The sequence below is a fragment of the Cryomorpha ignava genome (genome assembly GCF_010686655.1).
GTDB classification, from domain to species: domain Bacteria; phylum Bacteroidota; class Bacteroidia; order Flavobacteriales_D; family Cryomorphaceae; genus Cryomorpha; species Cryomorpha ignava.
On sequence record NZ_JAAGVY010000015.1, the window covers coordinates 1 to 57671 of the forward strand.

46 protein-coding genes (1 of these 46 running past the window's edge) are annotated in these 57671 nt (G+C 40.7%); 24 read left to right on the top strand and 22 right to left on the bottom strand.

The window, feature by feature from the left end; translation table 11 throughout:
* Positions 1-529: 529 nt before the first annotated feature.
* A complete protein-coding gene (locus G3O08_RS09545; protein WP_163285139.1) occupies positions 530-1276 on the bottom strand; it encodes an NYN domain-containing protein in 747 nt (248 codons plus the stop codon).
* A gap of 304 nt (positions 1277-1580) precedes the next feature.
* Between G3O08_RS09545 and G3O08_RS09550 the strand changes: the two genes are divergently transcribed.
* From G3O08_RS09550 to G3O08_RS09575, 6 genes are all read left to right on the top strand, one after another.
* On the top strand, positions 1581-1979 hold the full coding sequence (locus tag G3O08_RS09550) for a hypothetical protein (RefSeq protein ID WP_163285140.1): 399 nt from the start codon (positions 1581-1583) through the stop codon (positions 1977-1979).
* 64 nt (positions 1980-2043) lie between these two features.
* On the top strand, positions 2044-3726 hold the full coding sequence (locus G3O08_RS09555; protein ID WP_163285141.1) for an RluA family pseudouridine synthase: 1683 nt from the start codon (positions 2044-2046) through the stop codon (positions 3724-3726).
* A gap of 15 nt (positions 3727-3741) precedes the next feature.
* Positions 3742-4308: a GNAT family N-acetyltransferase gene (locus G3O08_RS09560; protein WP_163285142.1), complete on the top strand. Its 567-nt coding sequence runs from the start codon at positions 3742-3744 to the stop codon at positions 4306-4308.
* A gap of 62 nt (positions 4309-4370) precedes the next feature.
* Positions 4371-5819, top strand: coding sequence for a T9SS type A sorting domain-containing protein (locus tag G3O08_RS09565; RefSeq protein WP_163285143.1), 1449 nt, complete (start codon positions 4371-4373; stop codon positions 5817-5819).
* 112 nt (positions 5820-5931) lie between these two features.
* Complete coding sequence (locus G3O08_RS09570; RefSeq protein ID WP_163285144.1) at positions 5932-6531, top strand: porin family protein; 600 nt, start codon at positions 5932-5934, stop codon at positions 6529-6531.
* 430 nt (positions 6532-6961) lie between these two features.
* Entirely contained in the window at positions 6962-7456 is a 495-nt protein-coding gene (locus G3O08_RS09575) for a lipocalin-like domain-containing protein (RefSeq protein WP_163285145.1), read from the top strand.
* An 8-nt stretch (positions 7457-7464) separates the two neighbouring features.
* On the opposite strand, the gene G3O08_RS09580 is transcribed toward G3O08_RS09575, so the two are convergent.
* The 3 genes from G3O08_RS09580 to G3O08_RS09590 form a co-directional block, all read right to left on the bottom strand.
* Positions 7465-7995, bottom strand: coding sequence for a peptide-methionine (S)-S-oxide reductase (locus tag G3O08_RS09580; RefSeq protein ID WP_163285146.1), 531 nt, complete (start codon positions 7993-7995; stop codon positions 7465-7467).
* A complete protein-coding gene (locus G3O08_RS09585; RefSeq protein WP_163285147.1) occupies positions 7992-8447 on the bottom strand; it encodes a TlpA family protein disulfide reductase in 456 nt (151 codons plus the stop codon). The genes G3O08_RS09580 and G3O08_RS09585 overlap by 4 nt, the downstream gene beginning before the upstream one ends.
* Before the next feature lie 181 nt (positions 8448-8628).
* A complete protein-coding gene (locus G3O08_RS09590; RefSeq protein WP_163285148.1) occupies positions 8629-9180 on the bottom strand; it encodes a ferritin in 552 nt (183 codons plus the stop codon).
* Positions 9181-9311: 131 nt separating this feature from the next.
* On the opposite strand from G3O08_RS09590, the gene G3O08_RS09595 reads away from it, so the two are divergent.
* Positions 9312-10349: a nucleoid-associated protein gene (locus G3O08_RS09595; RefSeq protein WP_163285149.1), complete on the top strand. Its 1038-nt coding sequence runs from the start codon at positions 9312-9314 to the stop codon at positions 10347-10349.
* Between the two features lie 650 nt (positions 10350-10999).
* Here the strand turns inward: G3O08_RS09595 and G3O08_RS09600 are convergent.
* Positions 11000-12202, bottom strand: a complete 1203-nt coding sequence (locus tag G3O08_RS09600; protein ID WP_163285150.1) for a C1 family peptidase — start codon at positions 12200-12202, stop codon at positions 11000-11002.
* Positions 12203-12293: 91 nt separating this feature from the next.
* Between G3O08_RS09600 and bshC the strand changes: the two genes are divergently transcribed.
* The 13 genes from bshC to G3O08_RS09665 all read left to right on the top strand — a co-directional run bounded on the left by bshC (position 12294) and on the right by G3O08_RS09665 (position 28985).
* Positions 12294-13940, top strand: a complete 1647-nt coding sequence (bshC, locus tag G3O08_RS09605) for a bacillithiol biosynthesis cysteine-adding enzyme BshC (RefSeq protein WP_163285151.1) — start codon at positions 12294-12296, stop codon at positions 13938-13940.
* Between the two features lie 339 nt (positions 13941-14279).
* Positions 14280-17438: a SusC/RagA family TonB-linked outer membrane protein gene (locus tag G3O08_RS09610; RefSeq protein WP_163285152.1), complete on the top strand. Its 3159-nt coding sequence runs from the start codon at positions 14280-14282 to the stop codon at positions 17436-17438.
* Between the two features lie 4 nt (positions 17439-17442).
* Positions 17443-18852, top strand: a complete 1410-nt coding sequence (locus tag G3O08_RS09615) for a RagB/SusD family nutrient uptake outer membrane protein (RefSeq protein ID WP_163285153.1) — start codon at positions 17443-17445, stop codon at positions 18850-18852.
* Positions 18853-18870: 18 nt separating this feature from the next.
* Positions 18871-19371: a hypothetical protein gene (locus G3O08_RS09620; RefSeq protein WP_163285154.1), complete on the top strand. Its 501-nt coding sequence runs from the start codon at positions 18871-18873 to the stop codon at positions 19369-19371.
* Between the two features lie 8 nt (positions 19372-19379).
* Positions 19380-20231 (top strand): hypothetical protein, encoded by an 852-nt coding sequence (locus G3O08_RS09625; RefSeq protein WP_163285155.1) that lies wholly within the window; start codon positions 19380-19382, stop codon positions 20229-20231.
* 483 nt (positions 20232-20714) lie between these two features.
* Positions 20715-21401, top strand: coding sequence for an ABC transporter ATP-binding protein (locus tag G3O08_RS09630; protein ID WP_163285156.1), 687 nt, complete (start codon positions 20715-20717; stop codon positions 21399-21401).
* Complete coding sequence (locus G3O08_RS09635) at positions 21394-22623, top strand: ABC transporter permease (protein ID WP_163285157.1); 1230 nt, start codon at positions 21394-21396, stop codon at positions 22621-22623. The genes G3O08_RS09630 and G3O08_RS09635 overlap by 8 nt, the downstream gene beginning before the upstream one ends.
* Positions 22624-22625: 2 nt before the next feature.
* The gene (locus G3O08_RS09640; RefSeq protein ID WP_163285158.1) at positions 22626-23876 is read left to right on the top strand and encodes an ABC transporter permease; all 1251 of its coding nucleotides are present in this window, start codon (positions 22626-22628) and stop codon (positions 23874-23876) included.
* A gap of 24 nt (positions 23877-23900) precedes the next feature.
* Positions 23901-25001 carry an efflux RND transporter periplasmic adaptor subunit gene (locus G3O08_RS09645; RefSeq protein WP_163285159.1) on the top strand — a complete coding sequence of 367 codons (1101 nt, stop codon included), beginning with the start codon at positions 23901-23903 and terminating at the stop codon, positions 24999-25001.
* A gap of 2 nt (positions 25002-25003) precedes the next feature.
* On the top strand, positions 25004-26110 hold the full coding sequence (locus G3O08_RS09650) for an ABC transporter substrate-binding protein (protein WP_163285160.1): 1107 nt from the start codon (positions 25004-25006) through the stop codon (positions 26108-26110).
* Between the two features lie 318 nt (positions 26111-26428).
* On the top strand, positions 26429-27415 hold the full coding sequence (locus G3O08_RS09655) for an iron ABC transporter permease (RefSeq protein WP_204336833.1): 987 nt from the start codon (positions 26429-26431) through the stop codon (positions 27413-27415).
* Positions 27412-28191 (top strand): ABC transporter ATP-binding protein, encoded by a 780-nt coding sequence (locus tag G3O08_RS09660; RefSeq protein ID WP_163285161.1) that lies wholly within the window; start codon positions 27412-27414, stop codon positions 28189-28191. The genes G3O08_RS09655 and G3O08_RS09660 overlap by 4 nt, the downstream gene beginning before the upstream one ends.
* Positions 28188-28985 (top strand): Rossmann-fold NAD(P)-binding domain-containing protein, encoded by a 798-nt coding sequence (locus G3O08_RS09665; RefSeq protein WP_163285162.1) that lies wholly within the window; start codon positions 28188-28190, stop codon positions 28983-28985. The genes G3O08_RS09660 and G3O08_RS09665 overlap by 4 nt, the downstream gene beginning before the upstream one ends.
* Positions 28986-29208: 223 nt before the next feature.
* On the opposite strand, the gene G3O08_RS09670 is transcribed toward G3O08_RS09665, so the two are convergent.
* Both G3O08_RS09670 and G3O08_RS09675 read right to left on the bottom strand, forming a co-directional pair.
* Positions 29209-30156 carry a GSCFA domain-containing protein gene (locus G3O08_RS09670; protein ID WP_163285163.1) on the bottom strand — a complete coding sequence of 316 codons (948 nt, stop codon included), beginning with the start codon at positions 30154-30156 and terminating at the stop codon, positions 29209-29211.
* Between the two features lie 66 nt (positions 30157-30222).
* Positions 30223-30555 carry an energy transducer TonB gene (locus G3O08_RS09675; RefSeq protein ID WP_163285164.1) on the bottom strand — a complete coding sequence of 111 codons (333 nt, stop codon included), beginning with the start codon at positions 30553-30555 and terminating at the stop codon, positions 30223-30225.
* A gap of 239 nt (positions 30556-30794) precedes the next feature.
* Here G3O08_RS09675 and G3O08_RS09680 point away from each other — a divergent pair, with 239 nt between their 5' ends.
* Genes G3O08_RS09680 through G3O08_RS09690 form a run of 3 tightly spaced genes read left to right on the top strand, consistent with a single transcriptional unit; the run spans position 30795 to position 32990 of the window.
* Entirely contained in the window at positions 30795-31376 is a 582-nt protein-coding gene (locus tag G3O08_RS09680) for an ATP-binding cassette domain-containing protein (RefSeq protein ID WP_239541114.1), read from the top strand.
* Entirely contained in the window at positions 31373-32560 is a 1188-nt protein-coding gene (locus tag G3O08_RS09685; RefSeq protein WP_163285165.1) for an ABC transporter permease, read from the top strand. Before G3O08_RS09680 ends, G3O08_RS09685 begins: the two co-directional genes overlap by 4 nt.
* Positions 32550-32990 carry a DUF3299 domain-containing protein gene (locus G3O08_RS09690; protein WP_163285166.1) on the top strand — a complete coding sequence of 147 codons (441 nt, stop codon included), beginning with the start codon at positions 32550-32552 and terminating at the stop codon, positions 32988-32990. The genes G3O08_RS09685 and G3O08_RS09690 overlap by 11 nt, the downstream gene beginning before the upstream one ends.
* Here the strand turns inward: G3O08_RS09690 and G3O08_RS09695 are convergent.
* The 8 genes from G3O08_RS09695 to G3O08_RS09730 all read right to left on the bottom strand — a co-directional run bounded on the left by G3O08_RS09695 (position 32980) and on the right by G3O08_RS09730 (position 52323).
* Complete coding sequence (locus G3O08_RS09695; RefSeq protein WP_163285167.1) at positions 32980-34080, bottom strand: tetratricopeptide repeat protein; 1101 nt, start codon at positions 34078-34080, stop codon at positions 32980-32982. The two genes, G3O08_RS09690 and G3O08_RS09695, sit on opposite strands and share 11 nt — an antisense overlap.
* A gap of 740 nt (positions 34081-34820) precedes the next feature.
* Entirely contained in the window at positions 34821-39245 is a 4425-nt protein-coding gene (locus G3O08_RS09700) for a Calx-beta domain-containing protein (RefSeq protein ID WP_163285168.1), read from the bottom strand.
* A gap of 224 nt (positions 39246-39469) precedes the next feature.
* Positions 39470-44164, bottom strand: a complete 4695-nt coding sequence (locus G3O08_RS09705; RefSeq protein ID WP_163285169.1) for a T9SS type A sorting domain-containing protein — start codon at positions 44162-44164, stop codon at positions 39470-39472.
* Positions 44165-44375: 211 nt separating this feature from the next.
* Entirely contained in the window at positions 44376-48992 is a 4617-nt protein-coding gene (locus G3O08_RS09710; RefSeq protein WP_163285170.1) for a T9SS type A sorting domain-containing protein, read from the bottom strand.
* 269 nt (positions 48993-49261) lie between these two features.
* On the bottom strand, positions 49262-49969 hold the full coding sequence (locus G3O08_RS09715) for a YebC/PmpR family DNA-binding transcriptional regulator (protein WP_163285171.1): 708 nt from the start codon (positions 49967-49969) through the stop codon (positions 49262-49264).
* A 3-nt stretch (positions 49970-49972) separates the two neighbouring features.
* On the bottom strand, positions 49973-50731 hold the full coding sequence (locus G3O08_RS09720) for a lysophospholipid acyltransferase family protein (protein ID WP_163285172.1): 759 nt from the start codon (positions 50729-50731) through the stop codon (positions 49973-49975).
* Positions 50732-50750: 19 nt separating this feature from the next.
* Positions 50751-51347 carry a pseudouridine synthase gene (locus G3O08_RS09725; protein WP_163285173.1) on the bottom strand — a complete coding sequence of 199 codons (597 nt, stop codon included), beginning with the start codon at positions 51345-51347 and terminating at the stop codon, positions 50751-50753.
* 157 nt (positions 51348-51504) lie between these two features.
* On the bottom strand, positions 51505-52323 hold the full coding sequence (locus G3O08_RS09730; protein WP_163285174.1) for a prohibitin family protein: 819 nt from the start codon (positions 52321-52323) through the stop codon (positions 51505-51507).
* A gap of 101 nt (positions 52324-52424) precedes the next feature.
* Between G3O08_RS09730 and G3O08_RS09735 the strand changes: the two genes are divergently transcribed.
* Entirely contained in the window at positions 52425-52856 is a 432-nt protein-coding gene (locus G3O08_RS09735) for an FKBP-type peptidyl-prolyl cis-trans isomerase (protein ID WP_163285175.1), read from the top strand.
* Between the two features lie 348 nt (positions 52857-53204).
* Here the strand turns inward: G3O08_RS09735 and G3O08_RS09740 are convergent, their stop codons facing one another.
* From G3O08_RS09740 to htpG, 7 genes are all read right to left on the bottom strand, one after another.
* Positions 53205-53510, bottom strand: a complete 306-nt coding sequence (locus G3O08_RS09740; protein WP_163285176.1) for a hypothetical protein — start codon at positions 53508-53510, stop codon at positions 53205-53207.
* A 115-nt stretch (positions 53511-53625) separates the two neighbouring features.
* On the bottom strand, positions 53626-54381 hold the full coding sequence (locus G3O08_RS09745) for a rhomboid family intramembrane serine protease (RefSeq protein WP_163285177.1): 756 nt from the start codon (positions 54379-54381) through the stop codon (positions 53626-53628).
* A 3-nt stretch (positions 54382-54384) separates the two neighbouring features.
* The gene (locus G3O08_RS09750) at positions 54385-55128 is read right to left on the bottom strand and encodes a TerB family tellurite resistance protein (protein ID WP_163285178.1); all 744 of its coding nucleotides are present in this window, start codon (positions 55126-55128) and stop codon (positions 54385-54387) included.
* 193 nt (positions 55129-55321) lie between these two features.
* Positions 55322-56128: a TPM domain-containing protein gene (locus tag G3O08_RS09755; RefSeq protein WP_163285179.1), complete on the bottom strand. Its 807-nt coding sequence runs from the start codon at positions 56126-56128 to the stop codon at positions 55322-55324.
* Complete coding sequence (locus G3O08_RS09760) at positions 56121-56573, bottom strand: TPM domain-containing protein (protein ID WP_163285180.1); 453 nt, start codon at positions 56571-56573, stop codon at positions 56121-56123. Before G3O08_RS09760 ends, G3O08_RS09755 begins: the two co-directional genes overlap by 8 nt.
* Positions 56574-56575: 2 nt before the next feature.
* Positions 56576-57145 carry a LemA family protein gene (locus G3O08_RS09765; protein WP_163285181.1) on the bottom strand — a complete coding sequence of 190 codons (570 nt, stop codon included), beginning with the start codon at positions 57143-57145 and terminating at the stop codon, positions 56576-56578.
* A gap of 21 nt (positions 57146-57166) precedes the next feature.
* Positions 57167-57671: the 3' end of a molecular chaperone HtpG gene (gene htpG, locus G3O08_RS09770; RefSeq protein ID WP_163285182.1), read on the bottom strand. It continues 1388 nt past the right edge of the window; the window shows 505 of its 1893 coding nt (coding positions 1389-1893); its start codon lies off the right edge, out of view; its stop codon occupies positions 57167-57169.

Below are 57671 nucleotides of genomic sequence, written 5' to 3' on the forward strand. Positions count from 1 at the left end.
CTACCCCTGCGGCCATTAATTTCAAGTAAATATTGATAACCGCTGCTTTAAAATGTTCAGTCTATAATTTATAGATGTTTTCCGCAGGGTAGATACCGCTGCGGAGCGCACACGACTAAAATGCTGTGTATCAACACTTGATACAATACGTCAATGATAGTGAATCCACAGCTTTTAGAGGTTGAATGAATTCAATTTAAATTACTCGCTGTGGATTTGTATCGAGATGTACAAAGTGAAATAAGTTAATGAAAAGTAAAACGATACTATGGGTTGCTAGATGCATTATCTATGTCGCATTTGAAATAGGGTAAAATACTGTATCTTGATGCCATGAAAACTCCGGGGTGCTGATAAACGGATAAAACATTTGTCTTTAATCAAGGTGAAAGGCCACATAAAATCTGGTCATTTCGCGACGTAAAATTCGGTGGTAAGGAAAAAATTATCCCAAACTACTAAGCCTCAAAATATTATAACTTATCGGGAATGCTCTATACCGGTTTAGATCCTTTAGATCAAGAATGTTTCACCTGTTTTTTCTACCTGGTTTTTCCTTGTTCTTCACATAAATGAGCTTGTTCTTACTCTTTGGATTTAATCTTTGATCCAAGTCAAATTTTCCGATAGACTTGATCAAAGGTGTTAGTTTTTCAAATCCATAATTTCTAGAATCGAAATTGGGTTGCTTTTTTAGGAGCAAGCTGCCTACATCGCCCAAAAATGCCCATCCGTCCTCATCAGATAAATCTGAAATCGTAGTGGAAATCAACTTTATATCTTTAGGGGTAATCGTCTCAAGACTTTCGTCAGCTTTTGTATCGGTATCTTCTTTTTTCTCTGTTTGGCTTCTTAAAATTTCGATATAAATGAATTTATCGCAGGCAACAATAAAAGGAGTGGGGGTCTTTTTTTCACCAATTCCAATTACTTGCATTCCCGCTTCTCTCAATCGGGTAGCCAATTTTGTAAAGTCGCTATCGCTTGATACGAGACAAAATCCACTTACCTTTTCAGAGTAAAGAATGTCCATGGCATCGATAATCATTGCCGAATCTGTCGCATTTTTCCCAGTTGTGTAGGCGTATTGCTGTATGGGTGTAATTGCATTTTGAAGCAGTAAGTTTTTCCATTTTGATAAATGGGGCTTTGTCCAGTCACCATAAATCCGCTTGATTGTGGGATTTCCGTATTTGGCAATCTCTTCCATCATTTCTTTTACATGAGCGGAAGGTATATTGTCGCCATCAATTAGTACAGCTAAGTTTGTATTCATAAGGGGGTTTTTATTTCGTGGGCTAAGCTACTTTGATTTTTACAGAAATTCTTTCAGAAGTGTAAATTTAGGATTATAAAATTAGCGGAAGCTGCGCATTTTCATCTGATTTTAGTTGGCAGAAACGCGCGTTTCAAATACGTTTCAAAAAGAGTGCTGACCCTGCTTCTGTCTTATAATTTCTTCTGCTCTAATTAGCGAGTTATTCACATTGGCCAAAAAGTTATCTCTTTCCAAAACGGCAAATTAAAATTAAGAAATAGGGTCTTTGCCGCTAAACTTGTATTTTTGTTACTTACCAGATATGAAGAATCTTATCACATTTTTGCTTTTTATTGGCGGTCTTATTTTTCTTACCAGTTGTGGAAAAGAAGTGATAGATCATAGATGGAAATATATGGGAGACTGGGAGTTTACAGTCCACAAATCATCCTTTAATGTAGATAGCATTGGTTCTTCATCGCAGGAAAATTTCACTTATAATGGAGAAATAGTTATCGCAGATTGTTGTGATAAAATTGGGATTCATTACGGATCTGAAGATATTCTCATTGCAAAGCTTGACAGAGATGGAAATCTTTATGATTTACCATCAGATCACTGCCGTGGCGTATTTGATGGTACCGACAGAGTGCACATATATTTGCGATGGGGAGGATTAGGCGGCGGCATTAGTCATGTTGTAGATGGAGTAAGAAAGTAGCTTGCCCGACTGAATGCCTCACTGAAATTCTTTTCCTTATTTTTGTGCCTTTCCGGCAAATTTGATGCAATCAATTTCTACAGATAAGGCTATCCTTTTCAATTCATTTCAAACTTCCATTGGTGAGATAGAATTGCCTGCGCGATTTACTTTTCCATTTTATTATGAGCCCCATCCGCTCTCTGTGATTGCTGCAGGAGAACTGCAACAATTCATGCAAAAACAGGAAGCTTGGAGTGATAAGTTTGGTTTGAATGCGGAAGATAAGCCCCTTAAAACCGGCAAAATGTTCGGCGTTTTGGTGGTTCAGAATGAAGTTGGCGAATTGGGCTATCTGGCTGCCTTTTCGGGAAAGCTTGATGGGCCAACAAATCATTTCGTTCCTTTTGTGTACAACCTTCCCGAAACTGATAATTTTTACACCAAAGGGATGCGGGTTATTGAAAGTTTGGGTGTGCAAATCAATGAAGCCGGGAATTCGCCGGAAATGGCTAAAACGAAATCAGATCTTGAGAATTTAAAGGCTTCTGCTGAAAAGGAAATAGAGAACTACCGGGTTGAAATGCGCAATGCCAAGGCTGATAGAAAAAAGCAACGCAAAGCGCTGGAAAATTCAAATAGTGAAAGTAATGCGGAGTTTCTGATGGAAAAACTCGCAAATGAAAGTCGGCATCAGCGGTATTTATTAAAAGCTTTGGAGGCTGAATGGCAATCTAAAATTCAAGGTGCGCAAAAGAATTACGATGTGTTTAAAAACGAGCTCAATAGACTTATTGAAGAGCGTGCCCTATCTTCTGCCGATCTTCAAAAACAACTATTTGACAAATACCGGTTTTTGAATAGAGCAGGAGAGTCTAAAAGGCTAACCGAAATTATTCAAGCAGACGGATTGCCGCCATCGGGAGCAGGAGATTGTGCTGCCCCAAAGTTATTGCAATACGCTTTCGCGAATACCCTCAAGCCTATTGCCTTGGCAGAGTTTTGGTGGGGAGCATCACCTAAAACGACTATCCGCCATCACAAAAAGTATTATCCCGCCTGCAATAGCAAGTGCAAACCTATTTTGAATTTTATGCTCAAGGGAATGCCTTTAGATCTCAACCCCATGTGGATTGAGCACGGCCAAAACAAAGAACTTATAACAGTTTACGAAGATGATTACATCTTGCTTGTGAATAAACCCTTCGGTTTGCTTTCGGTACCGGGTAAGGAGATAAACGAATCGGTTGCGAGCCGCATGATTGAAAAGTACGGTGAAAATCCGCCAATGCTCGTGCATAGATTAGATATGGATACTTCCGGATTGCTCTTGCTCGCCAAGTCCACAAAAGTGCACAAGAATTTACAAGCCCAGTTTTTAAAACGCACTGTAAAAAAGCGGTATGTGGCACTGCTTGAAGGAGAATGCAGCCTCGCCGAAGGCGTAATTGACCTGCCACTTCGGGTAGACCTTGAAGACAGACCCAATCAAATGGTTTGCTACGCCCATGGTAAGCGTGCTGTAACCCAATTTGAGGTAACTGAAATAAAAAACGGCAAAACCCGAATCAACTTTTTTCCACAAACCGGCCGTACCCATCAGCTACGTGTACACGCCGCCCACCCACTTGGCTTGAATTGCCCGATTGTTGGTGATATTCTTTACGGAACAGACAACGATAGAATGCATCTTCATGCCGAATATTTAGAATTTAAACACCCGGAGACACGAAAAATGGTTTCTTTTGAAGTAAAAGCTGAATTCTAATTTAAGACCTCACCAATGATTATCAGACAAGCTACGAAGGCAGATTCAGAGGTTTTAACAATATTGATTATGCTCGCCCTGGAAGCTATGGTATATGAATTTATAGCAGAAAAGAATTTCGAAAAAGGGATTGCTTTTTTGAGCCATTTCACCAAAAGCGAAAACAATCAATATTCTTATCAAAACTGTTTTGTTGCGGAAGTGAATGGAGCTGTGGTTGGAGCTGTAAATGCTTACGATGGTGCGCATTTAGATGTCCTCCGCAAACCCGTTTTAGACTTCGTGTTTAAAACAACGGGTAGAGCAATAAAGGTCGGAGATGAAACCCAGGAAGGTGAGCTTTACATTGATACCCTTGGTGTAAATCCAAATTATCAAGGTCTGGGAATCGGTTCTGCACTCGTAAATCATCTGATTGATAAAATTGTTGTTCAAAAGCGCCAAACTCTAGGGTTGCTTGTAGATGTTGATAACCCAAAAGCCAGGAAATTGTATCTAAAACTCGGTTTTAAATCAGTGGGTTATAAAACGCTTTTTGTTAAAGAGCTTGAGCATTTGCAAATAAGCCCGAAAGCCAATTAATTGGAAATTTCCTGTCATTATTTCGTATATTTATTTCGTTTAACTGATGATATCCTATTAAAATGAAAATATATAGCTCTATTTTATTTTGCATTGCTTTTATATTTGCCACATCTGTCACAGCCCAGCAATGGCTTGATAAAACATATGATTTTGAAGTTTTTCCCGATTCAGTATATGGTTACGCCACCAATTTCTATGGGGGTACCGATACGCTGAAAATGGATATTTACAGCCCAATTTGCGATGACTCATCACACGTTTCACGGCGACCATTACTTGTTTGGATTCACGGAGGAGCTTTTTTGGTCGGCGATAAAAGCGACAATAGTATTGTAAATCTCTGTGAAGAGTTTGCCAAACGCGGGTATGTTACGGCGAGTATCGATTACCGTCTGGGCTTTGTGTCTGACGAAGATTCTCACGAATGTAATTTCCCGAATTACGAGTGTCAATTTGCGGCAGATAGTGCCGAGTGGGCGCGTGCATATTACCGATCTGTGCAAGATGCCAAAGGTGCAATACGGTATCTGATCAATAGAAATTCTGGTTTCAGGATTGATACAAACAATGTCTTCATAGCCGGCGAAAGTGCAGGTGCATTCGTCGCGCTTGGTGCCGCACTGATGGATGATGATGGTGAACGACCAATACAAACATTTGCTACTTCTGATGTTCCGATTCCCGGAAATTACGCTCTGAATTGTGCTTATAATCAAGATGTTGAATTCCTTGGAGAAACCATCGCCCGACCTGATCTTGGTTTCATAGAAGGAACTATTGAGCCTTCAACTGTTCAATACACAATAAAAGGAGTCGGTAATATGTTCGGCGGAATGTTTGGCAATTTACTAGCTATCGACAATGCTGCAGTAAAGCCTGCCATTTATTCTTTTCACCAACGTTGCGATTTGGTTGTGCTTATTGATAGTGGTTTTGTGTTTCAAGGCGCATCGTGGTGTCTTACCAATGGGTATAATTGCTTTGCCTTCGCGAATAATAATGTAATGCTTTATGGAAGCCGAGCTATTCGCAACTGGAATGAAACAAACAATTACGGCTATACTCTTGAAAGTGACTTTACTTCAGTTGAGTTTCCCTACAATTTTTGGTTTGGTGAAGGAAGTTGTATAGATCAGGGATTAAATGTAGGCTGCCACGGATACGCCAATAAAGCGTTGCGTGAAAATAATTTGGCTGAATTTTTTACTCCTCTTATTACCACATTCCCCATTTGCGATCCTGCGATAGTTTCATTGGTTGAGCCAGTGCAACAGATTGATTTTGCAATTTTCCCTAACCCGGTAAATGTCATGCTATCTGTTAAAAGCGAATATTCGGGTCTGCTTCAAATCAGAGTTTTAAACCCGATGGGAAGGATTGTTATAATAGATGAATTCAATTATACCGGGTTTGCTCAAATAGATTTAAGCAGACTCCCGAGCGGAATTTATTTTATGGAAATGAAAACTTATTTTGGAGTGCAGGTTTTTAAAATTGTGAAGGAGTAGCTCTAAGCACTTCCTAGCAATTTGTTGCGAATAAAACGTACTATTTAATTAGAATAACGTAGAGATTATTATTCTTATTATTTGTGTTTATATCAACCCTAACTTATATATTTTGAAACACTTTCAGCTCGTTTTGCTTTTCTCTTTTACATCGATACTTGTTAACGGACAAAGCACTCATAGCCTCGATTTTAACCGTTTTGGATTGCGTGCAGGAGCAAACTTTGCGCACATAAACTTCTCAAAAGGAGAGCCACCAGCTGATACAAAGACCACCTGGCAACCAGGACTTGTTGCGGGCGTTTATATCGCCATGCCCATCTCTAATAAGCTTGCCATTCAACCGGAGTATCTCTTCTCTCAAATGAATTCAGCGGTAAAAGAAAATGACGTCCTCATTAAACTAAATTACTTATCACTGCCTGTTTTTTTGAAATTTCAACTCACGGAGCAATTGGCGTTAATGGCCGGGCCACAGTTTGATTTGCTAATAAGCGCAGATGGAAATTTCGGAACGAGTCAAAAACTTACACACGATGTGGAAGAGAGCAGCATTGCTGCTACAGTTGGGTTAGAATTAACACTTTATAAAACGTTTGCAATGAGTGGTCGTTACATGCAAGGCTTAAACCATATTGGAATAAAACAAAGTGGTACGGTGCAAGAATTTAAATTTGAAATGGTGCAGATTTCTGCATCTTTCAGTTTTTGATAACGCCAAGAGATTTAAATCGGGGTTTTACTTAAATCTAATGCAAAAGAAAATCCGGTACGCGTTCGCACCGGATTTCCTTGCTATGAAACAGAAAAACTATCAGAGCCTGCTTAGAGTGAGACGATGAAAGATGCAGGCTCTTGTTTTAATGCGACTAATGTACAAAATAATTCGAGGAATCAAACATTTTTTCTGATTAATGATGACTCTAAATTAAGATAATACCATCTTAAATAGCCGTGTTTTAAAGCGATAGTCACATCAAAAAATCAAAGAATCGTATATAATTTAGGCGCAAACGCTGAACTTCTCAATTAAGTTGATCTACGAAGATTCTGAAAATTCGGGTACTTCCACAGAATAATCAGATTTTAATAGTGCTGCTGATTTATAGGATTGGGTTTTATACCTTGCGCCGCAAAAAATCATGAAAAAATTACTCCTCTCACTTTTTGTTTTGATTCTCTTGGCCACTTGTTCATCACCCAAAACCGAATCAATTCAAGAAAATCTAGCCGGCTTATGGTCGCTTAAAGCAATGGACATTCAAGATTCTATTGGCGTTTGGCACCAATGGAATGGCGGCATGCAGGGATATTTACTCTACGATGGTCTCGGACATGGAGCGCTGCATTTGCTTACAAAAGACTATGAAGACTTTGATATTTCATTTAATAATTTTGATGAGTCAGCCCCTTTAGAAGCCTTGCGGCATCTCAACAATTCGTATGTTTATATTGCAAACTACCGGGTGTTAACGGATGAAGGAATTGTAGAACACGAGCGTATATCGCATAGCAATCCGGGCGATTGGGGAAAAATCGTAAAGCGCAAATTCTCATTTAATGGAGATACGCTAATTCTGCAACCAGTGGAAGATGAGAATGCTGCTCTGCGGTTGAAATGGCTGAAAGAGAAATAAAACCAATTTTACTTTTCAGGGATTTGAATACCATGCTTTTTCAACTTTTTCAAATTTAAATGCCCGCCAAATTTTTCATTGAGTAAAGTTAGCTTTGGATGAATATACCTCTTGCAAAATAACGCATCCGGTCTTGTGAAAAAGTAGTCGGTAAATTCAGGAATATTTTTTTTAAAAGTGTGAAAATAAAGTAGCTCGGTAACCAATTTTTCATGGCGCATTTCCCCGAAATGGGACAATATTCTTCCTGCTTTTGCATATTGATCTTCGCCAAAAACATAAACTGCCGAACGGTATTTTTGTCGCATACGATGAGATGATGAACTGGAATGCGTCAAGAGATGAATTTCCAAAATATCGTGAAGCGAAATAATTTCCGGATTGAAATGTATGATTATGGCTTCTGATAATTTTTCAGGAAGATCGGTTGCGCTAATCCATCCTTGGTCAACTTTCTCAATACCTTTTAGAGAAGCAAAAACGCCTTCGGTGCACCAATGACACCCACCGCCAAGACCAATATTTAAAAGTGGGCTCATATCTCACCAAGCATTTCAATGAGATGGTAGTCGAGGCGAAGCAAGGCTCTATTTGGGTCTGATCCAAAAATACTGTCAACAACAATTCCATCTGCATTTACCAAAATCCAGTGTGGAGTGCCGGCGCCCTTGTAATCGTGAAAAGTTGCAGAAATACCGGTATCATAAAATATTGGAAAACGGATGTAAAATTCATCTCGTGCAGCCGCCATTTCTTCTGGCGAATATTCCGGTCCTGCGTAATTGGTATGAATACCCAATACCTGAATTGACACTCCGCGTTCAACCACAATTCTATTTGCAAAAGGGATTGCTCGTCCTAAACAACCGGGACAACCAAGGTAGAAAAAAAGAATCAGTAGCGGTTTTCCGACGAACTCATCTTTTTGTGGGACTTCATCGTTAAATATGCTCGCCAGCGACCATCCCGGTAAAGGTTTTCCAATCTCCATAGGTTAGATTTTTCGCAATAGTCTTCTCACAGATTTCAATGGATTATCAAACAGGTGGAATAGAAAATACAGCTGGTTTGATGCGGGTATCTTGTGAATGCGGTTTGAGTAACAAAACTTAGATTTGAATAGGAAATTCCAAAATTAAGTTAAGCGACAAAAAAGCTCAAGAAGGCTGTCCTTAAGGTGCTACAGCACTCACATTACGTGCCAGCTCTGCTTCATCATCCATAGATCCCATTTTATTGTCAAAGTAAAGCAATGATTCATCAGTAGCTTTTTCACCACCTGCAATCTTGAGCATATCGAGAATATCCATAGCAAGGGTTTCTTCTTCAATCTGCTCTTTTACAAACCATTGCGCAAAGTTATAAGTTGCCCAGTCTTTCTCATTCTGGGTAAGACTTACAATTTCATAAATGGCAGTTGAATTATCTACTTCGTGTTTAAAGATGTTTTCAAAGCAATCAAGCAGGCTTTTGGGATCTTTTGGGGGAGCGCTCAAAGCTGAAATTTTTGCGCGGCCACCACGGCTCTGAATATATTGTATAACTTTCATCATGTGGTTGCGCTCTTCCTGCGAATGTCTGAATAGCAAATTTGCCACTCCCGCATAGCCCTCTTCATCGGCCCAGGTGCCGTACGATAAGTAGATTTGAGCTGCATTGGCTTCTTTTAAAACCTGATGATTTAGAATTTCTTCAACTTTTTTTGACAGGCGTTTGGTCTTCATTTTATTGTAGTTTAATTAGTAAAATTTGTCTTGGTGTTACAACAAGGTAAATTCAATGTTTGTTCAGAGTAATCTTTACGCTTCCGCGAAAGCGTTTTAAAAATCTATCTTCGCAGTCAAATTTTTTCGACATGTCAAATTACATTGGTAAGATTACCGCAATTTCAGTTCACAATATTGGAAACAAAGCCAAGGAAGAGGCGATGGTGCTTTCTGAAAACACGCTTGATCTCAACGAAGAGCTTACGGCTATTCTGGAAAATTATTTCAATAGCGCCTTTAAGCCAATTGAGTCGTTTGAGTTTTTCAATGAAAATAGCCTCGACTATAATGTGGCGTATAAAACAAGCGAGGGCATTTTTGAGAAGCCTGAAACCCTTCATGAAGCATCTAAAGAATACGCCCGCAAGCTTTTTGAAGTGCAAGATCATCCCAATATCAAGGGCGGTGAGTTTTATACCGTTTACTTTAAAGACTGCACCTTAAATGGTGAGGTGGTGGATGCTGTGGGATTGTTTAAATCTGAAAATAAAGACACTTTTTTAAGGGTGCGCCAAAAGGCCGGCGATTTTATTGTAGAGCCGCAAACGGGTATCAACGTTAAAAAACTTGACAAGGGCTGCATTGTTTTTAATTCAGAAAAAGAAAATGGATACGTAGTTACGGTTGTTGATAATACCAACAAAGGCGGTGAGGCCCGCTACTGGATTGACGATTTTTTGCAAGTGAAAACAAAAAATGATGCCTACCATAAAACTGAAAATGCACTATCAATGTGCAAAAGCTTTATCAATGATGCCCTACCTGCCGAGTTTGAGGTGAGCAAAGCCGATCAGGCAGATTTACTCGCGCGCACAGGCCAGTTTTTTAAACAAAACCAAAATTTCAATCTCGAGGAATTTTCAAACGAGGTGATAGAGCAACCGGAGGTGAAGGAAAAATTTAGTTCTTTCAGAAATCAGTTTGAGTCGGCTCACGATTTGCAAATAGAAGATGGTTTTGATATTTCGGCACCGGCAATTAAAAAGAACTCCAAAGTGTTTAAGAGCATAATCAAGCTCGACAAAAATTTTCACATATACGTACATGGAAACTCAAACCTCATAGAGCGCGGCAACGAAGACGATGGCCGGAAGTTTTATAAAGTTTATTTTGATGAGGAGAACTGATTTAGTCTCGAATCTTTTTGGTCGTGAGTCTCTGGTCACGAGACGCGAGAAGAGCAACAAGCTGGATTAGCGTTTCCGCACTTCTCTTTGCCGACCGAAAGGGAATGCGCATGGATGGATATTCATCCAATGTCATTAAGTTAGGGTTTTTATTGTAATAGGTTGATGCATACGAAACAGCGATGCTTTTAAAGGCCTGAAAGGCTGACATTTAATAGCCCAGGGTGCAGCGTAGCGTAGTTATTGAATGTCAAGAATTTAGGTTTTGGCGACATTTTTTGCCTTTTTTGCAAAAATGGTGTCAAAACCGTTTCGAAATGATTATGTTTCATTTTGTGCCGCAGTATCCGAGATCCGCTCCGCTGGGTATTCACCCTGCGGTTAAAAACTGGTGATATTCAGCAAATTATAGCCCGCAGCTTTTCACATCCCCATCGTAGGGTATCAAACCTGCGGATAAATCTTGCCATTAAAACATCAAATTCTCTCAATCCAACACAATTCAAACACATAAAAAAAGCGCAATGGAATTTCCATCACGCTTTAAGTTTTCTAATCTTATCCACTCACAGAGCGTCAAAGTCTCCCTCGCGACTCGTGACTAAAAACCCACAAACTTCTAAGCTCGTGACTTAAAGGACTCGAGACCTTTAAAGAGAAAGTTTCTTAGCTACATCCTTAGGAATTGCATTCTTATTCAGGTAAATATTCATCGTTTTAAGGCGCACATACGCTTCACTGGCGAAGAAATATCCATCCAGATTATTGTACTTGGTACCCCACGAGTTTTTTACGATATAATATTTATCGCCATTTTGATCTTTTACAATCCCGGTAATCTGCATGCCGTGGTCATCGGTAGTTTCCCAGTTATCAAAACCGTCCTGACGCATATCCTGTGTTACTACTTTCTGTTCTACAGGCACTTCAAATGCATTTGAAATTTTATCGGCACCGGCATCGTTAAATTGCTGGTTGTCTTTTCCTTTTATCTGAATGGTAGATTCATCTTTTGGAAGTATAGCAAGTCCTTCGCGAAAAGCAAATCCTTTCTCCGATACATCGGCACCCCAGGCAAATGAGTAGCCATTCATCAAAGCCTCGTCTATTACCTTCATCATCTCATCGATTGGCAGGTTATAGCTCTGCACATGCAACCAGTTGTCCGGAATTTCCAATACAAATTGTGAGTAAAAATCGTGATGTGTATAGCTCGTAAGCGAAACATAGTCATCCATGTCCAATCCAAGTTCTTTGGCATAAGATTTCGGCGTGTAAGTCTTGCCTTCGTATTCAAACTCTTCAGGCATATCTCCTAAATACGCATCAACTACCGCATCGTAACCCACTTTCCAGTTTTTGGTCAGATTTTTTTGCTTGTCTTCAATTACTGCATCTACATATGCCGTAAGTATATTGTCAAGCTCGGCGTGATTGTGCTCTGTTTGGTCATCTTTTAGTCCATTATAAGCTGCTTCCGGCACCATTCCGTATTTTTTCCACACGTGGGCGGCATCAACAAAAGCACCACCGGCACCAAAATTCGTTTTGCCGTGCATACGTACGTATCTGTCTGCCTTGTCTTTGTAAACGTGGTTTACCACGTACATTTCGCTCAAATCTTGCTTTCCTTTACCGGTTCTGATAAGTTCGCTTTCAAAAAATGCCAAAGCCGAAAAACTCCAGCAAGTACCAGTTCTGTACTGGTTTTGAACGTCAGTTGCTTCAAGGTCTTTTACAACTGTAAAATCGTACCCGCTTTCGGGTTTTAATTTAATGGTATTCCCATCTTGGGCTGTAGCGGTGGCCACCATTAAAAGTGCACCCGCAGCCAGAATTAATAATTTCTTCATCTGTATTTATCAATTATTATTTAGAGCCGGCAAGATACAAAATTCAATATATGTTGTTAGATGGTAAAGCTTCCGCAAATGGAATGACAATATGCCCGAAAACCGTAATTTGGCACCAATGATTATGGAGAATACAGAAACAATTAAGTTTGTCAAAGAATCAATTCCTTACAGTGAAACTGGTTTCTATGGTAAAATGCCTCTTGATTACCTTTCGGGAAATGAGAATCTTAGACCGTTTTATGGTCGCCTTCCGGCAATAGAATCTTTTGAAGAACAAATGGTAGAAAAGTCGAAGAATTTCGGAAATCGACAAGCACTCGTTTCTGCACTTTCTAATCAATACGCTGCAGCGAAACTCAAATCACCTGCGCTTGACTTGTTAAAGTCTGATAATTCGTTTACTGTTACCACGGGTCATCAGGTTTGTCTTTTTACCGGCCCACTTTATTTTTTCTACAAGATTATTTCAGCCATTAATACCTGTAAACTTCTCAAAAAGAGGCATCCCGAAAAGGATTTCATTCCGATATTCTGGATGGCAACCGAAGATCATGACTTTGAAGAAGCCAATCATTTCTTTCTGCCTTCCGGCAAAATAGAGTGGGAGAGCGGTCAGGGAGGAGCTGTGGGGCGCATGAAAACGGTAGGCATGGACGAAGTTGCCGATGAGCTAATCGACAAGATAGGTATTGGATACACTTCTGCCGAGCTCAATTCACTATTCAAAAAAGCTTACGTCAATCACGAAAATATTGCTGATGCTACGCGCTATCTCGTACATCAAATATTTGGCCGCCACGGTGTGCTTGTAATTGATGCAGACGACGCCGAGCTTAAAAAACTCGCCATCCCCGCTTTTGAAAAGGAAATTTGCGACAATATCTCCTTTAAGGAAATGACAAAAACAAATCAGGCACTTTCTGATAATGGCTTTGATTTACAGATAGTTCCGCATAAGATTAATTTATTCTACCTCGATGAACAGTTGCGTGAGCGGATTGAAGAAACCGAAGATGGAAAGTATCAAGTTGTACATACCAATACTGTTTTTACGAAAGAAGAGATTCTAAAGGAGTTAAAAGCGCATCCTGAAAAATTTAGTCCGAACGTAGTTTTACGTCCCCTTTTACAGGAAATAATTTTGCCTAACCTCGCCTATGTCGGCGGTGGGGGTGAGTTGGCTTATTGGTTTCAGCTTAAGCATGTATTTCAGGCTTTTGATGTTCCCTTTCCTATATTAATGCTTCGCAATTCGGTAATGGTTATTCCCGATAAAGTGAAAGAAAACATGGATCAACTGGGAATCGGAATTAGAGACCTGTTTGGCGACGGTCAAAAACTGGAAGACAAATTGGTGCGCGCCGAAACGTCAGAATCGCTTGAACTCGATAATGAGCGCGAGCGGCTCGAATTGCTTTTTATCGATATGGAAGCCCGTTTGGGAAAAATCAATCCTGACTTGAAAAAATCTGTTCAAAGTGGTTTTGCCCGAACGGATAGAGTCATTAAAAATCTCGAAAAGAAAATGATGCGAGCCGAGCGCAAAAAGCAGGAAATCCTCATCAATAGATTACATCAAGTGCGCGAAACGTTGCTGCCCCGCAACGGACTACAAGAGCGAAATATGAATTTCGTACCGCTTTACCTGGAATACGGATCACAATTTATAGATGGCTTAATAGAGGTTCTTGACCCTTTTCAAAATGCATTTAGCGTGCTTGGGCGTCGCTCGTAAAACTTCTTAATTTTTAGATTTCTATTTTGTCGGACTGTAAACCGGTTTTCTTGAGCACGCACGCCGCTTCTATGTGAATTGCCCTAGGCAACTAATGCAGTTCTCTCACTTTGGTTCTATGACTCTATCGCTATGTGGTTAAAAATTTTATTTTGCATGTTCAAAATACACGGCATTCATTTTAAAGTTTAAATTGGCAATTTGAACGTACTACAATTAAAAATAGGAAATGAAAAGATCCGTTTGGGTTCAAAGCATGACCTTTTAATTTTTTCTTAGTGTTAACTTAACACAAAGAAAAATTTCCTATTTTAGCCCCTCGTTATAATCCAATCGACTATGATTAAAGTTTACACCAAGAGCTGTGCATTAATTTTTGCCTTCACTATCCTTTGTATATCAGCATATAGCCAGAATATTACCGGTACCGTTTACGACGAAAATGGTGCAACCCTTCCCGGGGTTACTGTAAGAATTCAAGGTACAACCAAGGGTGATGCAACTGATTTAGAAGGGAAATTTAACATTCAGAACGCACCTGTGGGCGAGCAAACGCTTGTTTACAGCTTCATTGGGTATTTAGAAGCAACCTCCGTTATAAATGTTCCTGCCAGCGGAGCAGTAGTATCTGACAAAAACATGGAAGTAGATTCTAAAATGCTGCAAGAATATGTGGTAGTAGGTTATGGAGTGCAGCGCAAACAAGAACTTACAGGCTCCATTTCGAGAGTTGACGGGAAGCAAATTACAGATATTCCGGCACCGAGTTTTGAAGCTGCCCTTCAGGGAAAAGCAGCCGGTGTGCAGGTTACTCAGGGTAGTGGTCTTGCAGGTAGTGCATCTGTGGTGCGCATTCGGGGTATCGCTTCCATTTCAGCTTCGGGCGACCCGCTTTATGTTGTAGATGGTATTCCTATTACGCAAGATTATTTTTTGAATGGCAATCGCGGAGCAATGAATAACAATCCGCTTGCAACCATCAATCCAAACGATATTGAGGATATTCAAGTACTTAAGGATGCGGCGGCTACAGGAATTTACGGTTCGCGCGGTGCAAATGGAGTTATTCTTGTGACTACTAAAACCGGTTCCGGAAAAGGGTGGTCTTTTGATTTTAATACAAGAATTGGAGTATCTGTACCAACTGAGCGACCGAATATGCTGAATAGCGAAGAGCTGCTTCAAATATATCAGGAAGCATGGGAAAATGATGGGAATGTGGGGCTGGCTCCATTACGAGGAGCAAGAACGTGGGAGCAAGCTCGGAATACCGATACAGACTGGGTGGATGAAACGATTCACACCGGCTTTAAGCAGTCCTATAACTTGGGTGCAAATTATGGGTCGAAAAGGTTAAAAGTTTTTTCGTCAATAGGCTACGACGACAACGGGAGCTATTTAATTGGCAATAGTTACGTGCGTTCCTCGTTCAGAGCAAATGCCAGCTATGAAATAAGTAAAAAAGTTACTGTCTCTGCAAGTACCTCTTTCAGTCAGGGAGTTAACAACAGGGTTGATGCCGCCTGGAGCGGTGGTCTTGGAGATGCGATGTCAACCGCACTTCCTTACTTTCCTATCTTTTACGAAGACACCGTGTTTAGTGGTACCGATATCTTGCACCTACCGGGCGATTATTTTGTTGATGGCTCAAATCCAGTTAGGAAAAGAGAATTGCAAGAATGGCGCACAACAGAATTCCGGTCAATCAATAATTTATCTCTGGTATACAAGCCTATTGACAAGCTCTTTGTAAAAGTTTATGCCGGTTATGACTACATGAATTTGAAAGATGATAAATTTCTGGACGCCCAATATAGAAACGTAACTAGATTAGATACGCTCAATAGTCTAGCCGAACGATGGGAAAACACAACCAATAATTACAATGTTAATGCTACCGCTACTTACTTTCACGATATTACTGAAGATCATAAATTAACCTATTTGGTGGGGGGTGAATATCAACAGTCGGAAACTGTTGCTAACCCTCGTAGATTTAGACAAGATGAATTTGTAGAAGGGACTTTTTACGATAACAATAATCTGCTCGATCAAATACTCATACCGGGAGTACCTTTCGCAGACAGACCTTTAGTAGATTCAATACCCGCCATTGCTGGTTATGAGAGCGATGATGATAATAACACCCTCGAGAAATATAATTTCATCAGCGCGTTTGCTCGTATTAACTACGCTTACAAGAATAAATACTACGCCCAGGCAAGCTTCAGGACCGATGGCTCTTCTCGCTTTGGAGAAAATAAGCGTTTTGGGTTTTTCCCATCGGCATCGGTTGGCTGGGTGCTAACTGAAGAAACCTTTATGACCAATATCAAGAATGTTTCTTTCTTGAAATTGCGTTCAGGTTGGGGTATAACCGGAAATGCGGCTATTCCAAACTACCAGCAATATGGGTTGGCCCAGACTGCTTCAAATGGTTACAACAATGAGGATTTTAGATACTTGTCCGTCGCTGCTAACCCCAACCTTCAATGGGAAACTTCCAGCACGGTAGATTTTGGTATTGAGGCCGGATTCTTTGAAGATAGAATTACTACCAGTTTATCCTTCTATCATAAAAGTACGACAAACGTTTTGCTCAATATTACCCCACAAGTTAGTACAGGTTTTCAGGGCTTCTGGGACAATGTAGGCGAAATAAAGAATCAGGGTATTGAGTTTCAGGTTACTTCTGTAAATTTCAGTAAAAAGAATTTTACTTGGAAAACAGATTTCAATATAGCTTACAACTATAATGAAATCGTGAGTATAGGAAGCTATTCTCCAGATGCGATTAGCGGCGGTACAAATGATACTCGAGTTGTGGTAGGTAAGCCCGTTGGCACCAACTTTCTGGTACAGTTTTCTCACATCGATCCAGAAACAGGACGAAATGTTTATCTCGATATCAATGGAAATGAAACCATGGAATGGGATCCTGCTAATAGAATTGCAGTAGGACGAGTGCTTCCCAAGGCAATAGGAGGAATAACAAATACATTTGTAATTGGTAACTGGAATATTGGTTTAGTGCTGGTTTATAGTCTGGGTAGCAATATTTATGATTCATCAGCTAAGCGTCAACTCGGAGTGGTTTCAGAATGGAACATGCGTACTGATATTTTTGACCGCTGGCGCCAGCCGGGCGATGAGGCAGATTATGCGCAGGTATCTTTGCTTAACGAAAATTACGGGTTGGATGATGCTTTTAACAACAATACTACCCAGTTCTTAAAAGATGGAGATTATCTCCGTGTTCGACGTTTGAGTGTGGGATATAATTTTCCGAAATTTAAAATGGGAGCAGCTCAATTTCAAGGTGCCAGCGTGACGTTATCGGCTGTTAACTTCCTTACTTTTACAAATTTTGATGGTTTAGACCCGGAAATTGCCCGCGATTTTGAAAATGCTACTGATAGAAATATGAGTCCCAACATTTCCTACTTAACACCTCCTCAAGAGATGTCATTTAATCTTGCTCTAAACCTTCGATTCTAAGCGTATGAAAATTAGAAACACTACCCGTAAAGTACTTATAGTCTTTGGAGCTTCTTCACTTTTGCTTTTTAGCGCTTGTAGCGATTTGCTTGAGCAAAAACCATCTACAACTGGAAGCAATATTCTTCTTGCTACATCACTTGAAACCGGAAGTGACTTAAGAGAATATCTAGTAAGTGCTTATGATGTACTAGCAAATACTTATAACGGTACCTACCAGAATCTGCCTACGCTAATGACCGATAATTTGGTGCGACCGCTAAATCAGGATAATTATGTTTCTATTTGGCTGCGTCGTTCCACCATTTTTAACTCATCCGTTGGCGACGGTTTTAAACAACATTATATTGCCATTTTACGCGCCAACACTGTGCTGGAGAATTTGGATAATGTCACAGAATTAAGCCCAGCTGACCGAACAAAATACGAAGCTGAAGCGCATTTTATTCGTGCTCTTTGCCATTTTGATGCCGTACGTGGTTGGGCGCAGCCTTATGGTTTTACCGCTTCTAATTCTCATCCAGGTATAGCTATCAGAACTTCTACTGAAATTGTGAACGCTCCGCGATCTAGCGTTGCTGAAGTTTATAGTTTTGTGCTTTCAGAAATAGCTGCGGCAAAAGCGGGCCTTCCTGATGCAAATGACGTTTATGCCACTCGCTGGTCGGCCATAGCCTTAGAGGCCGAGGTAAGATTTCAGCAGCATGAATACGATTTGTCTTACCAGCTTTCGAATCAGTTATTGACCGAGGGTCCTGCTATTTTTGACGGAGAGGTAAATAAATATCAATTTCCACAGGCGAGCCCTGAGTCTTATTTTTATATCTACTCTGCTACGCGAGATGATGGAGTGAATGTAGATAGCCGCAATGCTGGGTTCAGAGATAACTACTTCAATGGTGGAAATCCACGGATGCTTTTGCCCCAAGATTTATATACTACCTTCAAACAGTATGGAGACTCAACTGCAAGAGGAGTTCTTTACGGATCTAATGACCAGGACGGGAACATCACCTATTTCACGAGAATGTTTGATGCACAATTTTTCAATATTCCCGTATTCACATACACGCAAATGCTACTTATCAGAGCTGAATCTGCTGCTGAAATAAATGGTGATATTGCCACTGCAATTGCCGATATTAACGCAATTCGCGAGCGTGCATACGGTTCAAATGTTGGCAATCTATTGGCTACGGCTTCCGCCAATGAAGTTAAAGAAGCGGCTCGTTTAGAGCGTCGTCTTGAATTTCCATTTAATGGCCAGCGTTTTCATGATTTGAAGCGCATGGGCTCACAAGGCGAAAATATTATTGTACGCGATGCACCATGGGATTGCAATGGGATGGTTCTCCAGTTTCCAGCTGTAGAGGCAACAGATTTTTTTCCACTTAACCCCACCGGGGGTTGTTAAAATTTAAAATGTAATTAGATGAAAATCAAAAAAATAGTTCTCTTATTTTACTTGATGATTGCCCTTGTCGCGATACAGGGCTGCAAGGAAGAGGAACCTGAAATTGGCGAGCCCTTCAGTAAAATCGAAGGCCTTACAGCCACCGATTGGATTATTTCTGAAGTCTTTTTAGTAGATGAATCAAATCCCGCAAAACCAGAGCGAAACATTTCCAATTTTTACACCGGCGGAAGTAATCTGCTCGCCGTTTCCTTTAAATCAGATTATACCTTTAGTGTAACTCCCGGCGATGGATTAAACTTCTTTCCCGATGCTGGCACCTGGTCGTTTGATCGAAATGATGCACCCAGAGAAATCATTTTAGTTTCAACTGATGGTGTTACTACGGTGGCTCCACTCGGCGGTCCTACAAGAATAAGCGACCAGCAGTTGAAAATTAATTTTGTAAAAAGATCATGTTCCGAAGATGGCGAAGAAAAAGCCGCTTTGGGATATAGATTGATATTCAATAGAAAATAAGGAAAGCAATGAAACTGAATTATAAGCACATAGCCTTTGCCCTTTTTACAATGCTTGCCTTTGCGAATACAGGTTTCGGACAGGGTATTTATTTTGAACCTTCGCCTACAGATGTTACCGCACCCGCGCGTCTCTTCGTTGATGTGAGTTCTGCTGAATGTAGTTGTCCCGAATTACAAGATGTGAATCCTGAAGATAATCCACTTTATATTTGGACGTGGAATCCCAATGAAGACCGAGCAGATGTGAACGGCTTAAACGTAAAAAACGGAGAATGGGGTAATTCAAATGATAATTTAAAAATGCAACAAGATCCCAATAATCCATCTCTTTGGTATTTTGATTTTGCAGGAGCATCCTTGGTAGCATTTTACCAGCAACCCGCTGCAGTTTTCTACGCTTCCGGAATTATGTTTCTTGTAAAAGAAAAAAATGGTGCGCCAGCGGGTTTACCTGAACAAAAATCTGGTGACCTTTCCATCATTCCCGAACCAATAGGATGTTTCGAAAAAGTTTGCCCCTTTCCAACTATATTTTTTCAAGATGATTATTTTGTAATAACGTATGATAATAAACAGGAGATAGTTCCCTCTTTGCAAAATATCGCACCTGATGACTGTAAAATTTGGTATAAATATTCCGTTAACGGTGGTTCACTGCAAACTTTACGCGAGCCTACCGATAAGTTTTTAATGGACTATGATGGTGACGGAGTCTTTTCAAAATCGATGATCCCAAAAGAATACTTTGGACTTCAGGAAGGTGATGAACTCACCAGAATAGATGTTTTTATTACAAAAGGAAATATCAATGCACCACCTTTTACAGCAGCTATTTCGCTGTTTCCGGGTTGCGAATAACAATATTCTTTGTTCATGATTAAGAATCCACATTACTTCGGTAGTGTGGATTTTTTTCTCTAATTGTAACCAATAAACGGAGTTGTCGCTCCGCGATTTTTTTGCCACCAATGCACGAATACTTTTTTGATGGAAACACTAAGTTGTATTGAATTCAGACCTGCCAGGTTTCGAAACTTACGGCCCCCTTGGGAGTGCGTATGTGGCGTAGCGATCTCTTGAATTCCTTTAAAAATAGACACGAATGAAAAAACCTGGCAGGTCTCTCGCGCTTTCAACAATTGCCCATTGAAAATTGCCCATTGCCAATTGCCTATTGCCCATTGCCAATTGCCCATTGCCAATTTATCTTCACCAACTTCTCATTTACCCATTTCCTATTGCCCATTGCCCATTTATCTCCATCACGCATATCTACCGTTCGCGTATTTTTTCACTGCTTTTTGCGTTGTTCATTGTACTTTCGTAAATTAAGTTTCGCCAATGATAAAACTCGAAAACATCAATAAAAGCTACATGGTAGGTAGCCGCCCGCTCCCGGTGCTAAAAGGCATTGATATGGAAATCAAATCAGGCGAGCTGGTTTCTATTATGGGCTCTTCGGGTTCGGGAAAATCTACACTGCTCAATATTTTGGGAATTCTCGATAGCTATGATTCCGGTACTTACCACCTCGATGGCAAATTAATAAAAGATTTAAGCGAAACAAAAGCGGCCAGATATCGCAGCGAAATGATTGGTTTTATTTTTCAGTCGTTCAACCTTATTCCATTTAAAAATGCTCTGGAAAATGTAGCACTTCCGCTTTATTACCAAGGTGTAAAGCGAAAAAAAAGAAATGACCTCGCTCGGGAATATCTTGATAAGGTTGGCTTGTTGGAATGGGCAGATCACTCGCCAAACGAATTAAGCGGTGGACAAAAACAACGGGTTGCGATTGCGCGATCGCTCATTTCCAATCCCAAGATAATATTGGCCGATGAGCCAACCGGAGCGCTTGACTCTACAACGTCTTACGCGGTAATGGATTTGCTCAAACAGCTTCACAAAGAAGGAATGACCGTGATTATTGTAACCCACGAAAATGACATAGCCGAAATGACAAACCGGCTTATCAGGCTGAAAGATGGAGTAATAGAAAGTCATAACGCCCTGCATCAACATGTTTGATATAGACAAATGGCAAGAAATATTGGCAACGATAGGGAAGAACAAACTGCGAACTTTCTTAACGGCATTCTCTGTAATGTGGGGAATTTTTATGCTCGTAGTTTTGCTTGGCGTTAGTGAAGGGCTGCAAAACGGTATTGAAACCAGCTTTAACGATGATGCGATTAACAGCATTTGGGTGCGCTCGGGTAAAACAAGTGTAGCCTACAAAGGCTTAAAGCCGGGAAGACAAATTCAATATACTACCGAAGATTTTAACGAAGTACTGCGCACAGTGCAAGGTATAGAGTATGCCACTATGCGCTATATGGTGTGGAATGCAGAAGTGACTTATCAAAATGAATACGGCTCTTATCCCATTAGAGCTGTAAATCCCGATCATCAATTTATTGAAAATTCGGCAATTTTAAGCGGTCGGTATTTATCAAGTGAAGATGTTCGTTCAAAAAGAAAACTGGCCGTAATAGGCAAAGATGTTCAGAAGGATTTGTTCCCTAACGAAGACCCAATTGGCAAGTACATCCAAATTTTCGGTATTCCTTTTAAGGTCATTGGGGTTTTTGAAGATACCGGTAGCGATAGCGAAATGCGCTATATATATGTACCAATTACAATTGGTCAGCAAATTTTTGGCGCTGGCGATGATATCAATATGTTTATGGTTACCACGGGTACTTTGCCACTTGTGCAGACCATTAAGATGAGCGAAGAGATTGAAGACTTGCTCAAGCGAAAGCATACGGTTGCACCAGATGATGATGCCGCTATCTATGTGCGAAACAACAATCAAGAGTTTAAACAAATTTCGGATATTATGTTGGGAGTCAAGGTGTTTGTGTGGATAATTGGAATTTTCACAATAATAGCAGGCATAGTTGGGGTGAGCAATATTATGAGCGTGGTAGTAAAAGAGCGCACCAAAGAAATTGGCGTTAGAAAAGCTCTGGGAGCTACCCCCGCATCTGTAATTGGTCTTATCTTGCAAGAATCTATTTTTGTAACCGCTGTAGCCGGATATCTCGGCTTGCTGCTCGGCGTTTTTACTATAGAAGGTATGGCTGCCCTTATCGGGAAACAAGAAATGTTTGAGCGACCCGAGGTGAATTTTAATGTGGCCATTGCTACTTTAATTATTATGGTAGCTGCAGGAGCTTTTGCAGGATTTTTTCCTGCATTGCGCGCAGCTCGTATCAAACCCGTTGTAGCACTTAGAGACGAATAGCCATGTTTGACAGAGATAAATGGGCAGAGGTATTTCAGGTGTTGGGAAAAAATCCCTTTCGCACAGCCGCCACCGCTTTTGGGGTAATGTGGGGAATAATGATGCTTATTGTGATGATGGGCTCGGGCAATGGATTGCAAAATGGAGTAGAAGCTAATTTTAATCGGGTTACAAACAGTATGTTTCTCTGGTCGCGATCTACCACTATGCCTTATAAAGGCTTTAAGCGTGGTAGATCCATCGACTTGGAAATGTCCGATGTAGAATATCTAAAGAGCAACGTACCCGATATTGATATTATTTCTCCCAGAACCCAGTTGGGTGGCTACCGGGGAAACAACAATGTAAATCGCGGTGTTAAAACTGGCGCTTATACCGTTTTTGGTGATACACCAGATTACATCAAGATAGAACCACGCCCTATTACCAATGGCCGATTTCTTAATTGGGGCGATTTGGAAGCCGGGCGTAAAGTCTGCGTAATAGGCGAGCGCGTCTATGCCGAGCTATTTGATAAAGGAGAAGATCCCATTGGCAAATACATTGAAATTAGCGGTGTGAATTTTCAGGTGGTTGGGGTCTACAAATCTACATTTACCGGTGAGCGTGCCGAAGAGGATACCAAGGCAATTTTTACTCCTATTTCTACTTTTCAAAAGGCTTTTAATTGGGGTACGACTGTAGGCTGGCTAAGTATTACTACAAAGCAAAATAAGGAAGTGGAAGTAATGGGCATCGAGATAGTCGAAAAATTAAAGGCGCGGCATAAGGTTAATCCTGTAGATGAACGAGCCTTTGGCTATTTCAATATGCAGGAAAAGTTTAATCAAATGACCGGCATTTTTACCGGCATTCGTGCACTGTCCTGGTTTGTAGGAATTCTTACACTCTTCGCCGGCATTATTGGTGTAAGTAACATTATGCTGGTTATTATTAAAGAACGAACAAACGAGCTCGGCGTTCGAAAGGCGCTCGGAGCAACGCCTTGGAATATTATTTCGCAAATTTTGCTCGAATCACTTTTTTTGACCGCTATCGCCGGATTTCTCGGCGTGATTGTAGGTGTATGGCTTCTCGAAGGGGTGAGTGCCATGCTCGAAGGTAGCTCGGGCGCATTTAGAAATCCCGGCGTTAATTTTACCGTTTTATTTTCGGCATTAACTGTTTTGATCGTGTGCGGTGGATTGGCCGGGATGCTTCCCGCCATTCGCGCTGTGCGCATAAAACCCGTAGAAGCCTTGCGGACTGAATAATATTTGAAACACAAATTACCAACCATGAAAAAAGTCATTTTTATCATTGTCTCTTTATTAATTGTCGGCTTGCTGGCGTGGACACTGTATTATGTATATCAAAAATCGCAGGAAAAAGCGATTTCTTTTGAGACCGAAGAACCCTATTACACCGATATTATTCAAAAAACAGTAGCTACTGGCTCTGTCGTTCCCAGAAGGGAGATAGACATTAAGCCCGTTGTTTCCGGAATAATCGACCAGCTTTTGGTAGAGCCAGGAATGCAGGTGAAGGAAGGCGATGTGCTTGCGCGGATAAAAGTAATTCCCGACATGGTATCGCTTAACAATGCCGAAAATCGGGTTGACCGAGCAAAGATTGCACGTGACAATGCAATTGTTGATTTCACTCGAAATCAAACTCTTTTTGATCAAGGTGTAATTTCCAAAGCCGATTTCCAACCTTTTCAACTTGCCAAGAAAAATGCCGAAACGGAACTGGAAGGAGCTGAAGATAATCTCCGCATTATTCGCGAAGGTGCTTCCAAAAAGAATAGCGCTACCGCAAATACCCTGGTGCGAAGTACAATTACTGGAATGGTTCTGGCAGTGCCAATCGAAATTGGCAATTCGGTAATCGAAGTCAATAACTTCAACGAAGGAACTACCATCGCTACAATTGCAGATATGAGCGATTTGATTTTTGAGGGAAAAGTAGATGAGTCTGAAGTTGGGAAAATCAAAGAGGGAATGGATTTGATTTTGACCATTGGCGCCATTGAAAATTTAGATTTCAATGCCGTTTTGGAATACATTTCGCCCAAAGGCATAGAAGAAAATGGAGCGATTCAATTCGAAATCAAGGCGGCCGTAAATGCGAAATCAGATCAGTTTATTCGTGCCGGCTATTCGGCCAATGCCAATGTGGTTTTGGCGCGAAGAGATAGTGTTTTGGCAATAAACGAAGGGTTGGTGCAGTACGAAAACGAAACAGACACTTACGTAGATGTAAAAACGGGCGAGCAAACTTACGATAGACGCAAAGTGGAATTAGGCCTTAGCGATGGAATAAAAGTGCAGGTGCTTTCGGGAGTTGGCGCAGGAGATGCCATTAAGGTGTGGAATCAACCAATAACTGAAGAGTAAAAATGATTCATCACCTGCTCTCAATTCTTGTTGGCTTTTCACTTTTCGCTTGTACTAATCATCCTTCCGAAAAATTTGAAAATCCCGATTTTCAAAAACTTCAAATCGATTATGCCCAAGGTTTGCGAATTTGGAAAAAAGGAGACGAATACCGAGTAGAAATTAGGAACCCACGCGACACAAGTGAAGGCGTGAAATCTTATTTTTTCACCATTAAAAATATCGATAACAAAAGCGATTCTATTTCAATCCCGGTAAAAACTGCTGCCCTCAATAGCACCACATTTATTGCGTATTTCGATAAACTTGGCGAAGCCGGTTTGGTTACCGGAGTAACCTTTGCTGATAGAATGATGAATGAAAACCTGCTCAATCAGGTCGCTCAAGGAAAAACCATTGAGTTGATCTCGGCTGGTGAGCTTGATTTTGAAAAGGTTCTGTCACTTGATCCCGATGTATTTATGGTGTACAGCTATGGCGACAGTGACTTTAGCAGAATAGAAAAACAGGGGATTCCAGTTGTGCTTAACATGGAGTATCTCGAAACCCATCCACTTGGCCGCGCAGAATGGATAAAGCTGGCGGGAATTCTTACTGGAAAAGCGCAGGAAGCTGACAGCATTTTTAAATCAATAGAAAACCGTTACCGCGATTTGCAAACAAAAGTTGAAGGAAGCTTATCTTCTCCTTCGGTTTTTACCGGAAGCAGATACAGCGACATTTGGTATGCGCCAGGCAGCGAAAGCTATATTGCCAGTTATATTCGCGATGCTGGAGGTAGCTATGTCTTCAATAATCTGGAAGGAGCCGGAAGTCATGAAATTGATTATGAAGTGGCACTAAAAGCCATTTCTGACGCTGATTATTGGGGAATGGTTACTTCTCAAGACGATCCGTTTACCATGCAATCTATCCTCGAAATGGATGATTATTATGGCACATTTAAATCATTTCGCGACAGCAATATTTTCGTCTGTAATGCCGCCAAAACCGATTACTTTGGCGATGCTGTTATGGAGCCTGATGTTATTTTGGCTGATATGATAGCTATTTTACACCCTGATGTTTTGCCAAATTATGTGGGGAAGTATTTTAGGAGGGTGGAGTAGGAAGTAATAGAGATTAAAAAGAGCTCCCATCTTTATGTCATATTCATATTTGAAATTCTTTAATTATCGTAACAACACAAGCGAGACTGCGATCAAAGTTGTTTCATTGAAGCCTGCCAAGTTTACGTCCTTTCGGTTGGGTCACTTTGATTCTGAGACCTGCCAGCTGTTAAATCCTACAGTTCAACAGCTAAGAGTATAAAGCAATAGCACAACGAAATTCTCCAATTCTAGTTTCCCTAATTTTGATTCCCTCACTTCTTAAATATCTCCTCTCCGTAAATCAGCTATGATTATATTTGCGCAATGGCAAAAAAAATGCTTCCTCTTTGGATAGGTCTCACGCTAATTATGGCTGTGCTCTTTGTGGTAAGTCTGTTTTTGGGGTCAGTTCATATTCCGGTAACTGCTATTTTTGCGCCGGATAAGCTAGCGCAAATTGATCAACATATTCTGTTTGAATCACGGTTTCCAAGAGCGATAGTTGCCTTGTTTGGTGGTTCAGCCTTGGCTCTGGCAGGGTTGTTTATGCAAACGCTTTTTCGAAATCCGCTTGCCGGACCATCGGTTCTCGGCATTACTTCTGGTGCTTCACTGGCAGTGGCTGTTTTAACGCTGGGAGTTACGGCTTCTATAATTAGCCAATACCAAATTGCCCTAGCGGCAGTAATTGGCGCTTTTGCTGTTTTGCTCATTATTCTGGCTGTAGCCAAAAAGTTTTTTGATGTTACAGCTGTTTTAATCGTGGGTTTAATGTTGAGCTTTTTTACATCAGCCATAGTAAGTCTGTTACAATCTTTTGCTTCCGCAGATGCGATTAAAACCTTCGTGTTTTGGGGATTTGGAAGTTTTTCAGGTGTCTCTCTGGCGGATATTTATATTTTTATTTTGCCAATAATTTTCGTTCTTATTCTCTCTCCATTTTTTATCAAACCCCTCAATGCGCTATTGCTCGGCGAAATGCACGCGGGCTCAATGGGGATAAACATAAAGTCGCTGCGCATAAAAATTATGATGGCCACAGGAATTTTAGCCGGAGTGGTAACTGCCTTTTGCGGCCCGGTGGCTTTCCTGGGATTGGCTTCTCCTCATATAGCCCGTTTTGTTTTTAAGTCTGTCGATCACCGAATCATCCTTCCAGCTACCATTTTACTCGGAGGAATTCTCGCACTAGTTTGCGATATTATTGCCCGTTTGCCGGGTAGCGACTACGCCATACCGCTCAATACAGTTTGTGCATTTATGGGTGCACCGGTAGTTATTTATCTGATCGTTGCCGGCCGAAAAAAGAAATTTCTACTATGACCGCGATTCAGGCCGAAAATATTTCAATTTCCTACCATTCCAGAAAGGAGAATCGCGTAATTCTCACCGATTTTAATCTAGCTATGCAAAAAGGAGAGATGCTTGCGCTAATCGGGTCGAATGGTTCGGGAAAATCAAGCTTGCTTCGTGTGCTTTCGGGATTGCAGGAATCTAATTCCGGCAAGGTGTTTTGGAATCAGAGAGATCTTTCAGCGATTGCCCGGAGCAGTCGTCCGCGTTACCTCTCCAATCTTTTTAGCAACTATGCACGGGTGGATGGGTTTTCAGTCTTTGATCTTGTTTCTCTTGGTCGGCAGCCTTACACGGGCATTTTTGGAAAGTTAAAAGCCGAGGATGAAGGCGTAATAATTGAATCGCTTGAAAAAGTCGGGATGTCTGCCTTCTGGAAAAGCCCAATTGGTACCCTTAGCGATGGCGAATTTAGAAAGGTGATGCTCGCAAAAATGCTCGCGCAAAATGCGCCCGTAATGATTCTCGATGAACCAACGACTCACCTGGACTTGCCAAGCGGCATTGAGTTTTTAAAATTGCTCAAAAAGCTTGCGCGCGACGAACAAAAAACCATTCTATTGAGTTCTCACAATATATCGTTGGTTTTTAAAATGGTCGATAAAATTGTTCTGCTCAATGATTCCGGAAGGTACATTTCAGGTACACCAAAAGAGGTGGCAAACCATGAATTGATGTGTAGCTTTTTGAAAACATCGGATATCTATTTTGAAAACGAGAATCTCATTTTTAATCCAAAACTATGAAAGTCAGTATAATCGGATTGGGCTGGTACGGAAAGCCACTGGCTGAAAAATTATCTGCTTCTTATAAAGTGGTTGGAACAAAATCATCACGAGATGGAGTATCGAGCTGGGATGTTGATTCTGTTTCGGCACATTATCTCAATTTGAATGAAGAACTGGATTATGCTCAATTAAAACCGGTTTTTGATGTTGATGTATTGATTTTAAATATTCCACCTTCAGCTGCAAAAACTACGGCGTATTCATATCAGATGATGAAAATTCTTGAAGGAATTAAAAAGTTCGATCTAAAACACCTCATTTTTATTTCGTCAACAGGAGTCTTTGGCGAGCATCAGATTAATGCTGATGAAGACACGATTCCAGAACCAACCCGCGGAAATGGAGAAGTTCTTAAGCGCGCAGAGAATTATCTGGCCGAAAATTTTGCCGGAAGGCTAAGCATTATTCGCCCGGGCGGCTTAGTTGGTGGGGAAAGGCATCCCGCAAAATATCTTGCCGGGAGAGAAAATGTATCCGGAAAAAATCACCCGGTAAATCTGGTGCACCGAAAGGATTTTATTGCGCTTACTCAATTTCTTATCGAGAATAAAACCAATCGTTCGTGCTTTCACGCTATAGCGTCTAAACATCCATTAAAAAAGGAGTTTTATATCGCTGCCGCGGAAAAAATGGGATTGAAAAAGCCGGAGTTTGATGAAGGAGATATGAGTGGCGGAAAATTAATTCTAGGTGATAAAACACAAGCCGAGACAATTGATTTTGAGTTTAATGATCCGTTTGAGATGGCCTAAATAAATGTCACTTTAGCAGTCGCTCTAGTTTACCGCGCTTTCGAGCGTGGCGTCTCTCGAGGGACGCTTTTTCCGGTATCCTGCCGGGCTATTAATGAGACGATTTCATTTCTCACTAAGCTCTTTAATACAATAACTTTTGTCTCAAGCAACCCCGAATATTTCGGGATTAGAGACGGAACGCCAGACAAATCATCCGGTGCGGGACTCGACCAATAGAAAACTAAAACCGTCCTGGTAATAGCTTAGCTAATTCGTTTTTTTCTCTTTCTAGCTTTTTCAAAAACGCCTTTGATTCTTCACTGCCGGCATTCTCTATTTTATGATCTGCCATCGCTTTCCATTTCTTAATTCTCGCCATCAAGGGAAATGCATTTTGTGAAATAAGCGCTTCGCTAAATTTCTCCCGAATAAGGTGAATACCTAGCTCATTCAAATGGATAAAATCATCTTGTCGATAAAATCGATAATCCCGCAACTCGTCCATTACAAATTCAAAAATAGGAAGATACTTTGTGTTGGGATATTTATTTTCAAGCATCTCACAGAGTCTGATCAATCGGGCCTTAGATCGATTGTTGTCTGTAGCTCCATGGCGCAAATGCCTGATAGGTGAAACGGTTAAAATGATTTTAAGATCTGGATTTATGCTCAGAAGTTTTTCGAATGCCTCATCAAGCGCGTTTAGCATGTCGTCTTCTTTAAGCATACGCTTTAAAAAATCAAAAGAAGGTAAATGGTGACAATTATTTACAATTTGCCCATTCGATTTATTCTCAAATGCAATTGAGGTTCCGAATGTGAGAAATAAAAAGGAGCTTGCACGAAGCGCTATTCCAAGCCCCTGAATAGCATTATTTATTTGCTTCGCAGCGATCTTTGCATCCACATTTTTAAAGAAACTGTGAAAGTCGGGATGCACATAGGTTTCACGACTTTTGAGAAGCTCTGATTCTGAAATGAGTTCACCTTCAAGACTTCTGGAAATATGTCTTGCGATGCTGACTGGATTATAAGTGATGCCGCAAATATTACTTTGTACATCAAATTTCATTTCTTTCAACCAGCCGCCTATGTTTTCAGAAAAGCAGCTGCCCATAAAGACACATTCAGTATGGTAATCTACTTTCGATTCAAAAACAGAAAAGGCTATTTTGGTAAAAATTTCCACAGCCCAAAATAAACTAAAAATCCGCTATCTAAGACGGCGGATTTTTATTTTTAATTTGGTTGAGAATTACAATTCTTCGTATCGAAAAGTGAATTTAGCAAAGTGCATACCACTTGACTTTCGCGGGTCAAGTCTTAGCTGTTCCAATTGATCTCGAACATATTTCCCTAGTTCATCGTGTGAGGCGTTCATCTCTTTCACCTGCACATATCCCATGTCGCTTACTTCAAATTGCACCATAACAACTCCTTGTAGCTGGTTTTTCATGGCGAATTTTGGGTAAGAGATTTCCTTTCTAATGAGCTTTTGCATCTCACTTCCGGGATTTGATCCTGCATGAGCTGAAAAGTTTAATAAAATGATAAGTACTGTTAAAATAAGCGTACTCAACTTTTTCATTGTTTTCTGTTTTGATTTTCGGGGCAAAGGTGAATCTTACTGGTTATTAATACATGTTCCACAGTTTATTCTTCTATAAATATTGGGTTATCCAAATGTATCTAATGTGAAATCGGTGGTGCATTTTAACTAGGCAATTTTTCCGAAAGGATTACCTTAGATTTGCAGCGGCTATGGCTAATATGAATGAATCTATTTTAAGTGTAAGAAATTTGTCTTATTCCTACCAAAATGGGACTATGATCTCTTTTCCCGATTTTGAGATTTCGAAAAATGACCGTTTGCTAATAACGGGCAATTCCGGAACGGGTAAAACTACTCTGCTCCACTTACTGAGTGGACTTTTGATGATGCAAAAAGGTGAAATTATTATTTCGGGCAGCAATTTAAGTGCCTTATCGCAACAGAAACTGGATAAGTTCCGTGGCCGAAACATAGGTCTGGTTTTTCAGCAGCCAAAGTTTATCAGTTCAATAAATGTGTTAGAAAATATCAAAGTCGCCCAGCTTTTTGGCTTTGGAAAAGTAAATACGCAAGATGCTACAAGTTTGCTGAACGAATTGGGAATAGGCGATAAGGCTCAGAAAAGCACGAATGAGTTAAGCGGTGGCGAAAGGCAAAGGCTGGCAATTGCGCGCGCGCTTGCGGCTAAGCCAACTCTTGTATTGGCCGATGAGCCTACCAGCAGCCTTGATGACGATAATGCCGAAATGGTATATGAGCTTCTACACCAGGAAGCCGTAAAAAATGGCGCTACGCTTATTGTCGTATCTCATGACCAGCGTTTAAAATCAAAATTTGAAAATATGGTAGCGCTATGAACGTTTTCAAATTGAGCTTTAAGAATTTATTTGCTCGCCCAATGCGCTCGGTGTTAACAGTAACTATGCTTACAATGGGTGTGGCATTAGCTTCATTACTTATTTTGGTTGGCAATGCGCTTGACGATAGCTTTAAGAAAAACATTCGCGGAATAGATATGGTGGTGGGAGCGAAGGGAAGTCCACTGCAACTTATCTTATCTGCTATATATCAAATAGATAGCCCTACTGGGAATATCAGCTTAGCTGAAGCCCGCAAACTGGCAAAAAATCCTCAGATTAAAGAAACCATTGAACTCTCTTTTGGCGACAGCTATAAAGGCAGGCGAATTGTAGGAACCTCTCAAAAGTATGTTGCCCTTTACGATGGCTCGATGGCCGATGGGATTTTATGGGAAAAACCTTTTGAAGCAGTCGTTGGTGCACAAGTGTCCCAAGAATTTGATTTAAAAACCGGAGATGAATTTTACAGTGCTCATGGAGTAGATGGTATGGGTCACGACCACGAAGAGCATCCTTTCACGGTTGTGGGTGTACTCAATACTTCGGGTTCGGTTTTAGATAAACTCATACTAACTGCGCCTGAAAGTATTTGGGAGGTTCACGCCGATGCCGATCACGACTCTTCGGCGACACCTGAGATAACAGCGATGCTTGTAAAATTTCGCAGTAAAATGGGCATAATGACCCTGCCACGTGTTGTAAATCAGCAAACAAGCATGCAGGCAGCTTTGCCTGCTATAGAAGTAAATAGGCTATTCGAGCTTTTTGGAGTCGCCATTTCTACTTTGCAGATTGTGGCCTTGGTTATCATGTTGCTCGGGGCGGTAAGTGTTTTTGTGTCAATGGTCAATGCATTGAAGGACAGAGCATTTGAAATGGCTCTGATGCGCTCAATGGGTGCTTCACGTAGTCAGATATTTGGAATGATACTTCTAGAAGCGCTGATGCTCGGTATCATAGGTACCGTTTTAGGACTCATACTTTCTCACATAGGCATAGCGTTTTTAAATACTTACGCGAATGAACAGTTTGGAATTAACGTGTCTATCTGGGCTTTAGATCCGCTGGAATGGTTATTGATTACTGCTACCATCGTTCTGTGTATTTTTGCGGCCTTACTGCCGTCAATAACCACTATAAAAATGGACGTTTCAAAAATATTATCTCGTTATGAAAATTAGAATCCTATCTTTTATCTTACTGATTATGAGCTTCAACCTGGTTGCTCAAAATGTGCCGGAAGTAAATTGGACAAATTTAATGGATATCACTTTCAAGGATATTTATCTTGAAAAGGATGATATTTACGTCTATTACCCGCTTTTTGGCGAAAAGCAGAAAAAACATGATGGACAAACAATTCAAATAACAGGTTACATCATTCCCATAGATGTAGAACAAAACCAATACGTTTTATCCGCATTCCCATTTAGTGCTTGTTTCTTTTGCGGAAACGCAGGCCCCGAATCTGTCATGGCGGTTTACTTTCAAGGCAATACACGCGTTTTTAATACCGACGAGCGACTAAAGCTAGAAGGTACGCTTGAACTAAATGACACAAATGTTGACGAGCTGGTTTATGTTCTGCGCAACGCGCGAGTTAAGCCTTAGCAACTATTTTGCGTGTGGTTTTTTTCTTAGTGGGCTTTACAGATTTTTGATTTTTAGCATTTATCCATTCCTCAATACGCACTACTTCATGCGAAAATGGTGTCCATTTATAATCAGAATCTCTTTTTAATTCCTGTAAGTTTTCTGCAATAACTGGCAGCGTTACTTCAAAGTCGTAGTTACGTGCTTTTAACTTTTTAAATATTCTGATTAAAAGCTTATCGCGTTTTCCTAAAGAATGATCAGCCTTTATCTCTTCCAGGTTTTTAAAGGCTTCTTTTATTGATTTATCCGCGATTTTTGGGTGGGTACTTAAAATATCAATTCCGGATATCAATAGTAGAAAATTGATGCCCAATTGAGTTTCGAAGGGAATACTTGCTGTAGGATTTGCTTTGGAGAATAAAAATTTCGCCGCAGTTAAAGGTTTGTCATTTAAGTATAGAAATGCGCCATTAAAAAATTCGTATTGCGCCGTGGCGTAAGGGAGACTTGTAATGTATCTGGAACGACTTCGCAGATCCAGAAGGCTTTTTATTTCACTATAGTTTCCGTTATAAAAATCAAGAAACATTATTTTAGAAGAAATCAAATAATGCTCGTAATCACTTTTCTTAAATAGGTTAGCCGTTTCACTAAATATTTCTTTTGCTTTTTTATAATTCTCTATTAATACTTCGCACTGCGCAATCTTTAGCAATATTTGCGCTTCGCGCTCAGAGCTTTGCAAAGGAGCTTTTGATCGCACAATTTCTAAAACATCACGGTATTTTTTAACCGCTCCACTATAATCTTTTTTGAGTTTCAGGCTCTCACCCTCAATAAGCCATAAAAAGTAGGTAACCGAATATAGATCACTTTTTTTGGAAATATCTTTTACTTCTTTAAGACCATTTTCAATCGCTGCCTTAAAAGCCTTCGGTAAAGGTAAACCAGTGTGCAAAGACACATTTTGATAATGTTTTCGAGCTTTATGAAGGCCAGTGCGTTGCTCTTCGAGGTCAATTAATTTTTGGTCGTATTGATCGTATTCTTTAACATCAGCATTTAAAACGCTTTTTAATTTTAAAAGCTCATAACCTTCTATCACCTGGTCTATTTCTTCATATTTCGTAGATCTCGATATGATCTCATCTAGCAAAAAGTTAGCATTTTCTAAAAGTCCTTTTTTGAGGAAGATTTCGGCCAGAATCAATTTTTTCCTGCCGGTGGCTTTATTTCTAAAGCTATTGCTATACTCAAATTGCTTATCGAGGTTGATATCCAGAAGTAACGCTTCGTGAATTAAATTACGCGTTGCACGGTAGAAAACAGAAAGATTATCTGTTTTGGTTTCGAATCCAATGGTTTTTAAAATTTCAACTTCCGACTTTTCAGGAAATTCTGATATTGCCTTAATAAAATCGTTCGATTTTAAAACCTGAGAAGTGTTTACCGTTGGCATGCTCGCTATATGAGCCTCAATGCTATTTAACTCACTTTTAGAGCTGGTAATTATTATTTCTCTGATTTCTTTATATCTGTCCATATTCGATTATTAATGTCCTTACTATTCTACGATTAAACGACCAGTTTAGATTCTTTTATTAATTCTAAATTACTAATACGCCATTGTTTAAAATGGGTAATCACCCATGAAAACAGGAAGTTTCAAGTTTTGTTCTACATAACTTATTAAAAAAGTAAAAAATAAAACCATAAACTTTTTTAGCGGTTATTTTTTAACGGCTATTCGCTGAAAGGAATAGTCTTAAAGCTAATGGGTCATAAAAAAGTCCAATAGTTATGTTTGAACTATTGAGCGGAAGTTTATTTGAGATCGGGATTTTTTTAATTCACAATGATTTTTTGAGACTTTGTAAATTGATTGTTAGACAAGGTGATTAAATATGCCCCTGACGATATTCTGCTCGGTAGGTTAATAGTTTGATACGCGTTTTTAGCCTCGTATTTCAGCTTTAGTAAAACGCTGCCTGTGGTAGAAGTTATATGCACTTGCCACTCTGTACTATCGCCCATTTTGCTATTGCTGATAATATTTATTTGATTATCACCCTTCGTAGGATTCGGATATACTATAAAATCGAAATTGTCTATGGCTGTTTGCTCCTTATCAAACAAAACAGAAACTACATCTGAATATTCATATACACCATCGTAGTCAATTTGCTTTAAACGATAATAGTTCATTCCCTGTAATGGTTCTCTGTCTATTTCTGAATAAAAGAGCATTCGGTTTGATGTGCCTGCACCGTTTACTACGGCAATAGTTTCAAACTTTAGGTCTGCATCGGCTCTTTGTATTTCAAAAAATTCATTGTTAATCTCTGTGGAAGTTATCCAGTTTAAATTTACTAATGATCCACTTGCCGAAGCCTCAAAACTCAATAGTTCAATAGGGAGCGGAGTAATACTGCTTGCATTCGCCAAAGCTATAAACTCTCCATCCCCAATCGATACATTGTTAAATCGCGCAACGTATCCCGACATGATTTCACTCGCGTTAATTATACGGGCACCGTTGAAATTCTGGGCGTCAGGATTTCCGTGTATTAATAATTTTAAATCGTTAACACCGAAATCTGCAGCATTCAGTGCTGTGTTAAATCTAATCAATATTTGAAAACCGTCTATGCTTCCGGTTTTCGAAAAGTGCCATACTCTTCCAGACCTTTCTACTACGCCGTTTGGAAGACTGGCATTGCTCCATGGCCATATTTCACTTAGTGCTACATTGTTGTGACCCCAAAATGCAAATGAGTTGTTTGTAATGATTGAAGGTGTCTTGATTCTCAAAATTGAGCTGCCCTGCGAGTCTGTATGGGTATCAACCGTGCTGGCATTTAATTGTCCAATTCCAGCTATATCATTATCCAAACCAGTGTTTAATTCAACGAGCTGTCCGGTATTTAATGGAATATTATATTTTCCGGAAAGATAATTTTCGAGTATTTTTCTCCTGGTTTCATTAACCGGGGCGTCACTAAAATGAATCATTTCGGCCAGATAGCCTTTAAAGTATCTTCCACTAGTTGAGCTGTTATCATGATAGCGCGCATCTCCATCGGCTCCACCTAAACTTATAGCGCCTGAATGAGAGTATATTCTGCCACATGATCCGGTTTCAGTTCTTTGTCCGAGCTCTCCATTTACATAAACACGCAGTTTATTGGTTGCATCTTTATCAAATAAACATTCTACTACGTAGGCAGTATTCGGTAATAATCCGTCATAACGCGCATACCGTGCAGGACCAAAGCCGCTTCCCCAAGGAGATTCAGAACCATCATTTGGATTATTCCAGGCATGAAAATAAAGCGATCCATCCTGAATGTATATAGCAAGGCCCCGGCTGCCACCTCCTTGTTTATATATTGTATGCCACCCGTTTACCGAGACCCCAGTTTTAATTACCATAAAATACGATTTATTTACAACATAAGGAGCGATATTAATTAAACCACTATTACTTATTTTGTACATATCCCCACCATCAAAATTCATCGTCTTTTTGCCATTGATCAAATTGGATGTCGTTTGGATATTTGCTCTTCGGCCCTCGGTATTCTGATAAATGTCTATATTTTGTGGACTAAAATTTGTCAATATTTGAAGCGACGAATTATGTGAACCTGATTGCCGGTTAATATCGAGCCAGAAAATATTGTCGCTATCTTTTCCAACTCCGGCCGCACCCTTCCACTCAAAAGTAGAATAATCTTTAATGGTATAAACGTGCCTTGTATTTGTTCCAACGTTGGCATTTGAAGCTCCGGTTATTTCAAACTCTACCGTTTCATCGTCTTCAGCAATACCATCTTGTTGCACAAAGAAGTTTATGGGATATCCAAGCGTATCTCCGGGCGGGATAATAATTGTAGCCGGGAAAGTTAATTCATAATCCGGACCATAACTCGCAGCCGTCGTTAATAGTTCTGTTTTGGTATAGCTTACCGAAATCGGTTTAGAGCTGGGTTTATCTAATTCAATAAGAATTAGGGGGGTGCCGTTGGTTTCATAATTTTGAGAGGTTACCGATGTGAATTCTATCGTGGGCGGAGGGTCATCGTCCAGTATCTCTACAGTATGAAAAAGTATAGAGCTTGCTTCAGATCCCGCTCCAGCAATGTAGTATAGCTGAAACTTTATAAATTCATTTACTTCGTCAATGTCATCATCCAGAATATCTACCGTAACAGATTTAATGGATTCTCCCGGGGCGAAAACTACAGTTTTATATACCGGATAAGTATAATCCTCATTGGCGATGGCAGTGGTAGATGTTCCCAAATTGATCTTTACTCTTGCCGAAGCTGTCCCTGCTGTGCTACCTGTTCTTACTATATCAATTGAATGGCTTCCTACGCCCTCCAGTGCCTGACTGGTAGACTGTGCAAAACTGAGCTTTGGGGGCGGATCATTATCGTAGATTGTAAATGTATGCTGGCTCGGTGTCCCCATACCCACACCTGTAGTAGTGTTGCTGCCGATTTCCAAATTTATGTAGAAACTTTCGGTGCTGGGATTGTCCTCTAATACTATGTCATTTTTTACCCAAATGCGAATGGGAACTTGCTGAACACCAGGCGGAAAGGTTACCCCGTTACTTACATCACTGTTTAAATAGCCGTAGTCAGTACTTCTGGTGGCAGTGCCATCTGTAAACGAAAAATCAATTTTCACCAAACTTGTAGGGATATAATTTAGCCGGGCATATACTTTGTTGACATAAACGGTACTATCCGGTGCGGGATCACCCTCTACGGCAAATGCCTCGCTATTCGCAAAAGACACTTGCGGTTTTAGAACCCCTATGGTCATGAAAGAATTATCAATCACATTTACTTTGGCTTCATAAAATCCGCCTCCTGCATCGGCAAGTTCGTATGTTGTACTATTTGAAGTAGTAAAACTGGGAAAGTTAGGGCTCGTATTGTCAAAGATTAAAATATGTTTAGAAAAACCCGCAGGTAGGGGGGGGAGATCTGAAATATGGAATCGGAATTTTACGAAAGATAAATCGCCACTTTCGTCAAATCGCCATATTCTCTCGGTACGCTTTGTGCTTCCGGGATCGTTTGGCACGTTATCTTCTGTGAGGGTTAATGGCAACCCATTGCTTCCTACAAATAAAAACTCATTTGATGTATTAAACGAAATTCCAGAATTAAATGGGCTTATTTCAAAGGGGTTTCGACCCTGACTCACGCTGTGGCGAGTAGCAGGCGAATTTGAAGTCTGTCCTATTCCAATAACATCTCTTCCATAATCTGCCTGGTGAGCATACTTATCATTTACAATAATATTTGCATAGTATTTTGCACCGAGATAATTCTCTACGATAATGCGCTCTGCATCATTAAGCAATTTATTGTAATAGCATATTTCGGCAAGTCTCCCCCGAAAAGAATACAGCCCGGTTTGATTGTTTATAGGTCCGTGTTCGTTAAATGAATCTGAATTTACTGCCCCGATCCCGATAGCATCGGGATGACGATACACCCCGCCAATTCCACCGTTATATTGTCCACCGTTTATTAGGGTTCCAAAATATGAACCGTTTTGGTAGCCATTTACATAGCCGTTCAATGTATTGTTTGTAGGAGCTGAGAATATATGCGAAAGTACATAAGTCGTATTCGGCTGGATTGGGCTTTTTACATAATTGTAGCCGAAAGCGGGAACATTTGGTCCCGGGTCATTATCAACTTGCTTATCGTAGGCACCCAAATATATTTCTCCATTATAAATAAAGGCATTCATTCCGCGCCATCCTCCACCTTCTTCCCACAGTATTTGGCGGCTTGTGACATCTTCTGATGTTCTGAAAGCAAAAATCATCGTTTGCTCGTATGTTGTAGTGATGGAAGTATTAAGATCGCTACTCGAGTTTACTTTTAGCATTCTACCATCTTCAAAGGTCACTACGGGGTATCCGTTTATCGCAGCGCTGGGATCATCGCGAAAATACGGGGGTAAGAAATTGTCGCTACTTTGTCTAAATCCTTTGTCGTTAACGGCGCTGTATGAAATATCGTTCCAAATGTCAACAGGGTCACCATCGGCAAGTGTTGTAAGTGTGCTTGCATCTAGCCATAAGCGTAAATCACTTTGGGTTGGGGCTTGTGTATTGGGAGTTTCGTTACTTACACCCCCTGGACCCAGTTGGGAATAGGAAGAAGGTGAAATTGTAAAAAATAAAAAGAGTAATAAAACCTGCTTAAAAAGCTGAATTACAATATTATAGGGGGTCATGCGCGAATGTTATGTTGCGACACATTTTACTCAAAAACTGCAGGAAAGGTTACAGATCGTCGAGTATAATCAAAGCTTCATCCCAAAAAAATATAATTCTATCCCCTTCCACTTTTAGCGGCAATATGTGATAAGCTTTTTGATAAAAGGATGAGTTAGAAATGAACGTTGCAGGCTACTAAATTTCGAATTTTATCAGGATTTGTAAAATACGCAGAAATGAATTATTGAATGACAAGTTTCTTACTTTCGTAAATTATTTCTGATTGGATTTCAATGAGATACATTCCCGGTTTTAAATCACCGTAGTTTATCTCCAATATATTTTCGCTTTCCGCGAAAGCGCCTGACCACACCATTTTACCTTGAAGGTCAATTATTCTTACTTGCGTCAAAAACCTTTCGGCGGAAGCCGGAATACGCAATATCACCATTCCGTTTTTACTAGGATTCGGATAGAGGAATACAGCATCTTCATCTGTTTCATTGGTGTTGAGCACCGACACCACATCTGAATAGGAGTATTGACCATCAAAATCAACTTGTTTTAATCGGTAATAAGAAATGCCAAGAAGCGGGTTTCGATCTTTTTCAAAATAAGAGATTTGACTTGTTGAGTTTCCTGCACCCGGTGTTCGTAGCATTTCTGTCCATTTTAAATCATCGCCGGCACGCTCTATCTCAAAATAATCGTTGTTGTGTTCAGTAGAGGTAGTCCACGAAAGATTCACATGATCAACCTCAAAACGGGCATTAAAAGAAAGTAACTCCACAGGAAGCGGAGAAATACTTTTTGGACTGGTATTTCCAAGCGCCACATAAGAACCGTCTGGAATGGTAACATTATCAAAAATCACCCGAGCTCCTTCCTCAATATTTGGTTGAGTGGGCGACGGACTGAAAACGGCGGCATTACTCCAATCAGCTGCGTCATAACTCACTAAAAGTCTTAAATATTCCAGGCGATTGTTGGTCAAATCCGTTGCATTGCTCGATTCAGAAAAGTTCATTTCCAATGTTAAGCCTGAAGTAGAAAGATCATTATTTTCTGAAAAACGCCAAACTCTTCCTGATCGCTCCTGAACCGCTCCGGGCAGAGCTGCGTTGGCATAAGAAAATGGCCAAGTATTCGTAAGAGATTCGTCATTGTGACCCCATGCTAAAAATTTGTTTGATCCCGAAAGTCCGGTACCCGTTACTTTTAATTGGGATTTTCCTTGAGCTACTCCGTGCAAATTCCCTGCATTCATTATTCCAATTCCGGCTACATCATTGTTATAAGTAACATACCCGCCGGTTGTATTGGTACGATCTGCGTAAGCTAAATCAAAAACCTGTTCAGAAGGGATTAAGGGCACATTAAAACGGGCAGATAAGTAATTGTGTATTATTCGAATACGGGCCGTGTTCATAGCATACCCACTTTCGTTATAATAAATCATTTCACCTATCTCTCCTTTCAGGTTCTTTCCGCTTGAGCTATTATCTGGTCCGTCTTTAAAGCGCGATTTGTTATAAATTCCGCCAATACCTATTTCATCGCTATGCACATACAGTCGGCCAACTTTTTGACCGGGTGCATTCCCATAGGTTCCCTGTAATTGGCCATTTACAAAAATACGAAGGCCGGGTGTGGAGGATGTATCATTTAAATAATGGCAGCTTACCACATACGTACTATCGTAGTTTAACTCATTACTTTCCGCATAGCTATTATTATCCCCCCATGGAGCTAAATCACCATCTTCTCCATCGTCGTCAGTGGTATTCCATGCCTGGAAATAGAGTTTTTTATTTTGGAGATAAATATTGAGCCCTTTTTCAGTCCCCCCTTCTTCAAAAATGACCTGAGGCGTATTTTCTTTCGATAAAGATACCGTAGTAGGTTTTACAACAAAGAAAATAGATTTGCTGTCGTAGAATCCTGAAGTGTTGATGTACGGACTTTTTCCACTGGTGCTGCCGCTTACTCTTAATACTGTATTATTTCCATCAAAAGAAACGGCCTTTTGATTGTTAGTTCCCATAACTACAGTTGGTTGATAAAAACTGGTACTTTGATTTATGTTAATAGGCCTTGTAGATATTTGGGGCACACCCGAAGTTTGACCCGGAGTTGCATTTTCCAAGTTCATCCAAAATGTATTATCTCGCAAGCGTCCTACACCTGATGCTCCTGACCATTCAAAAGGGACATAATCTTTTATAGTGTAAGTATGATTCAATCTAGATCCCAATGTGGCATTCGCCACCGGTTCCTGAAGTATAAAATGTATCGTTTCCTCCGATTCTTCTGCACCATCGCTGTACACCTGAAAGGCGACATTACCCGTATTTGAATCGTAATACAAGTATGAGATGGTATCGTACGGCGGAAAAATAACAGATCCTGATATCTCCGCAGTATAATCAGAGTTTGATGCATTTGCACCATTTGTTGCCGTACCGCCTGTAATTATAAATGGTACCTCGATTGTTTTGGCACTCGGACCACTTAGTACTACTACAATTCGCGGTTGGGATACTGCTTCAAATCCTTCAGAATTTGTGGCTAAAAATTCAACTTCAGGTTCCGGGTTTATGTCTACGAGATTAATGGTGTGGTTTATAATTGAATTGGAGTCTACACCAATATTACCTCCGGGTTCTAGAGTAAACTGAATTGTCTCCTCATCTTCATCAAGATTATCGGTAAAAACTTCAAACTGAACTGAAGCGGTCATATTGGTGCTATCGGGAATGATGATGTCTCTATATCTTCCCAAAGGAGATGTCATGTCTTGCCAGCCGGATGCATTAGGTAGTGCATAGTCTACACCGTAAGTGGCCGTACCGTTAAAGTTATCTAAAATCCGAATGGTTCTATTGTCAGATGATGTTGTAGTTCCGTTAATGCGGACATTAATTTGAGCTAATCCTGTACCGCCAATACCTGCTTCAGTAATAGTATCGTTTATTGCAGCTTCAAAAGTTGCTTTAGGATCGGGGTCGTCGTCGTATATTTTATAGACTAAAGTATCACGCTGGCCAATATTATAACCGCCATCGGTGGCTGCGGGGTTGAGTATGATTAAAAACTCTTTTACAGGAGGGATATCAATTACAAGGTCATTTATTATATTAAAAGATATCGATCCTGTTCTGCTCGGTGGAGTGATTGTAATAGAAGTGTTTGGCGAAGTATAATCAGTAGGGTTTATTGCAGTTAATGATGAGAAAAGAACACCTGTATTGATGATAGAACTTTGAAGAGGAGTATAGTTTAATTCCACTTCTACACTCGCAACAGTTGGTGTGAGGTCATCATTTTCAAGGGCATAAGCAGAGTTCTGCTTAAATTGAATGGTCGGTTTCACTGCTGCAATGGTAAAATATGCTCCATCGGGAATAAGATATGTGCCTAGATAAACACCACCGATAAGTGGTAATTCAATTATTTTAGGCGAAACAGAAAAGTTTGGAAGCGGACCGTTACTGTTGTCAATTAAAACCACTAGTTTTTGGTTTTGAGTAGGAAGTGTTGGTAAATCTGCAGGATTTAATTTGAAAGTGAGTTGTTGATTACCTTGAGTTCCGTCAAAGCCGGTTCTGTCAAATCGCCATGTTCTGCGTAAGCGTTGTACACTAGAACTATCAGGAGTGTTCTGATTTGTCCACTGATTTGGATTGCCATTATGACCCGTTAGTAAGTAGTGCGACCCCGGCTCATATTTAAAGGCGTTGTCCATATTGCCAACACTTATTTCGAAAAGATTATCGCCTTTGCTGTAATTGTGATCATCACCATTCGCATCTGCTCCAATACCTATTACATCGTGACCATAATTAGCTTGAAATTCATACTTATCATTCGCTATTACATTGGCAAAATACTTGGCAGCCAGATAGTTTTCTACTATAATTCGCTCTGCGGTGTTTAGACTGTAAGCGTAATAGCATATTTCTGCAATTCTGCCTTCAAAAGAAAATTGACCGGTAAGGCCGAACGGCTTCACTTGTGTATTATTGCAGGGAATATGACCTTTACAATCTCCAACAGGAGAAGTCCAGTCATACATAGAAGATTCGTGAGCAGTCAATGAATTTACTCCGCCGATTCCAATTGGATCATTCTGCTTTTTTATTGCTCCCACTCCAAAACTTCCGTTGGGATGGTCAGCACCAACTTGCAAGGGTCCGAAATTTTCGCCGTTTATTGATCCCTTTAAAGATTGATTATCAGTAGCCGTATCGATAGTGGTCGTATTGGCGACATTCAAAACGAGTGATACTATATATGTTGTATTCGGCTGAATGGTCGTTTTTTTATAAGAATATCCAAATCCCAAGCCTTCTATATCATAGACTCCGATATATAATTCAGAATTGTAGATGTATATTCCAAGACCTCTCCATCCTCCTCCTTGCTCCCAAAGAAATTGACGCGAGGCAATGTCATTTCCGGTTCGGAAAGCAATAAGTACAGTTCTTTGTTTTGTGATACCATTTGATTCTGATACCAAATCAGTATTAAGGTTTGCATTAGCAGTGAGCCCCATTAAAAGCATTCCACCATCTTCAAAAGAAACAACAGGATTCCCATTTATACTAAATGCAGGATCGCTCCTAAAAAGAGGTGCTGTAAAAAACTCACTATAAGTTATGCCGTTATGAGATTCAATCCAAATGGCTTCGTCGATCTCTGTTGAATTTGACTTGTCTAGCCAGAGCGTAACCTCCGATCCATCGGGCTGCGTGGGCGAAGCAAGATCGCCGGCGTCAAGCCACATCCGGCAATTTCTCACAGGATCAGAATCATTGCTCACCCCTCCCGGACCCGATTGGGCTATACCCAAAAAAGGCAATATTAAAAATAGAAATAGAAACCAAATAGGAAGTCTCACCATTTTAAATTGTTGATCGTCAATTTTTAATTTCATCGCAAATCAATATACGAAACTAATTGATTCATTTGGTTATTAACCGGAGTTTAACAATTCATTTGAATTGATGCCAAGCCTGTTCTGCAGAAAGCAGACCACTCCATACAGATTCTAAAGTTTTTAGGTTGTATAAGATTAGGGAGTGTCATGGCAATTAGAAAGTGCCAAAGCGAACTTTGGCATTGACTTGTTTTTAGAAGAACGAAACTTAATTTTTTATGACAAGTTTCTTAGCATCGTATAAGATGTCACTTTTAAGCTCTACGATGTAAACACCCATTGGAAGATCACCATATTTTAATTCAAAAAGGGTGGCATCACTTCTCAATTTTGTTTCCCAAACCTTAACTCCCGAAAGATTGTAGAAAGATACGTTTGTGCTTGTTCGCGAATATGCATATGGAATACGCACAAAAACAGATCCCATACTACTTGGGTTTGGATAAAGAAATACGTCTTCATTACTCTCCATTTCTGAATTCACTACCGATACTACGTCAGAGTATTTGTATACGCCGTCGTAATCAACTTGTTTGAGGCGGTAATAAGATATTCCCGGAAGGGGTTCGCGGTCTTTTTCTAAATAGGAGAGGGTAGTATTCGAGTTTCCGGCGCCATCTACAGTTGAAAGTTCCTTCCAGTTTAGCGATGCGTCGGCACGTTCGATAATGAAATAATCGTTGTTTATTTCGGTGGAGGTTGACCAGGTGATATCAACATAATCTGTTTCTAAACGCGCGTTAAAATTCAAAAGTTCTACGGGAAGCGGCGAAATACTTATCGGACTTGTGTTCCCCAATGCGAAATACATACCGTTGCTCATGTTTACAGCAGAGAAAAGAGCAATGTTTCCGCTTCTGATTTCTGACACGTCATATACTGAGGCATTACTGAAATTCTGAGGATCTGAGTTGGAATGGACGAGCAGTTTTAACAGGGAATTATCTAGGTTAAAATCAGGTGCATTGGCCGAAGCACTGAAGTTTATAAACACATCAGCAGAAGTAACCGAACCGTTTGGGCTTTCAAACATTTTCCACACTTTACCAGATCTTTCTTGGATTCCTGATGGAAGGCTGGCATTACCGTAAGAATATGGCCAGGTGTTAATTAATTCGTCACCATTGTGACCCCAAGTCAGGAATGCGGTGTTTTGCGTAAACACAGGATCTTTAATTCTCAAAATCGCAGTCCCCTGAGCATCTCCATGGTAGGCGGTATCAGCTGCTGAAATAATTCGCCCAATTCCAGCCACCTCATTGTTAAAATCGTTGCTGGGGTCTGCAAGATTATCAGCGAAGGCCAAGTCAAAAATTTGCCTTGTATCAGAAACATAAAGTGGAATGTTGTATTTGGCTGATAAATAATTCTCTATAATAATTCTGCGGGCTTCTGTCAATTGAGGCTCATGGTACATGATAAACTCGGAAAGCAAGCCTTCATATGGACAACGCCTTTCTCCAGGCTGGTTTACAGTATAGTGGACTCGTCCTTGATTTGTCGGAGCTCCTAGTCCGATATCGCCACTGTGGCCATAGAGTCGCCCTACATCGTTTGGATTTACAATGTTAGTATTCATTTCACCTTTCCGACCGTTTACATAAACCATTAAAGGCTCATCAGATTTATTGTTGTAATGGCAGGAAATAATATATTCTTGATTTGCAACAATATTTTGCGTCGAACGAGCCCAAACCGCTGAAGCCACTTTATTTGCATTTCCTCCGGAAGCCCCGTTGTCATATCCCCATGGAGATTCGGGTCCGTCATTATTATCATTCCATGCATGTAAATAAACCCTTTCGTTGTAAAGATAAATAGACAGTCCACGTATTCCTCCACCTTGCTCGTACAACAATCTACAATTTGACGCCGAGGGAGTAGAGTTAACTCCTGCAGTTCCCATTGGTACACTTGTTGGTTTAATTACAAAATAAAATGACTTTTTCTCCATATAACCGGCCAAATTGGTAAATGAGTCGTCGTCAATTTGATAACAGTCCGCATTTGTGCTGTTATCTATCCCATCAAATGCCATTGATTGCCTTCCATTAATTCCATTGGCAATCAATTCAGCCCGATTATTATCTCCACCTTTTCTATTGATCTCGATATCTCTGGGTGAAAAGTTGTTTATTGCAGTTTTAATTCCCAATGGACCCATCCGGTTGGCATCAATCCAAACGATATTATCAGAATTTTTTCCAACTCCGGCAGCACCTTTCCATTCAAATGGAGAATAATCGAGTATGGTGTATGTATGTTGACTTACGGCTCCGTTGGCTACATTTATTCCTCCGGTTAAATTGAATATAACTGTTTCATCCGGTTCGCCAACTACGTCTCCATTGTCTACATTAAAAGGCGTAGGGTATTTGAGCGTATCACCAGGCTGAAATAAAATACTACCTGTGGTTGAAGCCGTATAATCATTGTCGTACGTAGCAGTACTAGCTCCTACATCGATTGTGTAAAAAACGGTGACGTCTCGGGCTGAAGGTCTGTCAAGCTCCACAAAAATTACGGGATCTCCTACCGACTCGTACCCTGTTTGGTTATTAGTAAAAAAATTTACTTGGGGAAGAGGGTCGTTTTCAATGATATTCAATGTGAAATTCGTGGTAGCTGAAGGATCAATAGCGATATCTAAAGCTCCTTCCAGAACCAGGTTAACTGTCTCGTCATTTTCATTGATGTCGTCATCAAGTATTTCAACTCTAATTGAGTCAATTTGGCTTGAAACCAGTGCTGCAGGAAAAAATACGGTATCGACTCTATTAGCGATACTACCTTTCCATCCATCTGCCGAGTTGAGTGTGAAATCACTGTTGTACGAGGCTGTTCCTTGGTTTGGGCTCGCCTTTCTTCTCACCCGTATCTTCGAAGATGTACTGCTCATGTCACTTGGATCTCCGGTTCGCTGCACTTTTACATAGTAAAAGCCTGCTCCTTCAGAGACATTCCCGCTGGAGCTTACAAAGCTCCCGTTTGGTGGTGGGTCATCATCTAAAATTGAAACAACTAGGGTATCTCTGAATCCTACGCTTAGCCCCGAAGTGGTATTTGCTCCATTTTGCAGAATAATCAGAAACTGTTCTGTTGATTGGTCGTCAGCATCATCGTCGTTTACAATTTTAAAATCGAGTGTTGCAAAGCGCTGGGAGGGAAGAATTGTTAAACCATCCGCCTGATCTGTTGCGTCATAAGAATAATCTGCCGGTTCGGCAGTTTGGCCAGCATCAACAAAAATATAATCAATGGTATTTCCAGTCGCAGACAATGGCTCGTAATTGAGTTGAACCCCCACAGAAAACGTAGTAGTAGCATTTGGCAACGGATCAGCTTCAAGAGCAGAAGATTCCGAAAATGTAAATTCAACCTCTGGTTTGAGCCAGGCTAGTGTATAGAAGGAGTCGTCTTGAAAATCAAATTCTATTTCATGATTTACCCCCGATATAAGTCGAATTTCTTTAACGACAGTTGAGGCCAATGAAAAGTTAGGGAAATTGGCGTTGGTACTGTCTATCAGCATAACCAATTTAGTAAATCCGGCAGGGGCAGGGGGCAAGTCGGTTGATTTCACTTTGTATTTTACAGTCCCGAAATTTGCTGTTTTATCAACTCTCCAGGTTCTCTGCAAACGTTGGATGTTGACAGAATTCCCAGGCACGTCAGCACCTGTAAGAACCATATTTCCACCATTATGGCCTGTAAGAAAGTAGTGATTTGAGTTAGCAGTTGTAGCGTTTTCAGATATTAAAAACGGATTTCGACCCTGGCTCAAATTGTGCCTGTTGCCTACCTGATTTGTTTGTTGACCAATACCAATTACATCATTTCCATAGAGTGCCTGATGGATATATTTGTCATTATTAATAAGGTTTGCAAAATATTTAGAGCCCAAATAATTTTCAGTTATTATCCGCTCAGTTTCTGAAAGCAAATCATTGTAGTAGCAAAACTCGGCTAACCTACCCTGAAAGGTAAAGCTTCCGGTATTACTGCAAAAAATCCCGGTTTGGTCTACAAAATCATCATTTACAGCTCCCAAGCCGATTGGGTTTGGATGAAAGTGAAGCGAACCAATTCCATTGTTACCATTTACTGTAAGGTCTCCATCGTTTAGCTCCATATTGTCAAATTCCAATCCATTGAGCCAACCTTTGATAAAGTAATTGGCATTGGCATTGACCACACCTTGGTTTTGAGCATAGAATTGTGCCGATAAAATATATGTGCTGTTGGCTTGGACAGGGGTTTTTACGTAAGTATACCCCCATTGTGGAGTGCCGTCACCATCTGTCTGGGTGCCATTGTTGTTAACACCACTTTGATTTAAGTCGTAAGCACCTACATGAATATTTCCATTTTGAATGTGAACGTTGAACCCACGCCAGCATCCGCCTTCCTCATATAATACTTGTTTTGAAGTCACATCCGTGGATGTTCTGAAAGCAAAGAAGACGGTCTTTGTAAAAGTTATAGTTGCAAGGTTCAGATCAGTGGTAGATTGCATGAGCAAAAAACGACCATCATCAAAAACCACAACCGGAAAGCCATTTATCGTATTTGCGGCATCGTCTCTGAAGTAGGGTGGCAGTGAGGAGTTTAACGGAGTTGCTTTGTCATTTACATTTGAAAGGCTCACATCAGGCCAATCCACAAGGTCATCTCCATCTGCAAGCGAAGTTAAGGTGCTCGCATCAAGCCAAATGCGGCATGTGCTCTGAGAAGGAGTTTCGACACTCACTCCTCCTGGTCCCTTTTGTGCGAAAAGAGAAATGGGAAAAATAAATAGAGAAATGAAAAGTAGGTTTATTTTCAAGATTGATGTTTTGGTTAGTTTCAATCTTCCTGAAATTAGAAAATTTCTAATCTTTTGGAATCAGAAACAAAAATACATAATCTTAAAATAGAATCAAATAAAAAAGTCGATAAACTAGTAGCAATTCTCTATTAAAAACCTATTTTCTTAGATGAGGCTAGTAGACGGTATTGGTTGAGCACGGATTTAAATTGTTTTTATATAAGCCTACGGCAAGTTGCAGTTGGAATGGCAGAGACTTGATTGTAAAAGTTGATCGGTAAAAAGCGTCATCCCATATTGTGAAACACATTCTGCACATCATCGTCCTCTTCTAGGCGCTCAAGCAGCTTGTCCACATCGGCTTCCTCTTCTTCACTTAGCGATTTGATATCCATCGGAATACGGTCAAATCCGGAGTTGATAAGCTCAAGCCCTTTTTCTTCAATGGCTTTTTGAAGATTCCCGAAATCTGAAAAGGCGGCGTAAATAAGTATGCCATCTTCTTCTTCAAAAATTTCATCGGCACCAAAGTCAATCAGCTCTAATTCAAGTTCTTCCAAATCATTATCGCCTTTTTCGAGTTTAAAAAAGCAGGTGTGATCAAACATAAATTCTACCGATCCAGATGTGCCGAGTGTGCCATTGCACTTGCTAAAATGTGAGCGTAGATTGGCGACAGTACGCACGTGATTGTCGGTAGCAGTTTCTATTAAAATGGCAATTCCATGGGGGGCATAGCCTTCATAAACTATTTCGGCATAGTCGCCCTGATCTTTGTTCGATGCGCGTTTTATCGCACGCTCTACATTGTCTTTGGGCATATTTACTGCCTTGCAATTTTGAATGACTGCGCGCAGCTTTGCATTGCTTTCGGGATCGGGACCGCCTTCTTTAACCGCCATCACAATATCTTTGCCCAATCGGGTAAAAGCTTTGCTCATGGCCGCCCAGCGTTTCATTTTGCGTCCTTTCCGAAATTCAAATGCTCTTCCCATGGTTTATTTTTTTGGCAAATTTAATGCGTTTCTTGGCTCATCCAAATCTGGTTTCTCTTTTTCGCCCATCAACTCAATTATCCGGTCTCTGGCATATTTGGCGAGTTCGTTTAATGGCATAGCATCAACTTCAGATTCAGATATGGGTTTGCCAATGCGCACAATAACTTCCTTTCCTATTTGTAATTTGCCGCCGGGTGGCTGAATGTTCTTTGTGCCAATAATGGCAACAGGTATAAGCCTTATAGGTCCGCTCTTTGCCAAATGAAAAGTTCCTTTTTTAAACGCCTGTATTTCGCCGGTTCTAGAGCGAGTGCCTTCCGGGAATGTGCTTAAAGATTTTCCGCCTCTTACCACCCGTGCACCTTGCTCCATAGATTTTCGCGCTTTTTCACTGTTTTTGCGATCTACAAATACCATCCCAATGGCCCACATTCCCCAGCCGAAAATCGGAATTTTCTTAATCTCTTTTTTAGCAATAAAATAAAGCGGGGTGCGCAACGCAGCAGTAATAGCTGGGATATCAAAATTAGACTGATGGTTAGAAAAATATATTCCATGCGATTTTCCTTTAATATTGTCTGCACCTTCTACTTTCAATTTTGCACCGGCGCACCACAGCAATCCGGGTCCCCAAATTTTGCGGCTCACAAACGAATAAACTCCTCCACGCGGCAACCACGAAAAAAGTAAAATAAAAAATGCAGATAAAAAGCAAATTACAATTATGCCTATGGCTCTGACCAAACGACTCAAAAACATAGAGCGAATTTAACTTAAATCAGTTTTTAATGGTACGAATATTCAAAAAATCGTAAAGTTTTTCTGCTTCCAGTCTCTGTACATCTCCCGGCTTCATGCCATCAATGCTCAATTCTTCAATAGCCCAGCGCACCAATCTCAAGGTGGGAAAGCCCACTTTGGCAGTCATTCTCTTCACTTGTCTGTTTTTGCCTTCCTGTAGTTTTAGCTCAAGCCACGAGGTGGGTACGCTTTCGCGGAAGCGTATAGGCGGATTGCGAGCGGGCAGGGTAGGAGCCTCCTTCACAATTCTTGCACGAGCCGGCATGGTTCTATAGTTTTTTTTGTCGATCCTGATTTCTACTCCGCTCTCCAAATCATGAATAGCCTGAGGTGTAGCCAGCCCTTCTACTTGAATCAAATAGGTACGGTAATGCTTGTTTTCAGGATTTAGCAATGCATTATTTAATCGCTTATCGTTGGTGAGAATAAGCAATCCCTCACTATCGGTATCAAGCCTACCTACAGGATAAACATCTCTGGGAAATTTGTCCAGTTCTCTCAAGGTAGGCTTATCGCCATCTTGAGAAAACTGACACAACATTCCATAAGGTTTATAAACTGAATAATAATCCACTATTTTGAATTTTGTAAGTCTGAATGCGCTAAGGTGGCTAAGCTCTGAAGTTCAATAACAAGGCGCTCACTTTTATGAAAATAAGGAGTTGACAAGTGTCAATGACTGTTTTCAAAAAAGTGAGCAACGCAGGTAGTGGACTTTATAGATGGCCTGATTAGTTATTGCCACCCAATATAAGAGGTAAGCCGTCATCGCCTTGTCCGATAACAACGACTTTGCTATTCGGTGATTTTGCTAAATCAAGCGTAGCTTCAATACCTTTCCAGCGCAAAAGCTTATCGCTTATACCTTCAGATACAATATCCTGGAAGTCTTTGATACCCTGTGCTTCGATTCGTTTCCGCTCGGCTTCTTTAGATTCTTTTTGGATTCTAAATTCGTATTCCTGACTTTCTTGTTCTTGTTTAAGTTTTTGCTCAATTGCCGTTTTAATATTTGCCGGAAGCTCAATACCTCGAATCAAAATAGCATCTAGATAGATGTTTTTCTCAGCAAGCCTTTCTTTTACACTATTGTAAATTTCGTCTTGAATAAAATCACGCTTTGTGGAGTAAAGTTCTTCAGGGTCGTACCGCCCAATAATCTGACGGGCAGCTGACCGCACTTCGGGAAGAACCACAACTTCCGTATAATTCAGTCCGAGCGTTTGGTGAATGGTCCCCACCTCGCTAATTACAGGACGAAAACGAATAGACATTTCCATTCTTATTGTCAATCCATTTTTAGAAAGTGCTTCCATAACTTCCTGGCGCTCTTGGTTACGCACATTGTACACAAACATATCGTTCCATGGGGCAATAAAATGAAAGCCTTCTGAAAAATGAGAATCGGTAACAGTACCCTGTCCAAACTGTTTGTAAAGCACGCCGGCTTCACCCGATTTTAGTTTGATGGTAGAAGTTTGCCATAGTATCAGAAGCAATACGAATGCTACAATGACAGTAATAATTAATTTTCTTTGATTGGGTTCCATGTTAATTGGGTCTTAAATTATTAAAAATAGGGAAGATAGTTCCCTTAAAATTGGGTCGTCGTACCTCAATTCCTTACTTTTGCGCTAAATTAATATACATTATGGATATAGTACAAGAAAAGAGTAATGTTAGTGTACATTACACAGGAACGTTAGAAACAGGAGAAGTATTTGATTCGTCTCGCGAAAGAGACCCGCTATCATTTACTGTTGGTGAAGGTCAGATGATTCCGGGCTTTGAAAAGGCTGTAAAAGGAATGAAGCTTAATGAATCGAAAAAATTCACCATTGCGCCGGAAGAGGCTTATGGGGATGTTAAACCAGATATGGTTCAAACGATCACCAAAGAGCAACTTCCACCAGAATTAGAAGTGAGCGTTGGTCAACAACTATCTTCTCAAATGCCTGATGGTCAGCAAGTAATTGTTACTGTTACCGATGTGAAGGCAGATGAAATTACCATTGATGCCAACCATCCACTAGCTGGTAAAACGCTTAATTTTGATATAGAAGTTGTTAAGATTGACGCTTAATTGTTGAGAATTTAAGTTTTACCAAAGTTTGGGAAAACGAATAATTCGAAACGCGTATTACAGAATTTGCCGAAGGGTTGGTTTGGGTTTCCAAATCTGATTCTTCGGCTTTTTTATTTTGTTATTTGTGATTATCGATATCAAGACACTTAATTAGTGTCTGTCCATACAGTCCACTATCTACGTTGCACTTGTCTTGAAAACAGTCATCCCGCCCCAGCGGGACTCCTTGATTACGCCCTTCGGTTGTGAAATCGCTACGCTAGGTATTCAATCCTACGTGCGCCTTGCTATTGAACTTTATGATCCAGCCACCTGACTCTATTTACAGACTCTAATTAAGGTCTGCTAAGGCAGAAAGTGAATTGCTCCGCAGCGCGGCACGGTATCTACCCTGTCGGCCGCAAAACGCAGCGTAGCTATAATTGGTTTCAATTTTAATCTATTAGGATTTAGTGTTTTCCATCTTTTAGACCTGAATGTTTCGTCGTTTGTCAAGCCGAAGGGTCGATACCCTTCGGAGCGGGTTGATACCCTTTGGAGCGGGTACTCTTCTGAGCGCGTCTGCCAACGCAACTGGTGAATTGGTTTGCAGCTCGGCACGGTATCTACCCTGCCTGCCATAAAACGCAGCGTAGCTATAATTGGTTTCAATTTTAATCTGTTAGGAGTTAGTGTTTAAATCTTTTAGACCTGAATGTTTCGTCATGCGTCAAGCCGAAGGGTCGATACCCTTCGGAGCGGGGCATTTTTAGAGAAAGTAGAGCTATTAGTTCTTAGATTCTTCCGCAGGCGGAGTAGGCTTAAAAGAATAAGTAAGCTTTACAGGATTTCCTTGTAGCGTAGGTTGAGTTTCCAGACCGTTCACTTGCACTTTTTGGATATCATCAGAGGCTTCGAGATATTCCAATTCGTCTTCCTCTTCTTCAAGTTCCCATTTGTAAACCGATTTTTGAGGTCCTTTTTTTCGGTAAACGAATGCCAGAACCACCCCTGCGAGTCCGCCCCAGAAGTGTCCTTCCCAGCTAATCGTTGGGTCTACCGGCAAAATACCCCACCACATTCCGCCATATATAAAGGCGACCAGAAGAGATAAGGCTGCTACTCGCTTTTCGCGGCGTAGCCAGCCACTTAAAAAAAGAAAGGCTGCAAGGCCGTAAACGATTCCGCTGGCTCCTATATGGTAAGACGAGCGACCTGAAATCCATAGCCAAATGCCCCCCATCAAATAAATCCAAATAAGTGTTTTTATCGCAAGAGTTGGGTAGAACTTAAAGATAGCCCAACCTAGAACCAACATTGGAATGCTATTGTTAATTAAATGCGACCAGCTACCGTGCAAAAAAGGAATGGTGAAAATACCCAATAACCCTGATAACGTTCTGGGCTTTAAACCGTAGTGCGCAAAATTGGCGCCGGTTTCAAATTCAATCAAAAAAACAATCCACATAGCAAGCACAATAAAGAGCGGCACCATAAGCGATGCCAGTATTGACTTTGAACTATATGTTTGTGCCTGGGGCATGGATTACTTTATACCTTTTTGCTTCTTTATTGTTTCATAAGCTTCCTGTACTTTTACGAACTTTTCTTTCGCAGCTTTTTGAATATCAGGACCTAAGGAGCTCAACTTATCGGGGTGGTATTTAATGGCCATCTTGCGGTAAGCTTTTTTAATTTCCTGTTCTGTAGCATCTTCGCTTATTTCCAAAACTTTGTATGCACTCGAAGTATCGCTTTTAAACATCGCGCGAATAGAGTCGAAATCTTTTTGACTAATTCCCAGATCGCGTGCTATATTTTCAATCACGCGTAATTCACTCGTATCGAGACTGCCATCTGCTTGAGCGAGACCAAAAATATAATGGATAAGCTGAAGCCTAAGCGGGTGTTGCATATTCGCGCGTATCTGCACACATACCTGCCTTAGCTGCAGAGGCTGCTTTAGGATTTCGCGCAGCAATAAAAGTTGTTCTTGTGCTTTTGCTTCACCAAACTGCCGAACAAAAAATTGCTTTACATAATCCAGCTCTGATTTAACCACTTTTCCATCGGCTTTCATCACTGCCGCAGAAAGAACTAGAAGACTTACAACAAAATCGTCTGTAGAGGTGCGACGAAACGAGCGACCACGAGATTGCGCTTGTTCAGAGGTTACAATTTCGGTGGTGCTGATCATCGATCCCAGCGCAAATCCCATAATAGCACCAATAGGCCCACCGAGTGCCCATCCAAGGCCGCCTCCAATCCACTTTAAATAACTTTTTTTCATTCTTTTTTACTTTGCATTGGGATGTGACTTTATATTTCGATAAATCTAAACGTTAATCAATTACTCTTATTGATATGACTTTCTCAAGATAAATTCCCCGCGATAAATCGCGTGTACTTTCTCATAAATAAATTCCCCGCGATAAATCGCGTGTACTTTCTCATGAATAAATTCCCCGCGATAAATCGCGAGGCTACCAAGATCCACCGGCTCCGCCGCCACCAAAACTTCCACCTCCGAAACCACCGAAACCGCCGCCGCCGCCGCCAAATCCTCCGCTACCTCCGGAGAATCCACCGAAACTTCCTCCATGACTCCTGCCTCCTGCAGCACCCATTAATGCCAGCGCAGCCCAAAACCCTAGATTATTGTTTCGTGCGTATACGTTTGTACGCCGGTACATTAAGAAGAACCAAATGCCAACGAAAAACAAAATTGGCAGAAGTGCCATAAATCCGCCGCCTTTTTCTTTTTCATTGTAATCTTTGTAGCTGTATTCACTCGTTGCAAGTTCTGAAATTATGGTTACAGCCTTATCAAGACCGGCATAATAGTTTTTCCCTTTAAAATTGGGGACCATCTCTCTGTCCACAATTAATTTAGCCGTTGCATCGGGAAGAATTCCTTCAAGCCCGTAACCGGGAGCAATAAATGTAGCACGCTCGCCAGGACCGCCAGAGGCCTTTACCAATATTACTACACCATTGTCAAAGCCTTTTTGGCCCACGCCCCATCGCTCGCCTATTTCATAAGCTGTCATAGCGGCATCGCCGGCACAGAGCTCATTGATCGTAACAATAACTACCTGATTACTTGTTTCTTTATTTAGCTTCTGAAGCTTTTCTTCAAGCCTGCTTTCTTCCTGGTCGGTAAGAATGTTGTCGGCATCCACAACTAGCCTGTTTGGTTTAGGGGGATAGCAATCATCTGTGCTTTGAGCAGAAACACCCAACACAAAAAGAATAAGGAAGCCCGAAAACAGTGCTTTTAATTTACTCATTTTCACCCATGTTTTTACCGTATGAAATTTCGTTGCTAAGCTCGTTAACGTCGTCGGTTTGATGCGGAAATTGTTGTTTTAATTGTTCTCCCGCCATAATAATTCCCTCACTTATACCTTCTGCGTACTTTCCGTTACCGAATTGAGAAATGAGGTGATCTTTTATTTCATGCCAGAAATTCTTAGGCACCTTGGCATTTATTCCGCCATCGCCTAAAATAGCCAACTTGTGATCTTCTACACTTAAATAAAACAGAACCCCATTGCGGAGTTCTGTTTTGTGCATTTCCAATTTTTTGAAAATAAAAGCTGCTCTGTCAAGAACATCTTCCTTGCAAGTAGCCTCTATATGCAGCCTTATCTCGCCGCTGGTGTTCAGTTCGGCTTGGGTTATGGCATCTGTAACTTGCTTTTGCTGTGCTTTTGTAAAAAAAGGTTCGGCCATATTTAAAACTCTACTTTTGGTGCGTTTTCGGTACCTGAATCAGATTCGAAGTATCCTTTTTGATCAAAGTCAAACATTCCTGCCACAATGTTTTTCGGAAACTTACGAATGTAGGCGTTGTAATCGCGCACGCTTTCGTTGTACTTGTCCCGAGCTACACTTATCCGGTTTTCAGTTCCTTCAAGTTGCGCCTGCAACTGCGAAAACTGGGTAGAAGCCTTTAAGTCAGGATAGCGCTCTACCGATACCAAAAGGCGCGATAAAGCTCCGCTCAATTGCGACTGCGCTTCCTGAAATTTCGCGATATTCTCTGGCGTAAGCTCATCTGCCTTTAGCGTAATACCTGTGGCTCTACTGCGGGCTTCAACAACCTTTGTTAGTGTTTCCTGCTCAAAGTCGGCGTAGCCTTTTACGGTATTCACCAAGTTTGGAATAAGATCGCTTCGTCGCTGGTACTGCGTTTCTACACTCGCCCATGATTTGGCAATTCCCTCATCCTTTTCTACCATGCTGTTGTAGCCGCACGAGCTAAGGGTTAAGGCGCCCAGAATAATAATCAGATACTTTCTCATTTTTGTTTAGTTGGTTGGTTCTTATTTAATTAGTTCAATGCTTCGACGTATAAATTTACTCATCGCTTCTCCTTTCAGCATGTTTTGCGAAAGCATGGCCAAGTCAACAACCTGCGAAACAAGTTCCTTTTTGCGGGTGTCGTCTTTTTCATTTACTATTTCGCCAATCAATGCATGATTAGAGTTAACCACAAGATTATACATTTCGGGCATAGCACCAAACATATTTCCACCACCGGCAGCTTGCTGTTCTTTCATACGGCGCATAAATTCGCTTTGGGTAATAATCATCGGCTGGTCGTTTTCGCTCATGCTCTCAAATTGAACAGTAAACTTTTCCTTTTCGATGGCTTCTGTAATAACAGGCTCCAGGGCTTTCTGTTCATCTTCGGTAAGCTTTGAAGGAAGGTTCTCTTCTTTCTCAATTAGCTTATCAATCGTGTCGGCATCAACGCGGGCAAATGAAATATTCTCGCCGTTTTGCTCAATCTTACTTATTACATGACTGGTAAGCGGCGAATCCATA

Bases quoted from the DNA above. Each gene is read 5' to 3' on its own strand.
- G3O08_RS09655 (WP_204336833.1), top strand. From the start codon at position 26,429: ATGCTTCCTCTTTGGATAGGTCTCACGCTAATTATGGCTGTGCTCTTT.
- G3O08_RS09650 (WP_163285160.1), top strand. From the start codon at position 25,004: ATGATTCATCACCTGCTCTCAATTCTTGTTGGCTTTTCACTTTTCGCT.
- G3O08_RS09545 (WP_163285139.1), bottom strand. From the start codon at position 1,276: ATGAATACAAACTTAGCTGTACTAATTGATGGCGACAATATACCTTCC.
- G3O08_RS09730 (WP_163285174.1), bottom strand. From the start codon at position 52,323: ATGGAACCCAATCAAAGAAAATTAATTATTACTGTCATTGTAGCATTC.
- G3O08_RS09660 (WP_163285161.1), top strand. From the start codon at position 27,412: ATGACCGCGATTCAGGCCGAAAATATTTCAATTTCCTACCATTCCAGA.
- G3O08_RS09750 (WP_163285178.1), bottom strand. From the start codon at position 55,128: ATGAAAAAAAGTTATTTAAAGTGGATTGGAGGCGGCCTTGGATGGGCA.
- G3O08_RS09555 (WP_163285141.1), top strand. From the start codon at position 2,044: ATGCAATCAATTTCTACAGATAAGGCTATCCTTTTCAATTCATTTCAA.
- G3O08_RS09680 (WP_239541114.1), top strand. From the start codon at position 30,795: ATGATCTCTTTTCCCGATTTTGAGATTTCGAAAAATGACCGTTTGCTA.
- G3O08_RS09690 (WP_163285166.1), top strand. From the start codon at position 32,550: ATGAAAATTAGAATCCTATCTTTTATCTTACTGATTATGAGCTTCAAC.
- G3O08_RS09560 (WP_163285142.1), top strand. From the start codon at position 3,742: ATGATTATCAGACAAGCTACGAAGGCAGATTCAGAGGTTTTAACAATA.
- G3O08_RS09720 (WP_163285172.1), bottom strand. From the start codon at position 50,731: ATGTTTTTGAGTCGTTTGGTCAGAGCCATAGGCATAATTGTAATTTGC.
- G3O08_RS09615 (WP_163285153.1), top strand. From the start codon at position 17,443: ATGAAAATTAGAAACACTACCCGTAAAGTACTTATAGTCTTTGGAGCT.
- G3O08_RS09665 (WP_163285162.1), top strand. From the start codon at position 28,188: ATGAAAGTCAGTATAATCGGATTGGGCTGGTACGGAAAGCCACTGGCT.
- G3O08_RS09755 (WP_163285179.1), bottom strand. From the start codon at position 56,128: ATGAGTAAATTAAAAGCACTGTTTTCGGGCTTCCTTATTCTTTTTGTG.
- G3O08_RS09640 (WP_163285158.1), top strand. From the start codon at position 22,626: ATGTTTGACAGAGATAAATGGGCAGAGGTATTTCAGGTGTTGGGAAAA.
- G3O08_RS09765 (WP_163285181.1), bottom strand. From the start codon at position 57,145: ATGAGAAAGTATCTGATTATTATTCTGGGCGCCTTAACCCTTAGCTCG.
- G3O08_RS09610 (WP_163285152.1), top strand. From the start codon at position 14,280: ATGATTAAAGTTTACACCAAGAGCTGTGCATTAATTTTTGCCTTCACT.
- G3O08_RS09600 (WP_163285150.1), bottom strand. From the start codon at position 12,202: ATGAAGAAATTATTAATTCTGGCTGCGGGTGCACTTTTAATGGTGGCC.
- G3O08_RS09745 (WP_163285177.1), bottom strand. From the start codon at position 54,381: ATGCCCCAGGCACAAACATATAGTTCAAAGTCAATACTGGCATCGCTT.
- G3O08_RS09595 (WP_163285149.1), top strand. From the start codon at position 9,312: ATGTCAAATTACATTGGTAAGATTACCGCAATTTCAGTTCACAATATT.
- G3O08_RS09590 (WP_163285148.1), bottom strand. From the start codon at position 9,180: ATGAAGACCAAACGCCTGTCAAAAAAAGTTGAAGAAATTCTAAATCAT.
- G3O08_RS09700 (WP_163285168.1), bottom strand. From the start codon at position 39,245: ATGACCCCCTATAATATTGTAATTCAGCTTTTTAAGCAGGTTTTATTA.
- G3O08_RS09580 (WP_163285146.1), bottom strand. From the start codon at position 7,995: ATGAGCCCACTTTTAAATATTGGTCTTGGCGGTGGGTGTCATTGGTGC.
- G3O08_RS09760 (WP_163285180.1), bottom strand. From the start codon at position 56,573: ATGGCCGAACCTTTTTTTACAAAAGCACAGCAAAAGCAAGTTACAGAT.
- G3O08_RS09625 (WP_163285155.1), top strand. From the start codon at position 19,380: ATGAAACTGAATTATAAGCACATAGCCTTTGCCCTTTTTACAATGCTT.
- G3O08_RS09575 (WP_163285145.1), top strand. From the start codon at position 6,962: ATGAAAAAATTACTCCTCTCACTTTTTGTTTTGATTCTCTTGGCCACT.
- bshC (WP_163285151.1), top strand. From the start codon at position 12,294: ATGCCCGAAAACCGTAATTTGGCACCAATGATTATGGAGAATACAGAA.
- G3O08_RS09635 (WP_163285157.1), top strand. From the start codon at position 21,394: ATGTTTGATATAGACAAATGGCAAGAAATATTGGCAACGATAGGGAAG.
- G3O08_RS09675 (WP_163285164.1), bottom strand. From the start codon at position 30,555: ATGAAAAAGTTGAGTACGCTTATTTTAACAGTACTTATCATTTTATTA.
- G3O08_RS09630 (WP_163285156.1), top strand. From the start codon at position 20,715: ATGATAAAACTCGAAAACATCAATAAAAGCTACATGGTAGGTAGCCGC.
- G3O08_RS09735 (WP_163285175.1), top strand. From the start codon at position 52,425: ATGGATATAGTACAAGAAAAGAGTAATGTTAGTGTACATTACACAGGA.
- G3O08_RS09715 (WP_163285171.1), bottom strand. From the start codon at position 49,969: ATGGGAAGAGCATTTGAATTTCGGAAAGGACGCAAAATGAAACGCTGG.
- G3O08_RS09585 (WP_163285147.1), bottom strand. From the start codon at position 8,447: ATGGAGATTGGAAAACCTTTACCGGGATGGTCGCTGGCGAGCATATTT.
- G3O08_RS09550 (WP_163285140.1), top strand. From the start codon at position 1,581: ATGAAGAATCTTATCACATTTTTGCTTTTTATTGGCGGTCTTATTTTT.
- G3O08_RS09705 (WP_163285169.1), bottom strand. From the start codon at position 44,164: ATGAAATTAAAAATTGACGATCAACAATTTAAAATGGTGAGACTTCCT.
- G3O08_RS09685 (WP_163285165.1), top strand. From the start codon at position 31,373: ATGAACGTTTTCAAATTGAGCTTTAAGAATTTATTTGCTCGCCCAATG.
- G3O08_RS09620 (WP_163285154.1), top strand. From the start codon at position 18,871: ATGAAAATCAAAAAAATAGTTCTCTTATTTTACTTGATGATTGCCCTT.
- G3O08_RS09645 (WP_163285159.1), top strand. From the start codon at position 23,901: ATGAAAAAAGTCATTTTTATCATTGTCTCTTTATTAATTGTCGGCTTG.
- G3O08_RS09565 (WP_163285143.1), top strand. From the start codon at position 4,371: ATGAAAATATATAGCTCTATTTTATTTTGCATTGCTTTTATATTTGCC.